Source organism: Mesorhizobium sp. M0802 (assembly GCF_040320115.1).
GTDB lineage: Bacteria > Pseudomonadota > Alphaproteobacteria > Rhizobiales > Rhizobiaceae > Mesorhizobium.
Map to the genome: position 1 here is coordinate 171929 of NZ_JAMYOY010000006.1, position 55894 is coordinate 227822.

55 protein-coding genes and 1 pseudogene (1 of these 56 only partly in view) are annotated in these 55894 nt (G+C 62.6%); 20 read left to right on the forward strand and 36 right to left on the reverse strand.

The annotated features are described in order from the left end of the window. The 11 genes and pseudogenes from NKI10_RS11870 to NKI10_RS11915 all read right to left on the reverse strand — a co-directional run. On the reverse strand, positions 1-22 hold the 5' end (the start) of the coding sequence (locus tag NKI10_RS11870) for a MarR family winged helix-turn-helix transcriptional regulator (RefSeq protein ID WP_023667803.1). Its footprint begins 449 nt before the window's first position; only the first 22 of its 471 coding nucleotides appear in the window; the start codon lies at positions 20-22; its stop codon lies off the left edge, out of view. Next, positions 16-789 carry an SDR family NAD(P)-dependent oxidoreductase gene (locus tag NKI10_RS11875; RefSeq protein ID WP_023667802.1) on the reverse strand — a complete coding sequence of 258 codons (774 nt, stop codon included), beginning with the start codon at positions 787-789 and terminating at the stop codon, positions 16-18. Before NKI10_RS11875 ends, NKI10_RS11870 begins: the two co-directional genes overlap by 7 nt. Then, the gene (locus tag NKI10_RS11880; RefSeq protein WP_023667801.1) at positions 786-3080 is read right to left on the reverse strand and encodes a bifunctional salicylyl-CoA 5-hydroxylase/oxidoreductase; all 2295 of its coding nucleotides are present in this window, start codon (positions 3078-3080) and stop codon (positions 786-788) included. Before NKI10_RS11880 ends, NKI10_RS11875 begins: the two co-directional genes overlap by 4 nt. 141 nt (positions 3081-3221) lie before the next feature. After that, positions 3222-3821, reverse strand: coding sequence for a VOC family protein (locus NKI10_RS11885; protein ID WP_023667800.1), 600 nt, complete (start codon positions 3819-3821; stop codon positions 3222-3224). A gap of 77 nt (positions 3822-3898) precedes the next feature. Next, the gene (locus NKI10_RS11890) at positions 3899-4729 is read right to left on the reverse strand and encodes an ATP-binding cassette domain-containing protein (RefSeq protein ID WP_023686915.1); all 831 of its coding nucleotides are present in this window, start codon (positions 4727-4729) and stop codon (positions 3899-3901) included. Beyond that, positions 4722-5600 carry an ABC transporter ATP-binding protein gene (locus NKI10_RS11895; protein ID WP_352787543.1) on the reverse strand — a complete coding sequence of 293 codons (879 nt, stop codon included), beginning with the start codon at positions 5598-5600 and terminating at the stop codon, positions 4722-4724. The genes NKI10_RS11890 and NKI10_RS11895 overlap by 8 nt, the downstream gene beginning before the upstream one ends. Beyond that, on the reverse strand, positions 5597-6445 hold the full coding sequence (locus tag NKI10_RS11900) for an ABC transporter permease (RefSeq protein ID WP_023667797.1): 849 nt from the start codon (positions 6443-6445) through the stop codon (positions 5597-5599). Before NKI10_RS11900 ends, NKI10_RS11895 begins: the two co-directional genes overlap by 4 nt. Next, positions 6438-7445 (reverse strand): ABC transporter permease, encoded by a 1008-nt coding sequence (locus NKI10_RS11905; protein ID WP_352860033.1) that lies wholly within the window; start codon positions 7443-7445, stop codon positions 6438-6440. The genes NKI10_RS11900 and NKI10_RS11905 overlap by 8 nt, the downstream gene beginning before the upstream one ends. A gap of 42 nt (positions 7446-7487) precedes the next feature. Continuing rightward, positions 7488-7600: pseudogene (locus NKI10_RS30910) on the reverse strand (endonuclease domain-containing protein); the annotation flags it as partial. Between the two features lie 33 nt (positions 7601-7633). Then, a complete protein-coding gene (locus tag NKI10_RS11910; protein ID WP_023686913.1) occupies positions 7634-9163 on the reverse strand; it encodes an ABC transporter substrate-binding protein in 1530 nt (509 codons plus the stop codon). A 112-nt stretch (positions 9164-9275) separates the two neighbouring features. Continuing rightward, the gene (locus tag NKI10_RS11915; protein ID WP_023748013.1) at positions 9276-10850 is read right to left on the reverse strand and encodes a phytoene desaturase family protein; all 1575 of its coding nucleotides are present in this window, start codon (positions 10848-10850) and stop codon (positions 9276-9278) included. 119 nt (positions 10851-10969) lie between these two features. On the opposite strand from NKI10_RS11915, the gene NKI10_RS11920 reads away from it, so the two are divergent. From NKI10_RS11920 to NKI10_RS11940, 5 genes are read left to right on the forward strand one after another with little or no spacing between them, the layout of a single operon-like run. After that, complete coding sequence (locus tag NKI10_RS11920; RefSeq protein ID WP_023708108.1) at positions 10970-11761, forward strand: cyclase family protein; 792 nt, start codon at positions 10970-10972, stop codon at positions 11759-11761. 16 nt (positions 11762-11777) lie between these two features. After that, positions 11778-13349 carry a phytoene desaturase family protein gene (locus NKI10_RS11925; RefSeq protein WP_023699870.1) on the forward strand — a complete coding sequence of 524 codons (1572 nt, stop codon included), beginning with the start codon at positions 11778-11780 and terminating at the stop codon, positions 13347-13349. Then, positions 13349-13831, forward strand: coding sequence for a MarR family winged helix-turn-helix transcriptional regulator (locus NKI10_RS11930; RefSeq protein ID WP_023667791.1), 483 nt, complete (start codon positions 13349-13351; stop codon positions 13829-13831). Before NKI10_RS11925 ends, NKI10_RS11930 begins: the two co-directional genes overlap by 1 nt. A gap of 44 nt (positions 13832-13875) precedes the next feature. After that, positions 13876-16029: a thiamine pyrophosphate-dependent enzyme gene (locus tag NKI10_RS11935; RefSeq protein ID WP_352860036.1), complete on the forward strand. Its 2154-nt coding sequence runs from the start codon at positions 13876-13878 to the stop codon at positions 16027-16029. After that, entirely contained in the window at positions 16022-17614 is a 1593-nt protein-coding gene (locus tag NKI10_RS11940; RefSeq protein ID WP_352860038.1) for an indolepyruvate oxidoreductase subunit beta family protein, read from the forward strand. Before NKI10_RS11935 ends, NKI10_RS11940 begins: the two co-directional genes overlap by 8 nt. A 134-nt stretch (positions 17615-17748) precedes the next feature. Here NKI10_RS11940 and NKI10_RS11945 read toward each other — a convergent pair whose 3' ends face one another. After that, complete coding sequence (locus tag NKI10_RS11945) at positions 17749-18645, reverse strand: LysR family transcriptional regulator (protein ID WP_023740543.1); 897 nt, start codon at positions 18643-18645, stop codon at positions 17749-17751. 228 nt (positions 18646-18873) lie between these two features. On the opposite strand from NKI10_RS11945, the gene NKI10_RS11950 reads away from it, so the two are divergent. The 4 genes from NKI10_RS11950 (at position 18874) to NKI10_RS11965 (ending at position 21809) form a co-directional block, all read left to right on the forward strand. Further along, a complete protein-coding gene (locus NKI10_RS11950; protein ID WP_023740542.1) occupies positions 18874-19608 on the forward strand; it encodes an SDR family NAD(P)-dependent oxidoreductase in 735 nt (244 codons plus the stop codon). A 49-nt stretch (positions 19609-19657) separates the two neighbouring features. Next, positions 19658-20407, forward strand: coding sequence for an SDR family NAD(P)-dependent oxidoreductase (locus NKI10_RS11955; RefSeq protein ID WP_352652814.1), 750 nt, complete (start codon positions 19658-19660; stop codon positions 20405-20407). Positions 20408-20439: 32 nt separating this feature from the next. Continuing rightward, positions 20440-21039 (forward strand): NADPH-dependent F420 reductase, encoded by a 600-nt coding sequence (locus tag NKI10_RS11960; protein ID WP_352652813.1) that lies wholly within the window; start codon positions 20440-20442, stop codon positions 21037-21039. 137 nt (positions 21040-21176) lie between these two features. Further along, positions 21177-21809: a class I SAM-dependent methyltransferase gene (locus tag NKI10_RS11965; RefSeq protein ID WP_352860041.1), complete on the forward strand. Its 633-nt coding sequence runs from the start codon at positions 21177-21179 to the stop codon at positions 21807-21809. 268 nt (positions 21810-22077) lie between these two features. Here the strand turns inward: NKI10_RS11965 and NKI10_RS11970 are convergent, their stop codons facing one another. Next, entirely contained in the window at positions 22078-22671 is a 594-nt protein-coding gene (locus NKI10_RS11970) for a DJ-1/PfpI family protein (protein WP_023686902.1), read from the reverse strand. A 161-nt stretch (positions 22672-22832) separates the two neighbouring features. Then, positions 22833-23531: a GntR family transcriptional regulator gene (locus NKI10_RS11975; RefSeq protein WP_352860043.1), complete on the reverse strand. Its 699-nt coding sequence runs from the start codon at positions 23529-23531 to the stop codon at positions 22833-22835. Positions 23532-23703: 172 nt separating this feature from the next. On the opposite strand from NKI10_RS11975, the gene NKI10_RS11980 reads away from it, so the two are divergent. The 3 genes from NKI10_RS11980 to NKI10_RS11990 are packed head-to-tail and all read left to right on the forward strand — an operon-like array spanning position 23704 to position 27264. After that, on the forward strand, positions 23704-24933 hold the full coding sequence (locus NKI10_RS11980; protein ID WP_352860045.1) for an iron-containing alcohol dehydrogenase: 1230 nt from the start codon (positions 23704-23706) through the stop codon (positions 24931-24933). Positions 24934-24991: 58 nt separating this feature from the next. Next, positions 24992-26440 (forward strand): NAD-dependent succinate-semialdehyde dehydrogenase, encoded by a 1449-nt coding sequence (locus NKI10_RS11985; protein ID WP_245260732.1) that lies wholly within the window; start codon positions 24992-24994, stop codon positions 26438-26440. Between the two features lie 41 nt (positions 26441-26481). Then, a complete protein-coding gene (locus NKI10_RS11990) occupies positions 26482-27264 on the forward strand; it encodes an alpha/beta hydrolase (protein ID WP_352860047.1) in 783 nt (260 codons plus the stop codon). 324 nt (positions 27265-27588) lie between these two features. Here the strand turns inward: NKI10_RS11990 and NKI10_RS11995 are convergent, their stop codons facing one another. Further along, positions 27589-28485 (reverse strand): NAD(P)/FAD-dependent oxidoreductase, encoded by an 897-nt coding sequence (locus tag NKI10_RS11995; RefSeq protein WP_023732297.1) that lies wholly within the window; start codon positions 28483-28485, stop codon positions 27589-27591. A gap of 123 nt (positions 28486-28608) precedes the next feature. Here NKI10_RS11995 and NKI10_RS12000 point away from each other — a divergent pair, with 123 nt between their 5' ends. From NKI10_RS12000 to NKI10_RS12010, 3 genes are all read left to right on the forward strand, one after another. Further along, on the forward strand, positions 28609-29238 hold the full coding sequence (locus tag NKI10_RS12000; RefSeq protein WP_352860050.1) for a TetR/AcrR family transcriptional regulator: 630 nt from the start codon (positions 28609-28611) through the stop codon (positions 29236-29238). Positions 29239-29775: 537 nt separating this feature from the next. Next, positions 29776-30951, forward strand: a complete 1176-nt coding sequence (locus NKI10_RS12005; RefSeq protein ID WP_352860052.1) for a zinc-dependent alcohol dehydrogenase — start codon at positions 29776-29778, stop codon at positions 30949-30951. Between the two features lie 10 nt (positions 30952-30961). Further along, positions 30962-31510: a hypothetical protein gene (locus NKI10_RS12010; RefSeq protein ID WP_023710080.1), complete on the forward strand. Its 549-nt coding sequence runs from the start codon at positions 30962-30964 to the stop codon at positions 31508-31510. A gap of 255 nt (positions 31511-31765) precedes the next feature. On the opposite strand, the gene NKI10_RS12015 is transcribed toward NKI10_RS12010, so the two are convergent. After that, positions 31766-31990, reverse strand: a complete 225-nt coding sequence (locus NKI10_RS12015) for a hypothetical protein (RefSeq protein WP_352860054.1) — start codon at positions 31988-31990, stop codon at positions 31766-31768. Between the two features lie 969 nt (positions 31991-32959). Between NKI10_RS12015 and NKI10_RS12020 the strand changes: the two genes are divergently transcribed. After that, positions 32960-33241, forward strand: coding sequence for a hypothetical protein (locus NKI10_RS12020; protein WP_023682760.1), 282 nt, complete (start codon positions 32960-32962; stop codon positions 33239-33241). Between the two features lie 283 nt (positions 33242-33524). On the opposite strand, the gene NKI10_RS12025 is transcribed toward NKI10_RS12020, so the two are convergent. Further along, positions 33525-33992, reverse strand: a complete 468-nt coding sequence (locus NKI10_RS12025) for a hypothetical protein (RefSeq protein ID WP_352860056.1) — start codon at positions 33990-33992, stop codon at positions 33525-33527. A 412-nt stretch (positions 33993-34404) separates the two neighbouring features. Here NKI10_RS12025 and NKI10_RS12030 point away from each other — a divergent pair, with 412 nt between their 5' ends. Further along, positions 34405-35004 (forward strand): EF-hand domain-containing protein, encoded by a 600-nt coding sequence (locus NKI10_RS12030; RefSeq protein WP_352860058.1) that lies wholly within the window; start codon positions 34405-34407, stop codon positions 35002-35004. A gap of 210 nt (positions 35005-35214) precedes the next feature. Here NKI10_RS12030 and NKI10_RS12035 read toward each other — a convergent pair whose 3' ends face one another. After that, positions 35215-35424 (reverse strand): hypothetical protein, encoded by a 210-nt coding sequence (locus NKI10_RS12035; protein ID WP_023682763.1) that lies wholly within the window; start codon positions 35422-35424, stop codon positions 35215-35217. Between the two features lie 969 nt (positions 35425-36393). Here NKI10_RS12035 and NKI10_RS12040 point away from each other — a divergent pair. Next, positions 36394-37053, forward strand: a complete 660-nt coding sequence (locus NKI10_RS12040) for a L,D-transpeptidase (protein ID WP_023748784.1) — start codon at positions 36394-36396, stop codon at positions 37051-37053. 10 nt (positions 37054-37063) lie between these two features. Continuing rightward, complete coding sequence (locus NKI10_RS12045) at positions 37064-37576, forward strand: OmpA family protein (RefSeq protein ID WP_352446588.1); 513 nt, start codon at positions 37064-37066, stop codon at positions 37574-37576. A gap of 307 nt (positions 37577-37883) precedes the next feature. On the opposite strand, the gene NKI10_RS12050 is transcribed toward NKI10_RS12045, so the two are convergent. The 10 genes from NKI10_RS12050 to NKI10_RS12095 all read right to left on the reverse strand — a co-directional run bounded on the left by NKI10_RS12050 (position 37884) and on the right by NKI10_RS12095 (position 45709). Then, positions 37884-38753, reverse strand: coding sequence for an SDR family oxidoreductase (locus tag NKI10_RS12050; RefSeq protein WP_023707232.1), 870 nt, complete (start codon positions 38751-38753; stop codon positions 37884-37886). Between the two features lies 1 nt (position 38754). Continuing rightward, on the reverse strand, positions 38755-38943 hold the full coding sequence (locus NKI10_RS12055; protein ID WP_023732304.1) for a hypothetical protein: 189 nt from the start codon (positions 38941-38943) through the stop codon (positions 38755-38757). A 32-nt stretch (positions 38944-38975) separates the two neighbouring features. Next, positions 38976-40742, reverse strand: coding sequence for a thiamine pyrophosphate-dependent enzyme (locus NKI10_RS12060; protein ID WP_352860061.1), 1767 nt, complete (start codon positions 40740-40742; stop codon positions 38976-38978). A gap of 9 nt (positions 40743-40751) precedes the next feature. Next, a complete protein-coding gene (locus NKI10_RS12065; RefSeq protein ID WP_023751762.1) occupies positions 40752-40895 on the reverse strand; it encodes a hypothetical protein in 144 nt (47 codons plus the stop codon). Between the two features lie 130 nt (positions 40896-41025). Then, complete coding sequence (locus NKI10_RS12070) at positions 41026-41214, reverse strand: hypothetical protein (protein ID WP_023707234.1); 189 nt, start codon at positions 41212-41214, stop codon at positions 41026-41028. Positions 41215-41387: 173 nt separating this feature from the next. Beyond that, positions 41388-41633 (reverse strand): hypothetical protein, encoded by a 246-nt coding sequence (locus tag NKI10_RS12075; protein ID WP_023667758.1) that lies wholly within the window; start codon positions 41631-41633, stop codon positions 41388-41390. Positions 41634-41646: 13 nt separating this feature from the next. Next, positions 41647-41862, reverse strand: a complete 216-nt coding sequence (locus NKI10_RS12080) for a hypothetical protein (protein ID WP_023827948.1) — start codon at positions 41860-41862, stop codon at positions 41647-41649. 180 nt (positions 41863-42042) lie between these two features. Beyond that, positions 42043-43170, reverse strand: a complete 1128-nt coding sequence (locus tag NKI10_RS12085) for an NAD(P)/FAD-dependent oxidoreductase (protein WP_352860064.1) — start codon at positions 43168-43170, stop codon at positions 42043-42045. Positions 43171-43230: 60 nt separating this feature from the next. Then, positions 43231-44772, reverse strand: coding sequence for an amino acid ABC transporter permease/ATP-binding protein (locus tag NKI10_RS12090; RefSeq protein ID WP_352860066.1), 1542 nt, complete (start codon positions 44770-44772; stop codon positions 43231-43233). A 94-nt stretch (positions 44773-44866) separates the two neighbouring features. Continuing rightward, positions 44867-45709, reverse strand: a complete 843-nt coding sequence (locus tag NKI10_RS12095; RefSeq protein WP_352860084.1) for an ABC transporter substrate-binding protein — start codon at positions 45707-45709, stop codon at positions 44867-44869. Between the two features lie 213 nt (positions 45710-45922). On the opposite strand from NKI10_RS12095, the gene NKI10_RS12100 reads away from it, so the two are divergent. Continuing rightward, complete coding sequence (locus tag NKI10_RS12100) at positions 45923-47017, forward strand: LacI family DNA-binding transcriptional regulator (protein ID WP_352654952.1); 1095 nt, start codon at positions 45923-45925, stop codon at positions 47015-47017. Positions 47018-47132: 115 nt separating this feature from the next. Here the strand turns inward: NKI10_RS12100 and NKI10_RS12105 are convergent, their stop codons facing one another. From NKI10_RS12105 to NKI10_RS12140, 8 genes are all read right to left on the reverse strand, one after another. Then, on the reverse strand, positions 47133-48668 hold the full coding sequence (locus NKI10_RS12105) for an NAD(P)/FAD-dependent oxidoreductase (protein WP_352860068.1): 1536 nt from the start codon (positions 48666-48668) through the stop codon (positions 47133-47135). Continuing rightward, positions 48611-49474, reverse strand: a complete 864-nt coding sequence (locus tag NKI10_RS12110; protein WP_352538455.1) for a PfkB family carbohydrate kinase — start codon at positions 49472-49474, stop codon at positions 48611-48613. The genes NKI10_RS12105 and NKI10_RS12110 overlap by 58 nt, the downstream gene beginning before the upstream one ends. Further along, positions 49471-50325, reverse strand: coding sequence for a sugar phosphate isomerase/epimerase family protein (locus NKI10_RS12115; protein ID WP_352538456.1), 855 nt, complete (start codon positions 50323-50325; stop codon positions 49471-49473). The genes NKI10_RS12110 and NKI10_RS12115 overlap by 4 nt, the downstream gene beginning before the upstream one ends. A gap of 21 nt (positions 50326-50346) precedes the next feature. Further along, the gene (locus NKI10_RS12120; RefSeq protein WP_023710091.1) at positions 50347-51207 is read right to left on the reverse strand and encodes a carbohydrate ABC transporter permease; all 861 of its coding nucleotides are present in this window, start codon (positions 51205-51207) and stop codon (positions 50347-50349) included. Beyond that, positions 51204-52163, reverse strand: coding sequence for a carbohydrate ABC transporter permease (locus tag NKI10_RS12125; RefSeq protein WP_352538458.1), 960 nt, complete (start codon positions 52161-52163; stop codon positions 51204-51206). The genes NKI10_RS12120 and NKI10_RS12125 overlap by 4 nt, the downstream gene beginning before the upstream one ends. 9 nt (positions 52164-52172) lie before the next feature. Continuing rightward, a complete protein-coding gene (locus NKI10_RS12130; RefSeq protein ID WP_352860071.1) occupies positions 52173-53495 on the reverse strand; it encodes an ABC transporter substrate-binding protein in 1323 nt (440 codons plus the stop codon). Positions 53496-53523: 28 nt separating this feature from the next. Continuing rightward, positions 53524-54537: an SIS domain-containing protein gene (locus tag NKI10_RS12135; RefSeq protein ID WP_023729125.1), complete on the reverse strand. Its 1014-nt coding sequence runs from the start codon at positions 54535-54537 to the stop codon at positions 53524-53526. Positions 54538-54710: 173 nt separating this feature from the next. Continuing rightward, positions 54711-55733 (reverse strand): LacI family DNA-binding transcriptional regulator, encoded by a 1023-nt coding sequence (locus NKI10_RS12140; RefSeq protein ID WP_352860073.1) that lies wholly within the window; start codon positions 55731-55733, stop codon positions 54711-54713. Positions 55734-55894: the final 161 nt, after the last annotated feature.

Sequence of the window (55894 nt, forward strand, 5' to 3'; positions counted from 1 at the left end):
CGGGCAATGGGCCGGCTACCATGTTTCGCCTCCTGAGATCGAAATTGCTTGTCCGGTAATCGACGCAGCCGCATCGCCGCACAGCCAGAGCACCGCTGAGGCAACTTCCTGCGGCTGGATGAAACGGCCTTGCGGGTTGGTCGAGGCAAGGCTCGCCCGCGCCTGCTCGACTGAGCGGCCGGTCTTTTCGACGACGCGCTGAATGGACTCCTCCAGCATGCCGGTCTCTACGAAGCCCGGGCAAACGGCGTTGACGGTCACGCCGGATTTCGCCGTCTCGGCCGCCAGTGCCCGCATCAGCCCGACCACCCCATGCTTGGCCGCCACGTAGGGCGCGACATAGGCGTAGCCTTTCAGCCCTGCGGTCGAGGCGACGAAGACGATCCGGCCCGCCTTGCGCGCGGCCATGCCGGCCAGCGCCGGCTTCACCGTCAGGAAGGCGCCGGTCAGATTGACGTCGAGCGTCCGCTGCCAGTCGGCAAGCGAGGTCCTGTGCGCCGGCGTGCTGCCGGCCATGCCGGCATTGGCGACGACGATGTCGAACGGGCCGCGCACGGCTTCCGCTTGCGCGTAGAGCGAAATCATCGCCGCCTCGTCGGTGACATCGGCTGACATGGCGTGGATGCGGTCGTTCTCGCCGGCCAACTTGGCAAGCTCGGCGTCGCGCCTCCCGCATATGGTCACCTCTATGCCGGCCTCGGCCAGCACGAGCGCGATGGCCCGGCCGACGCCGGAGCCGCCGCCAGTGACCAGCGCATGTTTGCCTGAAATCGCCAAGGCCGTCGTCATACTTTCAGCCCCGCCGCCGCATCGCGCTCGGCCAGCCGGTAGATCTGGTCGCGTCCGGGCAGATAGGGATCCGGCCATTTGACACCACGATCACCGAGCGTCACGGCTGCATGCAGCGTCCAGTAGGGATCGGCGAGATGCGGCCGTGCCAGGGCCACCAGGTCGGCGCGGCCGGCCATCAGGATCGAATTGACATGATCCGGCTCGTAGATGTTGCCGACCGCCATCGTCGCCATGCCGACCTCGTTGCGGATGCGGTCCGAGAACGGCGTCTGGAACATTCGGCCATAGACAGGCTTGGCGGCAATCGAGGTCTGGCCTGCCGAGACGTCGCATATGTCGACGCCGGCTTCGTGCAGCATCCGCGCGATCTCCACCGCATCGGCCGGCGTCACACCTTCGATGCCGACCCAATCATTGGCCGAAATGCGCACCGAGATCGGCTTTCGCGTCGGCCAGGCGGCGCGCACCGCATGGAAGATTTCCAGGGGATAGCGCATGCGATTTTCCCGCGAACCGCCATACTCATCCGTGCGCTGGTTGGTGACCGGCGTGATGAAGGACGACAGCAAATAGCCATGCGCGGCATGGATCTCGAGCATGTCGAAACCGCAGCGATCTGCCATCTCGGTGGACGCGACGAACTGGTCACGCACCTCGTCCATGTCGGCGCGGTCCATGGCTTTCGGCACCTGATTCTCAGGCGACCATGCAATCGCCGAGGCCGCCATGACCGGCCAATTGCCCGAGGCGAGCGGCACGTCGGTGCCTTCCCACCCGACACGGGTCGAGCCCTTGGCCCCGGAATGGCCAATCTGGGCGCAGATTTTCGCCTCGGTCTCGGTGTGGACGAAATCGACCAGCCGCTTCCACGCCACCTCATGTTCGGACGCATAGAAGCCGGGACAACCGGGCGTGATGCGTCCTTCCGGGCTGACGCAGGTCATCTCGATATAGACAAGCCCGGCGCCGCCCTTGGCACGCTCGGCATAGTGGGCGAAATGCCAGTCGGTCGGGCAGCCATCGACTGCCTTGTACTGCGCCATCGGCGAAACGACGATGCGGTTGTTGAGCTGCATGTCGCGCAGTTTGAACGGCGCGAACATCGGTGCCCGGCGCCGCCTGTTGCCGCCTGCCCCTGCCTGGCGCTGGAACCATTCCTCGGCGCTTTCAAGCCATTTGGCATCGCGCAGCCGCAAATTCTCGTGGCTGATGCGTTGCGAGCGGGTCAGCAGCGAATAATTGAACTGCACCGGATCGAGGCCGAGATAGCGCTCGACCTCCTCGAACCACTCCAGCGAATTGCGCGCCGCCGACTGCAGCTTCAGCACCTCGGTGCGGCGCGCATCCTCATACTTGCGGAAGGCGGCGTCGAGGTCCGGTTCGGTTTTGACATATTCGGCCAGCGCCACCGCGCTTTCCAATGCGAGCTTGGTCCCGGAGCCGATCGAGAAATGTGCCGAGGCCGCCGCGTCGCCCATCAGAGCCAGGTTCTTGTAGGACCAGCGTTCGCACAGCACGCGCGGGAAATTGATCCAGGCCGAACCTCTGATGTGATTGGCATTGGTCATCAGCGCGTGGCCGCCGAGATGTTTCTCAAAGATGCGCTCGCAGACGGCGATGGATTCCTGCTGCGACATGGCGCCGAAGCCGAAGGCAGCCCAGGTCTGTTCGCTGCACTCGACAATGAAGGTCGCTGTCTCGCTGTCGAATTGATAGGCGTGCGCCCACACCCAGCCATGCTCGGTCTTCTCGAAGATGAAGGTGAAGGCGTCGTCGAATTTCTGGTTGGTGCCGAGCCAGACGAATTTGCATTTGCGGGTGTCGATGTCGGGCTTGAAGACTTCGACGAAGGTGTTGCGCGCCCTTGAGTTCAGCCCATCGGCGGCGACGACCAGATCATGCGTCGCCATATAGGGCTGAGGGTCGGCGATATCGCTCTCGAACATCAGCCTCACGCCAAGTTCGCGCGCGCGTCGCTGCAGCAGGACCAGAAGCCGCTTGCGGCCGATGCCACAGAAACCGTGGCCCGACGAGACCGTGCGCACGCCGTCATGGATGACGGCGATGTCGTCCCAATAGGCGAAATGCTTCTTGATCCAGACAGCGCTGACCGGGTCGTTTTTGGCAAGGTTGTCGAGTGTTTCGGCCGACAGCACGACGCCCCAGCCGAACGTATCGTCGGCGCGATTGCGCTCGAACACCGTGATCTCGTGGGCGGCGTCCCGCAGCTTCATTGAAATGGCAAAGTAGAGGCCGGCTGGTCCGCCACCGAGAACCGCAACCTTCATCCGTGCGATCTCCTCTTCGCTTGCTGCATATCAAGTATCGCGCCGGAGATAAAATATTTCAAGCTTAAAGTTTCATGTTGGAACGATTGCTGGACACGGGTGGCGCGCCTGCGGGCTGGCCCCGCAAGCGCGCTCTGGAAATCACTTGTCCGGGTTCTTCGGGCTCCACAGCACAGTCTCGGCACCCTTCTCATAGGCCATCCCATCGGGATAGCTGATCGCCTCCAGTTGCAATCCCCATGGCGCCTGGAAATAGAGGATGGTCTGGCCGGCCGCCGGACCTTCCTTGACCGGCAGCGGACCCATCCGCGTCTTCACCCCCTTGCCGTCGAGATAGGCTTTCGCCGCGGCGACATCATCGACATACATGGCAATGTGGAAGCCGCCGATATCGCTGTTCTTCGGAGTCAAATCCTTCTGGTCAGGCGCAGTGTACTTGAACAGCTCGATGTTCGATCCATAACCGCAACGCACCATGGTGACCTGCTCGATGACAGCCTTCGGATCGACGCCCAGAAGATCCTGCATGAAGGTGCCCTTGTCATCGGCGAACGGACCAAACGACATCGCCTTCTCGCAGCCGACGACTTCGGTGAAGAAGTCGACTGCCTGCTTCATGTCCGGCACCGTGATGCCGGTGTGGTCGTGGCCGCGCATGCCGGGGATCGCATCGGCCGAAGCCGTTCCCATCGAGCAGAACAGGATCGCGGCAAGCATCGTGCCGCGGGCTGCGTAATTCATATTACCCTCCGTTCGCGGGCTGATTTTGCCCTCATGCACGTCCGAAGCCCGCTGTTCGGCGTGGTGGGTGAACAGTCCTATGCCGGCGCTTTCGTTGCTGGCCGCAACCAGTCGGCGTCGATCTCAGGCAGTGGGATGGCGGCAAGCAGGTCGCGCGTGTAGGTCTCCCTGGGATTGTCGAACAGCGCATCGGTGGCGCTCGCCTCGACGATCCCGCCCTCGCGCATCACGATCACTTGTTGGCACAGCCGCCGGATGACCGACAGGTCGTGGCTGATGAAGGCGACCGTCAGCCCCATCTCCGCGGCCAGTCTCTCCAAAAGGGTGAGGATCTGCGCCTGCGTCGATACGTCGAGGCCGGAGACGATCTCGTCGGCCAGCACGAATTTCGGCGAAAGCGCCAACGCGCGCGCAATTCCGACGCGCTGGCGCTGCCCGCCCGACAGTTCATGACGATAGCGACTAGCGAAGCTTTGCGGCAGGCCGACGCGATGCAATGCCTCGGCGACGCGTTCCCTAAGCCTGTCGCCAAGCCCATTCTGCTTGAGCGGCGCGGCAATGATGCCGGCGATGGTGCGACGCGGGTTGAGCGACGACATCGGGTCCTGGAAGATCATCTGCAGGTCGCGGCGCAGAGGTCGCAGCTCTGCATCCGGCAGATGGGCGATATCGCGGCCCTCGAAATGGATGCTGCCGACGCTCGGCTCCAGAAGTCTGACAAGCGTGCGGCCGAGCGTCGATTTTCCGGACCCGGATTCACCGACGATGCCGGTCACCGAACCTCTCGGCAAATCGAAATCCAAGCCTCTCAAAATCTCGGCCAGCGGCGCGCGCCCGATCAGCGGCTTGCGGGTCATGTCGGGCAGCGCCACCTTCAGCCCGCGCACGGAAAACAGCGGCTCAACCATGCGGCCCTCTCCACGCCTGGTCGGAGGCGGCGATCTCCGCAGCGAGTCCTGCCAGCACCGTCTCATCCACCGGCTTCAGCGAGGCAAAGGGATCCGTGTAGCGCGGCGTAGCGGCCATCAATGCCCGCGTATAGGGATGCTCAGGCGCGGCGAAGAGAGCGGCTGTGTCAGCCTCTTCCACCACCTTGCCGGCGTAGAGCACAGACACTTCCTGGCTGATCTTTGCAACGACGCCGAGATCGTGGGTGACGAACAGGATCGCGGTGCCATGCTCGCGCTGCAGCTCGGCGATCAGTCGCAGGATCTGCTTTTGCACGGTAACGTCGAGCGCGGTTGTCGGCTCGTCGGCCACGATCAGCCGTGGCTCGGCGGCGAAGGCGGCGGCGATCAGCACACGCTGGCGCATGCCGCCGGACAGCTCGTGCGGATAGCATTTCAGCACCCGGTCGGGATCGCGGATCTGCACCTCATCCAACAATTGCCGGATACGCTTGTCCGCCTTGTCACCGTTCCAGCCGAGAATGCGCACCAGCCGGTCAGTCATCTGCGGACCGATGCGGCGCGACGGGTTGAGCGCAGTCAACGGATCTTGCGGGATCAGCGCCGTGCGAGCGCCGATCAGCGTGCGCCTTGCCTTGGGCTGCAGCCTGCCGAGGTCTTCGCCTTCGAGCTGCATGGCGCCTTCGACGATGCGCACGCTTGACGGCAGCACACCGAGCACCGCCTTGCCGATCATCGTCTTGCCGGCGCCGCTCTCGCCAACAAGAGCACGCACCTCACCCGGCTGCACGGAGAGCGACACCGACCGCAGCACGCGCTGGCCGTTCGGCAGCACGGCGCTCAGATTGGCAATATCCAGGCAAGCGCTCATCGCAGCACCGGATCGAAGCGTGTCTTCAGCGCCTCACCGAACTGGCTGAACGACAGCACGGTGAGGATCAGCGTGACAAGCGGAAACACCAGCACCCACCAGGCCTGATGGATCGACAGCCGGCCCTCGGCGATGATGCCGCCCCAGGTCGGATCGTCGGTCGAGATCGACAGATTGACGAAGGACAGGATGGCCTCGACGATGACGGCGATGCCCATCTCCAGCGACAGCAGTGCCACGATCGACGGCACCACATTGGGCAGCACCTCGCGCAGCATGATGCCGATGCGGCCATAGCCGGCGATGCGGGCGTTCTCGACATAGTCCATGCGCGACTGGCCCATCGCTTCGGCGCGGATCACCCGGCAAAAGCGCGTCCAGTCGATGATGGCGATGGCGAGGATGACGGAGCTGAGACCAGTGCCGAGCACCGCGACCAGCAGGATGGCGAACAGCACCGGAGGAAATGCCATCCAGACATCGACGATGCGTGAAATGATGCGGTCGGCCCAGCCGCCGAAATAGCCGGCGACCAATCCGAGCGTCGAGCCGACAAGGCAGGCGGCAATCGCCGCAGCGAAGGCGACGATGAAGGCGATTTGGCCGCCGAAGATAAGCCGCGACAAGAGGTCGCGGCCGAGGCTGTCGGTGCCCAGCCAATAGCCGGGCTCGGCGCCATCGAGCCAGAAGGGCGGCAGCCGCTCCAGCATCAGATCCTGCGCCAGCGGGTCCTGCGGCGCCACCAGCGGCGCGAACATCGCCGCAAGAAGTACCAGCAGCAGCCAGCCGCCGGCCAGCCACAGCCTCAGGCCCAATCCGCGCCGGGCCATGCGTGCCTCACCCATGGCGCAGCCTCGGATTGAGCAGCGCATACATCATGTCGACTGCAAGATTGATCAGCACGAACAGCAGCGCGAACACCAGCACGATGCCTTGGATCAGCGGCAGGTCGCGGTTGATGACGGCATCGATCGCCATGTTGCCGAGCCCTTCGTAGGAAAACAGCCGCTCGACGATGACCGTGCCGCCGACAAGGAAGGTGAACTGGACGCCGACGAGAGTCAGTGTCGGCAAGGCAGCGTTCTTCAGCGCCTCGCGCAGGATAACCTGCGTTTCCGAAAACCCCTTCACCCGCGCCAGCACGACATAGTCGAGGTCAAGCACTTCCTTCAGCGACTGTTTCAGCAACTGCGCGATGATTGCCCCCAGCGGCAATGCCAAGGCTACTGCCGGCATCAGCATGTGTTTCAGCAGATCCCAGGTCAGGTCGAAGCGCAGCCGAAGCAAGCTCTCGAAGAAATAGAACTGGGTGACGAAGGGCAGATCGAGCTGCGGCGACACGCGGCCGGAGATATCGAAGATCGGCACCAGCACGCCAAACAAAAGGATCAGCACGAGGCCCCACAGGAAATCGGGAATGGAAAGGGCGGCGCCGCTGGCGATATCGATGCCGGCTTCGACCGCCGTGCCGCGCTCGCGGGCGCCGAGGATCGCCGTCGTGCCGCCGAGCCCAACCGCCATGACGAGCGCGATGATGGCAAGTTCCAGCGTTGCCGGCAAACGATTGAAGACAAGGCTGAGCACATCTTGCCTGAGCGAAATCGAGGTGCCGAAATCGCCCCTGACGACGCCGGACAGCCAGATGAAGAATTGCTGCACGATGGTCTTGTCGAGCCCGTAGAGTGCACGCAGCCGGTCGATGTCGGCATCTGTCGCACCGGGGGGCAGCATCATGGCGATCGGGTCACCAGGCGCGACGCGGATCACGACGAAGACGACGACAGCCACGCCGAACAGCGTGATCAGCATCGTCAGCAGACGGATCAGGAATCGTTGCAGGAGCATTCTGGTGTTGGCCCAGTGCGTTTCTAACGAAGAGCCCCCTCATTCGTCCGCTTCGCGGCCACCTTCTCCCCGAGGGGAGAAGAGGTCACGGACAGCTGAGCTGGTCTCTTCTCCCCAGCGGGGAGAAGGTGGCCCGAAGGGCCGGATGAGGGGGCCGCTCAGCGAAGGGTGGCGCCCACAAGCCGATATCAGGCAGGGGTCATCAGCGCCGGCAGCAGCGCGCCGGACACATGCTGCACCACGTTGACGCCCTTGGCATGCACGATAGGTTGCGCATACTGAATCAGCGGCAGCACATAGGCCTGCTCGGCGATATACTTGTCGACAGCCTTCCAGCCGGCGATGCGCTTGGCCTCGTCCTTCTCGCCCCAGAGCGGATTGATCATGTCGATCAGGTCCTGGCTGTCCCACACCGAATGCGGGCTCGGCCCATACATGGCAAAACCAGTCGACGTTGTCGGATCGCCGATGGCATTGCCCCAATTGTAGAAGGCGGCCGGCGCCAGCTTGTCGGCGGCGCGCAGCTCATAGTGCTTGGCGATCTCGTAGACCTCGATCGTCGCCTCGATGCCGACCTTGCGCCACATGCCGACGATTGCCTGGATCATCTCATAATCCTTGGGCTTGAAGCCCTTGGTCGTCTGGATGGTGAACTTGACCGGTTTTTCCGGCGAATAGCCGGAAGCCGCGAGCAGCTCCTTGGCCTTTTCAGGATTGTGCTCGACCTTGATCGAGGCATCGAAGGCCGTGTACTCCGGGGTCTCCAGCGTAGCGATCGGCTGGCCATAGCCGCGCAGCAGCCGTTTGACCAGAAGCTCCTTGTCCACAGCCATGACAGCGGCCTGGCGGACGTTCTTGTCCAGCATCGCTTCAATGTCATTGAAGAAGATCATGCCGATGTCGGAAACAGGCTTGCACGAGCCGGCAAGCCCGTCCTTGGCGATCAGCCGGTCATACTCTTCATAGGGGACCTCCAGCGTCACCTGCGAGGAACCGGATTCGATCTCGGCAACGCGGCTCGCCGCGTCGGTGACGAACTTGATCGTCACATTCTCGAAGGCCGGCTTGTCGCCCCAATAGTGCGGGTTGGCCTTCAGTCGGAGGAAAGCATTTCGCTCGAATTTTTCCACCATGTACGGGCCGGTGCCGATCGGCGCCTTCTCGAAACCTTCCGCGCCAACCTTCTCGTAGTAGGCCTTCGGCAGGATGTAGCCGGTCAGGAACGACATCCATTTGAAATAGACCGGATCGAACTGCACGACGTCGCCGGTGATCTTGTTGCCGTCGATCTTGAAATTGTTGACGTTCTTCCAGACGAACTGGATCGGATTGCCGGTCTTTTCGTCGCCCGCCCGCTGCAGCGACCAGACCACGTCCTCGGGCGTGAAGGGCGAGCCGTCATGCCAGGTCACGCCTTCGCGCACCGTCATCGTCACCTTGGTGCGATCCTCGTTCCAGCCCCATTCGGTGAGCAGGCCAGGCGCAAAGGACAGGTCCGGCTTTTGCGGAATGAACTGGTCGAACACTGACTGGTAGAGGCCCTGGATCGTCGGGTTGACGGCCGAGGGTCCGGTGGTCGGATCCCAGGACGGCAGGTTGACGTTATAGGCGATGGTCAGCTCGCCCGCTGCCGCCTTGGCGATCTCAGGCAGGCCGATCGCCGCCACCCCAAGTGCCGCGGCACTGTATCCCAGCAATTCTCGTCTGTTGATTGTCATGGTCGTTCCCCTTGTTGGTTTTGTTGTCTTTGCGCGGCACTATCAGTTTATCGATCCGGGCTTCGTGGGCAGCAGCGCCTTGCCTCTCGTCGCCTTCATGAAATCTTGCGAGCTACCTCCCGCCAAGCTGTTGCGCGAGCATGAAGCCGGAGGCCGCGCCGGTGCCGGCGCCGGGCCATGTCGCGGCGCCTATGAGATGCAGATTGCCGACCGGCGTGTTCCAGCCGGCATAACCGCGCGCCGGGCGGAACAGGAAATTCTGTGCCAGATGGTGGCTGCCGCAGACCTGGTCGCCACCGCCGAGATTGGGGTTCTCACGCTCGAGGTCGATTGGCGAGAACACTGCACGGCCGAGGATTTTCGGGCGCAGTCCGGGTGCGTATATCTCGATGATGTCGAGCACGCGCTCGGCGTAGGCATCCTTGACCTGATCCCAATGCGCGGGCGCGATCCTGCCTGCCGCATCGCCCAGGATTTCGGCAGGCAGCATGCGCACCTGCACCCACAGCACATGCTTGCCCTGAGGCGCGCGCGACGGATCGATCGCGGTCGGCTGGCCGACGACCAGCACCGGTTCGTCCGGCAGCATGCCCGCCATCGCCTGCTGATAGGTGCGCGACATCGCGTCGAGCGACGGCGACAGATGCACATAAGCGAACTGCCGAAGCTCCGCGCCGGCGCGCCAATCGGGCAGGTCGTCGAGCGCCAGATGGATCATCATCGTGCCCGGCGCGTGCCGGAATTTCTGCATCGCCGTGTCGAAGCCGGCGTCGCCGGAACCGTTGGGCAGCAACTTGCCGGTCAGCGCCCTGGGCGCGACGCCGGCAATCACTGCCTTGGTGGCCGTATGTGTCTCACCTGAAGCGAGTCGCACGCCCGATGCCTTGCCGCCGGCAACGGTGATCTCGGCAACTTCCGCCCCGGTGACGATCGTGCCGCCCGCCGAGGTGACCATACCTGCCAGCGCCCGGATGATCGTGTCGGCGCCGCCCTTGCCTAGCACCATGCCAAAGCTCTGGTTGGCGATCGATTCCAGATAGGGGAACACGGCGCCGCCGGCGATGTCGGGTGCGAAATCGAGATGCATGCCCCAGGTGGCAAGCGTTGCCCGCACATAAGGCGACTCGAAGGTCTCCTCCAGCCAGGCGCGAGGTGACGACAGCAAAAGCCGGCCGGTATCGAGCGCGCCTGACATGCCCTTCTTGCGCCACAGGTTCCAGGCGGTGCCGGCAAGCGCGCGGGCACTCATCGGCGATCCCAGCAGCCGGAACAGATGCTCGGCCTCAGCAGGAAAGGCGGCAACGAGCTTGCGCCACGTCGCGGCATCGGCGGCGGAGAACGCGGCCAGCCGCGTGGCAGTCCTTTCCAAGTCATTGCTGACGCCGAACCAGCGTCCGTCCGGAAAGGCGCTGGCGAAACAGTCGGCGACCGGCGCGAACTCAAGACCCTGCGCTTTCAATTCATTTGCATATTTCCGGTGGAAGGCGGAGCCGGCAAACAGGCTCAGATTCATTGCACCGAAATCGTGCCGGAACCCTGGGAGGGTGTATTCGTGGGTCTGGACGGCACCGCCGATTGCTGCGCTGCGCTCGAAAATCCCGGTTTTCCAGCCTTTCAGCGCCAGATGCGCGGCGCATGCCAGACTGTTGTGGCCCGCCCCGACAAAGATGGCGTCGAACTCGCTCACGCCCCGTTCCCATTTCCTTTATGCTTAAAGATAATTGCAGATGCATATGTTTTCGTCTAGTAGGATATTAAGGGCCGAGACGAGCCTTGATCTTCACCAGAAAGAGGGAACTTCAGACCATGGACACGCAAAAACTCCTCGGCGAAGTCGCCGGCCAGCTGCTTTCAGGCGCCATCAGGGTGGTCGACCTCTCTGCGCAGCTCGGACCCGACACGCCTCTTATCAAGCTGCCGCCGGAGCTTGCCGTCGACACGCCAAAGGTCGAGATCCATAACATCTCCCGTTATGACAAGAACGGCCCGTGGTGGGCATGGAACTGGCTGAAGCTTGGGGAGCATTCGGGCACGCATTTCGATGCGCCGCAGCATTGGATCAGCGGCAAGGACTATCCGGACGGCGCCACCGACACCATTCCGGCGCAGAATTTCATTGGTCCGGTCAATGTCATCGACTGCTCGAAGGAAGCCGCCGCTGACCACGACTTCCTGCTCACCGTCGACCACATCAAGGCGTGGGAAGCCAAGCATGGCGCCATCAACGCCGGGGAGTGGGTGGTGATGCGCACCGACTGGTATAAGCGCAATGGCTCGGAAGCCGAATTCCTCAACGCCAACGAAACCGGCCCACATACGCCAGGTCCGACAGCCGAAGCCATCCAGTTCCTGATCAGCAAGGATATCAAGGGCTGGGGCTCAGAGACGATCGGCACCGATGCCGGCAAGGCAGGCGGGATGGAGCCGCCATTTCCAGCCCACACGCTGATGCACAAGGCGAACCGCTATGGCCTCGCCAGCCTCTGCAACCTCGACCAGTTGCCTCCAAAGGGCGCCATCCTGATCGCCGCACCGCTCAAGATCGAGCATGGCACCGGCAGCCCTATCCGCGCGCTGGCGCTTGTATCCAACGGCTAGGTGAAAGCACGCCAAGGTGAGCCAGCCGGATCACATCATCGTTGGCAGCGGCATCAACGCGCTGGTCTGCGCGGCGATGCTCGGCGGCAAAGGGGCGCGTGTGCTCGTCCTCGAGCGCAATGACCGCATCGGCGGCTGCGTGCGTACCGAGGAGATCACCGCTCCCGGCTTTATCCATGACGTGATGGCAACCACCTTCGTGCTGTTCATCACCTCGCCGGCTTTTGCGGCGTTGGGCGGCGATCTCGCCAGGCACGGGCTGGAATTCTGCCACACCGGCACGCCAACCGGCGTGCTGCGGCCGGACGGCAGTCATGCAGTGCTCACCACCAACCGCGCCGCCAATGTCGCGGCAATCAATGCGATTGCCGCCGACGATGGCGACCGGCATGCGGACGATGTCAGCGGCATCGAGCGCAATGCCGGCCTGTTGTTCGGCCTGCTCGGCGGCAGCCTGTGGTCCTATCCGACGGCGAAACTGCTGGCCGGCGATGCCTGGCGGCGCAGCCCACGCGGCCTTGCCGCCTTTCTCGGCGAAGCACTGGTGCCGGCGCGCAGCTGGCTGGAAAGCACCTATCGGTCCGAGACAATCCGCGCGCTGTGGGCGCCCTGGGTGCTGCACGCCGGGCTCGGACCGGAAGACGCCTTCTCAGGGCAGATCGCCAAGGTCATTGCCTTCGCGCTGGAAGCGGCCGGGGCGCCGATCGTCAAGGGTGGAGCGAAGACCCTGCTCACCGCCTTCGAAGCTCTGATAAGGGAACGTGGTGGCGACATCCGTACCGTCGCCGATGTCGCCTCGATCGTCCAGAGCGGTGGCCGCGCGACCGGCGTACGGCTCGCCTCGGGCGAAACGATTACAGCAAACAAGAGCGTCATCTGTTCGGTCACGCCGACGCAGCTTTACCACCGGTTGCTCGGCAGCGAGGCTCCCAAGGCCGATGTCGAAGCGACACAGAAATATCGCTACGGCAAAGGCAATTTCCAGATTCACTATGCGCTGAACAAGCCGCCGGCATGGCGCGGTGCTGGCCTGGACCAGGTGGCATTGTTGCACCTGACGCCGGGGCTCGATGGCGTCTCGAAAGCCTGCAACGAGGCGGCGCGCGGCATGCTGCCCGAAGTGCCGACCATCTGCGTCGGCCAGCCGCATGCGCTCGATCCGTCGCGCTGCCCGGAGGGCAAGGCGATCCTGTGGCTGCAACTGCCCGAGGCGCCCAGGCACATCAAGGGCGACGCCGCAGGCACGCTGCATGCACCGGCTGACGGACAATGGACCGAGGCGCTGCGTGAAGCCTACGCCGACCGCGTCGAAACCATTCTCGCCAGCCACATCGATGGCTTCAAGGGCAGCGTGATTGCGCGCCGCGCCTATTCACCGGCCGATCTCGAAGCGATGAACATCAATCTGGTCGGCGGCGACCCGTATGGCGGGTCGTCCACCATCGACCAGTCGTTCCTGTGGCGGCCGTTCAAGACCAGCCGCAACCATCAGACCGGCATCAAAAACCTCTATCACATCGGCGCCTCCACCCATCCGGGTGCAGGGCTCGGCGGCGGCTCCGGCTTTCTTCTGGCGGGCAGGCTGTGATGGAGCAGAAGGTCGCAGAAAAACGCCAGCGCATTTCGACGCTTGGCCAGATCGGCCTGCAGCAATTCGCGCCCTATCTGATGAACCGCATCATGGGGCGCTACAACGCCACCTTGCGCGACGATTTCCGCAAGCAGGGCCTGACCATTCCGCAGGTCCGCACGCTCGCCGTGCTGTCGGTCACCGACGGTGTCACCGTCAACGACCTCTCGGTCTACACCGTCATCGAGCAGTCGACCTTGAGCCGCACGCTCGACACGCTGGAAGGGCAAGGCTTCGTGCGGCGCGAGCAAGGCGTCACAGACAGCCGCATCCGCCATGTCTTCCTGACCGATGACGGCCGCGCCGAGTTCGCGCGCGCCTGGCCGGCAATGCATGACGCGTTCGAGGCGATGTTCGACGATGTCGACGACGCCGAATACGCGGCGCTGATCGCCACATTGCAGAAGATGCTGAAGAACATTCGCAAGCACGACATCTAGACGTTAGGCGCCGGCCGCACCGCCGGCAACGGAAGGTTGGAAAAATGGCCGAACGCTCTTTTGCCAAGGAAGTCGAAAAACTCAGGCTCGGCGCCGGCGAGGAGTTTGCCGGCGAGGGCATCCTCGCCATCACCAAGGCGCTGCTGCAATGCGGCGTCGGCTATGTCGGCGGCTACCAGGGCGCGCCGATCAGTCATCTGATGGACGTGCTGGCCGACGCGCAGGACATTCTGGGCGAGCTCGGCGTGCATTTCGAGGCGAGCGCCTCGGAAGCCACCGCCACCGCCATGCTCGCTGCCTCGGTGCATTACCCCATCCGTGGCGCGGCGACCTTCAAGTCGACTGTCGGCACCAATGTCGCGTCCGACGCGCTGGCCAATCTTGCCTCCGGCGGCGTAACCGGCGGCGCGCTGATCATCGTCGGCGAGGATTATGGCGAGGGTTCCTCGATCATGCAGGAGCGCAGCCATGCCTTTGCCATGAAAAGCCAGGTCTGGCTGCTCGACCCGCGCCCGAACCTGCCGTCGATTGTCAAGGCAGTCGAGGATGGCTTCGAGCTATCCGAAGCGTCCAATACGCCGGTGATGCTGCAGGTGCGCATCCGCTGCTGCCACGTCCACGGCCATTTCATCGCCAAGGACAACAAGCGCCCGCCGATGACGGTGGCCGATGCGCTGGATGCGCCGCGCCGCGACACCGGCCGCATCGTGCTGCCACCCGCCTCCTTCCTGCACGAGAAGGAGAAAGTGCAGAAGCGCTGGCCGGCGGCGGTCGATTTCATCACCAGGAACAAGATCAACGAGTTCTTCGGCTCGGATCATGGTTCGGTCGGCATCGTCATGCAGGGCGGCATGTACAATTCGGTCATCCGCGCCTTGCAGCGTCTCGGCCTTGCCGACACCTATGGCGAGACGGATGTGCCGCTCTATGTGCTCAACGCCGTCTATCCGCTGATCGACGATGAGTTCCTGTCTTTCTGCGAAGGCAAGCACGCGGTGCTCGTGGTCGAGGAGGGCCAGCCCAACTACATCGAGCAAGCCTTTGCCGCCATGCTGCACAAGGCCGGGCGCGGTACCAGGCTGGTCGGCAAGGAGTATCTGCCGATGGCCGGCGAATATACCGGCCAGGTCATGCTGGACGGCATCGGCGCCTTCCTGCGCGCCGAATCCCCGCATCTCTTGCCGGGCGAGGTGCGCGCGCCCAACAAGGTCGGCGACGGCGTCGACACGGCGGACCTGATCAACGTCGTGCCGGGCCGTCCGCCCGGCTTCTGCATCGGTTGCCCGGAGCGGCCGATCTTTGCCGCGACCAAGCTGGTCGAGCAGGAACTCGGCAAGCACCACATCGCCTCCGACATCGGCTGCCATCTGTTCTCGATCATGCCGCCCTTCGAGCTTGGCGCCACCACCATGGGCTACGGGCTGGGGCCGGCATCGGCATCGGCGTTCAATTCGCCCGACGCCAAACGGCGGTCGATCTCTTTCGTCGGCGATGGCGGCTTCTGGCACAATGGCCTGACCTCCTCGATCGGCAACGCGGTCTTCAACAAGAACGACGGCGTCATCGTGATCGTCGACAATTTCTATTCGGCCGCCACCGGCGGGCAGGACATACTGTCGTCGCGCGCGGGCAACAAGACCAAGTCGACAAAGCATCCTATCACCGAAGCGGTGAAAGGCATGGGCGTCAAATGGCTGCGCCATGTCGACCGCACCTATGACGTCACCAAGATGCAGGACACGTTACGTGAGGCGCTGACGACGGAGGAAAAGGGACCAAAGGTCATCGTCGCCTCTTCCGAATGCATGCTCAACCGCCAGCGTCGCGAAAAGCCGCTGGTCGACAAGGCGATCAAGGGAGGGACCCGTGTCGTCAAGCCGAAATTCGGCGTCGACGAGGACATCTGCACCGGCGACCACGCCTGCATGCGGCTGTCCGGCTGCCCGTCGCTGTCGGTGAAATCGCTCGACGATCCCTTGCGTGACGATCCGGTGGCATCGATCGACCAGAGCTGCGTCGGCTGCGGCAATTGCGGCGAGGTCGCGGACGCTGCCGTTCTGTGCCCTTCTTTCTACCGCGCCGATGTCGTGCACAATCCGAGCCGCTGGGACCGCTTCCTCGAATCTGCACGTCGCGCCACCATCGGCCTGATGCAGCGCCGCCGCGAGAGCCGCAGGTTGACGTTCGCCGATGCTTGACCAGGCTTCGCCCTTGCGTCCGAAATCCGGTGCCGCCGATACCGAGCCGGTGATCAAGCTCGCTTTGCTCGCGGTCGGCGGCCAGGGCGGAGGCGTGCTCGCCGACTGGATCACCGATGTCGCCGAGCGCAATTCCTATGTCGCGCAATCGACCTCGGTCGCCGGCGTCGCCCAGCGCACCGGCGCCACGATCTATTACGTCGAGATGGCCCGCGACACCGGCCGGCTGCCGGTCTTTGCCCTGTCGCCTTCGCAAGGCGATGTCGACATATTGATCGCCGCCGAGCTGATGGAAGCCGGCCGCGCCATCATCAGGGGCTTCGTCACGCCCGATCGCACCACGCTGATCACCTCCTCGCACCGTATCGCCGCGGTGTCGGAAAAGATCGAGCCGGGTGACGGCCGGGCCTCGTCTTCGAAGGTACGCGCGACGGCGGAAGCTGCATCGAAACGCTTCATCGCTTTCGACATGGAAAAGATCGCCGCCGACAATGGCTCGATGATCTCGGCCAGTCTGCTTGGCGCGCTGGCCGGCTCCGACGCATTGCCGTTCAGGCGTGAAAGCTATGAGCAAGCGATCGGCGCCGGCGGCCGGGGCGCGAAAGCCAGCCTCGCTGCCTTCGCCGTTGCCTACGACCGCGCGCGCGGTACGACGGTCCCCGCGCCAGAGCCGGCAGAACCGGCCACGGTCGACCCCGCTCCGGGTGCAGGGCGCGTGAGCGGTCCGCAGAACCTGCTGCAGGGTTGGCAGGCACTGGCCGCCCGCATCGACCTGATGCCCGCGGCGGTGCGCGACATGGCGCTCCGGGGCCTGATAAAGGTCGTCGACTATCAGGACATCTCCTATGGCGGCGAGTATCTCGACCGGTTGGACAAGGCCGTTGCGCTTGATGATCCCGGCCACGCCCATGCATTGTCCATCGCCGCCGCCAAGCATCTGGCCAACGCGCTGTGCTATGACGACATGATCCGCGTCGCCGATCTCAAGACTCGCTCGACCCGCGACCAGCGCGTGCGCCGCGAGGTCGGCGTCATGAACGGCTCCATCCTGCAGGTGACCGAGTATTTCCATCCGCGCATCGAGGAGTTCTGCGGCACCTTGCCGGCGGGGCTGGGCAACTACATTGAGAGCCGGCCGAAACTCGCTGCCTTCCTTGATCGTCGCATCAACCATGGCCGGCGCATTCGCACCGACAGCTTTGCCGGCTTCGCGGCCCTCTGGTTCATCGGTGGCCTGCGCCGCTGGCGCCGCCGCCTGTTGCGCCACAAGGTCGAGACGGCGCATCTGGAGCGCTGGTATGCGCTGGCGCTCAGCCACGCGCCTCAGGACTACGCGCTCGCCGTCGAAATCTTGAACTGCCGCCGGCTGATCAAGGGCTACAGCGACACCCACCTCCGCGCCCAGTCCAAATTCGATCGCGTGCTGTCGGCGCTCGATCTGGTCAAGGGCCGCGATGACGCTGCCGACTGGATCAGGCGGTTGCGCGAAGCTGCGCTGAAAGACGAGAAAGGCGACATGCTCGATGGCGCGCTGAAGACGGTGGCATCGTTGTCTGATCATGGTGTGGGAAGAGGTCGAGCTTAGGCTGGCACCTCTACGCCACTGCCGCCGTTTCCCTACTCCCACTGGATTCGCGGATTGAACACGCCGCTTCAAGCGCCCGCAGCTCGGCTTCCACACGGGATTGCGGGAAGCGTTGCCGGCGGACCTGCCGGGCGTCAGTCGCGCGATATGGACAGCCCCGAGAGAAGCGGAGCGTACGCGGCGAGCCTGCGGGATACGAACTCCGTGAAGAGCCGCACCCGCTTCGTCTTGCGTGTCTCGCCTTGCGTGAGAAGCCACAGTGTCCCATGCATGGGCACGTCGATTCCCGGCACCCTCACCAGCAGGGGGTCGGCATCTCCAACGAAGCACGGCAGTTTCGTTATCCCAATCCCTTGGTGCGCCGCGATGATCTGCGTCTCGGCGTCAGGTGTCCTGAACGGTACTCCCGTGACGTGAACTTCTCCCTCGCGCGCCCAGTCCGGAATTCCATGATTGTCTATGCCTATCCACCGGATAGGATCAGGCGTGCCCGCACGCCACGCGGCTAGTCGATCGCGAGACATGTAGACGCCGCTGAACAGCTCCGGTCCCTTCAGGCCGTGAAGATTGAGCGGCAGGGTCTTGCGGTCGGCGACAATGCGGATCGCGACGTCGGCCTCTCGGTTGGTCAGATTGGCCAGCTCACCGGACGACAAGATTTCCATCTCGATGTCGCGATGCAAACGCGCGAAGTCGGCGAGATCCGGCATGAGCAGGTGTGTGGCGAGGAACGGTGGAAGCGTCACCCGCAAAAGTCCGCGCGCGCTCTGGTCACGACCGAAGACGCGCGTCTCCAGCTGGTGCGACGACGCTTCCATCTGGGTCGCGAGATCGAGGACCTCTTCGCCCGCAGCCGTCAGGCGGTAGCCGGAAGGCAGCTTTTCGAACATCTGCGCCCCGAGGCGTTCCTCGAGCTGAGCGATGCGTCGCAGCACGGTCGAGTGGTTCACACCGAGGCGCGCGGCGGCGGCACGCACCGAGCCTCCGCGCGCGGCGGCAAGAAAGTAGCGAACGTCATCCCAGTCGATCATGGTGCATTCCTGCGCAGCGCAGTGCGGCTTGCAAAGCCCATACTAACACGATCAGCCGTAGTTCGTGCGGTCATCGTGGCCTTCAATCATCTAGCTGGATCGTTTTCGCACCAGCGATGTGCGCGATTGCGCACTCACCGCCCGACTTCGGCGAACCCATCTTGAGGCTCTCGCGGGGCTTTCCCGTGCAGCCAAAGACACGAGACGGCGAAACGAAGGATGCATGGCATGAACAGACTGAATGGAAAGACCGCTGTGATAACCGGCGGCGCTACGGGCATCGGCCGCGCCGCAGCCAAGCGCTTTATCGAGGAGGGCGCCTTCGTCTTCATCTTTGGCCGCCGGCAGGAAGCGCTCGACGCAGCCGTGGCCGACCTTGGGCCTGGTGCCCGCGCCGTTAAGGGCTCGGTCTCGGATGAGGCCGACCTCGACCGACTCTACGCTGCGGTGAAGGCCGAGCGCGGAAGCCTCGATATCGTCTTCGCCAATGCCGGGGCGGGAAGCCCGCTTCCGCTCGGCCAGATCACCGCCAGGCACATTGACGAAACCTTCGACACCAATGTGAAGGGTACGATCTTCACGGTCCAGAAGGCGCTGCCGCTGATGAGCCAGGGCGGTTCGATCATCCTGACCGGGTCGAGCGCCGGCACCACGGGCGCTCCGGGGTTCACTGCCTATAGCGCGAGCAAGGCGGCAGTGCGCAACCTGGCGCGGACCTGGGCGGAAGACCTGAAGGGCACCGGCATCCGCGTAAACGTGCTGTCGCCCGGAGCGACGGCGACCGAACTCGCGAAGGAGGCGTTAGGCGAGGAAGGCCAGAAGGCCTACGGCGCGATGACCCCGCTCCAGCGCATGGCCGATCCGGCGGAGATCGGCGCCGCGGCCGCCTTCCTCGCGTCGCCGGACAGCAGCTTCATGACCGCCAGCGAGGTCGCCGTCGACGGGGGCCTGGCTCAACTCTGACCCCAGCGCGGTCCGTACCTGGCCCGCGCGCAACGAAAGACAAAGAATTATGAAAAAACTCGAAGGCAAGATCGCAGTCATCACGGGCGGAAGCAGCGGGATCGGGTTGGCCACAGCCAAGCGCTTCGTAGAAGAAGGAGCGCACGTCGTGACCGGGCGAAGAGAGAAGGAGCTGAAGGAGGCCGCAGCCTTCATCATGAAAAACGTTACCACGGTCGTGGGTGACGTGTCGCTCCTGGAAGATCTGGATCGCCTCTATGCCGTCGTGAAGGAGAAACATGGTCATATCGACATTCTCTTCGCCAACGCCGGCGCGGGGACGATCGCACCGCTCGCCGTCGCTACCGAGGCACATTTTGATCAGACCTTCGATGTGAACGTGAAGGGTCTGTTCTTTACCGTGCAGAAGGCCCTTCCCCTGTTCAAAGACGGCGGTTCGATCATCCTGAATTCTTCAGTGTCGAACGTGTTGGGGCTTCCAGGGTTTAGTACCTACGCCGCGAGCAAGGCGGCTGTACGCAACTTCGCGCGCGCTTGGACACTGGAATTCAAAGACCGCAAAATCCGCGTCAATGCAATGAGTCCGGGACCAATCGAGACGCCGGCCTTGGAGACAACGACTGGCCTTACTCCTGAGCAAGCCGAGCAAGCGGCCGCCCAGTTTGCGTCACAGATCCCAATGGGTCGCAGGGGCAAACCAGAGGAAATCGCTGCTGCCGTCGCGTTCCTCGCCTCCGATGAAAGTTCTTTCGTCACCGGCGTGGATCTCGCCGTCGATGGGGGCATGGCGCAAGTCTGACCCCGGCATTAGCACCAGATCGGAGAAGTACTATGAACTATGCAATCGTAGGATTCGGCAATATCGGACGGGCCCTTGCCAAGGCGTTTGCCCGAAACGGCATCGAAGTTTCCGTTGCAACCACACGCGACCCGGAAAGCTTTGCCGCCGATGCGGCCGCGATCGGACCCACCATCATCCCCAAAAAACTGGCGGAAGCCATCAAGGCGGACATCATCTTTTTGGCTGTCCGCTTCGAGGCGCACCCGAATGTTGCGAAGGCGCTCCCCACCTGGCAGGGGAAGACGATCATCGATGTGACCAATGCCTATGGCGTGCCCCCTGAGGAACTGGGAGGACAACCTTCTTCCAAGTTCATCGCGCAGGCCTTCTCTGGCGCAAAACTGGTCAAGGGCTTCAACCATCTGGTCGCCCCGGTGCTTGATCAGGATCCGGCCGTACATGGTGGCCGGAGGGTCGTGTTCTTGGCAAGCGACGATGATGCTGCCGCAACACAGACTGGGGAGCTTGCGGAAAATCTCGGTTTCGCGCCGATTAAGCTTGGCGGGGTGTCGGAAGGTGGCCTGCTGGTCCAGGCGCGCGGAAACAGCTGGGGTCATCTGATCTTTGAGGACCTGGTCAAGTTCGACTGACGAGCACGACGTCCCCACCCGCAAAGAGACGACGCACGCGATCGGAGCTCGGATCGGATCAAGCGCGATCCGATCCGAGCAAAATAGAGAAATCACTATGAGCACCGAGAAGAATATCCACTCCTAAGGAGATTTCGATGTACGACCAATCCAAGGTATCCGAGTTAAGCCGGTTCGCACGAATCGAGGCGGGCTCCACCGTGATCGACGTCTACCCTGGCGACGGAGACTGGACGCGCCTCTTCTCCGACATCGTCGGATCAGAGGGGCGGGTCTACAGCTTCGTGCCGGCCGAAGTCGCCCACTTCAAGAACGATCCGGTCGGCCTCATGCGGACGCTCGCGAAGGAGCCGGGCCGAGAGAACGTCGAAGCCACCTCGGCGGATCTCGTCGCGATGCCGGAGATTACGCAGCCAGCCGATGTCATGTGGTTGCACCTGTTCTACCACGATCTTCACACCGCCTTGATCCAGAAGAAGGGTGCGACGGCGGCCGACTTCAATCGAGCTGTCTACAAGCAGCTGAAACCCGGTGGGTCCTACGTTATCGTCGACCACGCCGCCGCCACTGGGTCGGGCACGAGCGACACCCGGTCGCTGCATCGGATCGACCCTGCATTCGTCCGCGAGGAGGTGGAGGCGGCCGGCTTCGTACTGGACGCGGAAAGCACCGTGCTCGCGAACAAGGATGACCCGCACTCGATCAAGGTGTTCGATCCCGCGATCAAGGGCGAGACCGATCGCTTCGCGTTTCGGTTCGTGAAGCCCTGACAGCTCCCGGGCGCCGACTTCATGTCGACCTCCCATTGAGTCCATCAACTCGGGTTCGCATCCGTCAAGCTGGGAAAGCTCAACGAGGATGGCGCGCTGGTGCACGAACGCGGATGCGGCAGCGCCTTAAGGCGTCCGAGGTTATGATGGCACAAGGTTCTGGAGCACACCTGCCGCAGGTTCCTGATCTGAACTTGATGAAATGACGGAAGTCGCCGCGCCGTGAGGGAGCCGGCGCATCCCTCAGGGGATGCGCCGGCTCAACGGTTCAGGAATGGTGGATTTCCGTTCCCAGCACCTTCAGGCATTCACGGATGAACGCCGCAAGCGCGGTCCAGCCTTTGGCTGAAACCATGGTCCCATCGACATAAGCGTCGGTGGGAGACAGATCGATATAAGTGCCGCCGGCAAGCGTCACCTCCGGCTCGCAAGCGGCGAGCGCCGCCACCTTCTTGCCGCGCACGACGCCGTCGACCGCGATCAGAATCTGGACGCCATGGCAGATCGTGAAGATCGGCTTTTTCGCCTCGTGGAAATGGCGCACCATCGCTTGTATCCGCTTGTCGGTGCGGATGTATTCGGGGCCACGACCGCCGGCGCAATAGACAGCGTCGTACTGGCTCAGCTGCCTCTCGGCGTCGGCGAAGGTCTTGTTGATCAGCGCGTTATGGCCGGGCTTTTCGGTGTAGGTCTGATCGCCCTCGAAATCGTGCAGCGATGTCTTGATCATGTCTCCGGCGCTTTTGTCGGGGCACACGACATGAACGGTGTGTCCCACCGCTTCCATCGCCTGCTGATAAACGAAGATTTCGTACTCCTCGGTGAAATCACCGGTCAGCATCAGGATTTTTTTGGCTGGCATGTCTTTTCCTCTCGGCTTGTTTCAGGGGCGAGGTGCACTGCGCGCCTCGCTTCCCGGGATCGAAATCGGCTCAGAACGGGGAATAGAATTCGTAGGCGGCAGGCTGGGCGGACAGCGGCGCGCCGCGCTTGAGGGTGCCTCTGACAAGCAACATCGCCAGGCTACTCGAACGCAGGCAGGAGCCTGTCCCGCGAATTTTCGATGTGCGCGCGCATGGCTTTTTCGGCGGCGTCCGGATCGCCCGCGGCAAAGGCAGCGAGAATAGCCTCGTGCTCGTCGAGCGCCTCTTCGGTCACCCTGGAGTGATACATCAGGCGGAAGATATGGAAGTGGGTATGCTGGTGATTCAGTGTCTCGCGAATGAGTTCGTTTTGGGCAAACTCGACGATCTTGTCGTGGAAGATCGCATCCTGACGGGCGAAGTTCGAATAGCGCAGGCGTTCGTCTTTCCCCACCCGCCGAGCCATGACGCCGGCCGCCTCCTGCAGCGCGGCAAGGCGCTCGCCGTCCATTGTTGCGGTGGCTTTGGCCGCGGCGGCAGGTTCCAGCAATAGACGCAGCTCGTAAAGCTCGTCGAAGCGCCGGCGGGTGATTTGTGGGGCGGCGCGATAGCCGATCAGGTGGGTTTTCAGAACCAGCCCTTCCCCCTCCAACCTGCCAAGCGCTTCACGAATGGGGGTATGCGAGACGTTGAATTCCTTGACGAGATTGTCGACGGTGATGCGCGATCCCGGAGCAATCCTCAAAGACATGAGCTGCGCGAAGATTGCTTCGTAAACGTCGCCAGCCAGACTGTTGGCGCGCTGAATACGACCGGTCCCACGAGCTTCATTGTCAACCGTCAGGTCCGTGTTCTGCATCGTTTGCCTCTTGACAGAACCACCCACTAACATGATGCTCCGCGAAACTCAATCCTATATCCTATACGATTTTATGAGGGTATCGCATGATCACGACCTGCAGCGCCGAGGTCGGCCTCCGGCACGAAGCCAAGCCTGTCGGCTTCCAATCCGTCTTCGCAGGATCTTGTGCATGAGCTTGTTTGCAGCGGCGCGCCTGCCGAGCGAGATTCTGTTCGGCAAAGGCCAGCGCCATGTCCTGCCTGCCATTGCCGCCAAATATGGGCGCCGCGCGTTCGTCTGTACCGATGAGCGATTCGCGGCGACGTCGCAGTTCGCCGAGATCCTCGCTGGCTTGCACAACGCGGCGATCGAGACGCTGGTCTTCGACCGAACGCTGCCGGATGTGCCGCGCGACAGCGTCGCCGCCTGCATTGCGCAAGCGAAAGATTTCAAGCCGGACATGGTGATCGGCATCGGGGGCGGCAGTTGCCTCGACATAGCCAAATGCGCTGCACTTCTGCTCAGCCACGGCGGCAAGCTCGAGGACTACTATGGCGAGTTCAAGGTACCCGGCCCTACCCTTCCGGTGATCGCAGTGCCGACGACGGCTGGAACAGGCTCCGAGGTGACCCCCGTCGCCGTGATCTCCGACCCGGATAGGACGCTGAAGGTGGGTATCGCCAGTCCGCATCTCATCGCAGCAGTGGCGCTTTGCGATCCGGATCTGACGGTGACCTGTCCACCATCCTTGACGGCGGTCGCCGGCGCCGACGCGCTGACGCACGCAATCGAGGCCTTCACAGCGGCCAAACGCGGCGCGGACCCTCATTTGCCGCAACAGCACGTGTTCATCGGCAAGAGCGCTCTGACCGATCATTTCGCGCTTTTGGCCATCAGGCTGCTCGGCCGCAGTCTGGAAAAGGCATATCGCGACGGATCGGACGAGGATGCGCGCGCCGACGTGATGATGGGAGCGCTGGCCGCCGGTTGCGCTTTCGGCACGGCGGGAACGGCCGCCGCCCATGCGGTGCAGTATCCCGTCGGTGCGCTTACCCACACCCCGCATGGCCTGGGAGTGGCCACGATGCTGCCCTATGTGATGACCTACAACCTGGCCGCCGCAGCCGCGGAGATTGCCGAAGTCGGCGCTGCTCTTGGCCTTTCCCATCAGGGCGGCGGCGACGCCGATGCCTTGGCGCACGCCACCATCCGTGAGGTGAGCCGGCTGTTTGGCGCCATCGGCATCACACCGACATTGGCCGAACTGGGTCTTCCCGAAGACAAGATCGACTGGACGGCTGAGCAGGCGCTGGGCATCGACCGGTTGATCAAGAACAATCCCCGCCCGTTCGACCTTGCCGCGATGCGACGGCTGGTCAGGGCTGCTTATGACGGCGACATGTCCGCCACCATGATGTGACCGACCAGGAGTTCATCCAATGAACATTGCCGCAGGCATATCCGACGAGGATCAAGATATGTTCGACTACGCCACGGTCTCGCACGGTCTCTACATTGGCGGACGCTGGCGGCCTTCATCGGAGGGTCGCGTGATCGAAGTGGTCGATCCCTCGACCGAAGCCGTGATCGCTGCGGTTCCCGACGCCACGCTCGCCGACGCCACCTCCGCCGTCGACGCGGCCGCAAAGGCGGCGGCCGGCTGGCGCGAGACCCCGCCACGCAGGCGATCGGAAATCCTGCGGCGCTGCTTCGAACTGATGACCGAACGGGCGGAGACGTTGGCCGCGCTGATCTCGCTGGAGAACGGCAAGGCGCTGCGCGATGCGCGCGGCGAAGTCGCCTATGCGGCGGAATTCTTTCGCTGGAACGCCGAGGAAGCGGTCCGCATCAACGGCGAGTTCGGCCTTGCGCCCTCGGGCGCGAACCGGATCATTGTCGACTACCAGCCCATCGGCATTTGCGTGCTCATCACGCCATGGAATTTTCCGGCCGCCATGGCGACGCGCAAAATCGCGCCGGCGCTGGCGGCCGGCTGTACGGTGATCCTGAAGCCCGCCAGCGAGACACCGCTGACGGCCTATGCGCTTGCGGCGCTCTACGAGGAAGCCGGCGTGCCGCCCGGCGTCGTCAACGTCCTGACGACCTCGACCCCCGGACCGGTGACGGCGGCCATGCTGGCCGATCCGCGCGTGCGAAAGCTGTCCTTCACCGGCTCGACCGGCGTCGGGCGCGTGCTGCTGGCCGAAGCCGCAAAGCACGTCATTTCCTGTTCCATGGAGCTTGGCGGCAACGCACCCTTCATCGTCTTCGACGACGCCGACCTGGAAGCCGCCCTCGACGGTGCGATGGTTGCCAAGATGCGCAACGCCGGCGAAGCCTGCACGGCCGCCAACCGGCTTTACGTCCAGGCCGGCATCCATGATGCCTTCGCGGAAGGCTTGAGCAAACGCATGGCGGCACTCAACCTGGGCCCGGGCACAGACTCAGACACAGAATGCGGGCCGATGATCACCAGGAAGGCTGTGCACAAGATCGACCGGCTTGTGCAGGACGCCGTTGCCCGCGGCGCCAAAATCCTGTGTGGCGGCGGCGTATCTGAAGGCAGAGGCTTTTTCTATCCGCCAACGGTGCTCAAGGACGTGCCGGCCGACGTTGCCATGGCTCACGAGGAGATCTTCGGTCCCGTGGCGCCGATCAGTCGCTTCGACAGCGAGGCGGAGGTCATCGCCAAGGCCAACGACACAGAATACGGTCTCGCGGCCTACATCTACACGCGCGACCTGGCCAGAGGAATGCGCGTGGCATCAAAGATCGAGTCGGGCATGATCGCGCTCAACCGCGGCCTGATGTCGGATCCGGCGGCGCCCTTCGGCGGAGTCAAGCAAAGCGGGTTGGGGCGAGAAGGCGGCCAGAAGCACGGCGTTGCCGAGTTCATGGAGGCCAAGTACATCGCCGTGACCCTGTGAGCGGACATCACGCCAAAGATCCGTTTCGCATTCGCGATCATGTGGTCGAGTTCGACGACATGGTCGCCGAGATCGTTCGCAGAAGCGAGGACACCAGGGCGAATGTTCCCATGGTCGCCGATGTCGCCTACGGGGCTGACGCCACCGAAACCGTGGATCTGTTCTTTCCCGAGGGCAAACGGGACCGCCTGCCGGTGCACATGTTCATCCACGGGGGCTATTGGCGCATGTTCTCCAAGCGCGACTATTCCTACGTCGCCGAGACCGTTACGAACGCAGGTGCGATCGCGGTCATTGTCGACTACGCGCTGATGCCGACCGTCAGGATGGCCAGGATCGTCGACCAGGTGCGCCGCGCCAAGCGATGGGTATTTGACAATGTCGCACACCATGGCGGCAATCCCGGCCTGCTGACCGTTAGCGGTCATTCCGCCGGTGCGCATCTGGCAACAATGCTTTTCGGCGGTGACGAGCGGGCTTCCGGCATCAAAGCTGCGCTGCTGCTTGGCGGCCTTTACGACCTGAAGCCATTGCAGATGTCGTTCCTTGCCGCCGAGATCGCGATCACCGACGAGGAGGCCCGCCGATTCTCGCCCATCGATCACAGTTTCGATCCATCCGTGGGCGTAGATATCTTGGTCGGCGCCGATGAAACGCCGCCGTTCCACAGCCAGGCCGCACTCTTCACGGACCACCTTGACACACAGGGACTGACTGTTTCGCGCACGACCCTTGGCGGGGCCAATCACATGAGCAGCGTCCGTGACCTTGGCTTGGCTGGTACCGAGGCCTCGTCACTGCTGGCCCGCGTCGTGGCCGCCTGAGACTTCCGCCAGAAGCGCTGCTGGACGCGACCGTTCTGCAAAGTAGCGTCGCAGCATCGGGTACCGACAGCGGTGGCGAATCTCCCGCCACCGGTCCCCATACCGTAAGCCCGCCGTCGATGTCGACGTCGACGTGGTTCATGCTTTCCAGCGTGATTGAGCTTGATAACCGATGTCGGCGATCGCCGTCATGCCGGCAGCGCAGTTGAGTTCTCAAAGCCAACCGGCCAAAGATGCCCCTCAGAGGAGAGCGGGCCGGCGTTCCGTAACCTCGCCTTCAGAATACGATAGCCCGCGGCACCCCGGAGAAGGGAATCTGCGCTCTCACACCAGCATCGACTGCTGGGCGAAGATGCCCGCCATCGCGCCGTGCGATATTGCCAGGGTGACCGATGGCGGCGTGAGGGGGTTGGCGAGGTCGCCCGCGGCGTAGATGCCGGGCATGCTGGTTTCGCGGCGCTCGTCGACCTTGAGGATTACGCCGAGGGGCGTATCGACCGTGGCGAGGCCCAGTGATTCGTGCAGGCTTGCGGACGGCTTGTTGCGCGGATGCGCGAACAGGATGTCGACCGCGACATTGGGGCCGGTATCGAGCTTGACGGTGGCGTTATGCCCCCCGTGATGGCCGATCTCGCTGATCCGGCCGTCGACGACAGGTATGTTGCGGCGCGCCAGACCGGCCCGGATATCGGGCGGAATGTCGTGACCATCAGCGAAGACCGTCAACCTGTCGGTCCAATCGTGGAACAGCCTGACCTGATTCATCGACTGTGGGCCGGACCAGACGAGGCCCCAATGCTGGCCGGCGACTTCAAAGCCGTCGCAATAGGGGCAGGGCACGATGGACGTGCCCCAACCTTCGGCAAAGCCCGGAACATCAGGCATCTGGTCGGCGACGCCATAGCTCAGGATCAGGCGGCGCGCGCCGAGGCTTCCGCCATCGCCAGTGAGGACGGAGAAATCGTCGATGGCCCCGGAGAGGCTGTCGGCCCGGGCATTGACCAGCTTGATCGTGGGATAGCGCGCCAGCTGCCGCCGCGCCTCGGCCAGGATGTCCAGCGGTGGCTTGTGATCGTGGCCGAGCAGGCCATGCGAGTGGCCGGCGAAGCGGTTGCGCGGCAGGCCGGTATCGAGAACGGTGACCTTACGGCGGGCACGGCCGAGTTGCAGGGCACCGGCGAGACCGGCAAAGCTGCCGCCGATGATGATGACGTCATCCATGATGGGCTCCGTGTTGTGGATGAGGGGCTGGTTGGACCAAACCTACCCATCGGCTTGCGCATTTCAGAAACTACATGGTATCGTAATCCAAGAATTAGGATACTGTCAAGGACTGGAATTGTCGTGACCGAAAATAGCCAGGGCCGGCGCGGCCGACCCGCCAACGAGGCGCTTGGCCAAACGATACTCGACGCTGCGTCCGAACTCTTTGTGGAATTGGGTTTTCAAGCGACGACATTGGACAAGGTCGCCCAGCGGGCGAAGATATCCAAACTCAGCATCTATCGGCACTTCGAGAACAAGGAGGCGCTGTTCAGCGCGGCCATCGCGTCCGGCTGCCATCAGTTGTTTGCACCACAGGCCCTTCTTGAAGGCGTCGGCGGTTCGGTCGAGGATCAGCTCATGGCGGTGGGATCATCCCTACTTCGCACGCTGTTGAGATCAGATGTCCGCAGTGTCGAAGCCATGGTCATGGCCGACCAGACGAATCCAAAGTCCTTAAGCAAGCTCCATTACGAAGCCGGCCCCGCCAATGTCATCGCCCAAATCGAGGCCCTGTTGCGTCAGTTGCACGCGAAGGCGGTTCTGAACGTGCCCGATCCTCTCCGGTCCGCCCGCTTGTTTGCCGCGCTTTTCAAAGGATCCGATCTCCTGATTATCGCACGCTTCGATGAGGCGAGAGCAGCGGACGACAACGAAGTCGAATCCTATTGCCGGTCGGCCGTCGCCATGTTCATCGCTGCGCACGGCTAGCACTCCTCCCTGCCCGCTAATCATTGTATTTCTGCGAAATACTCCGCTAGAGCCGCTGTCGCGATGGCGCCCATCCACCTCGTGTCGATCGCGTCGGGTCGGGCTGCGCGCCCGCCGGTGAGCGGCATCTCCGACCTGCTCCGGTCACACAGCGCTGACCCTTGAGCGCCTCGGCCGACCTGTGAGGGCGAGGAAGAGAATGCCGGTTATGGCCGCGAGAATCGAGCAGATGAGGTGTCGATCGCCGCGAAGGGACACCTGCGGACGGACCTTCTTTGGTACACTTGAGTACGTCCATTCGTGGCTCGGGCTCCAGCGGTTCGTGCCCCGACGCGCCCGCGAAGGCCGCTGGTGCCCGCGACAGATCCTTCCAAGGTGCGGGTCTGGAATGGCCCAAAAATTCTCTCGAGCTCCCGGAACATCGGTCCGCCCCTGTGGTTCGACAAGCAGCGGCACAGTCGATCCAACCAGGCATCGGCCCGCTTAGGACAGGCGCGAGGTCCCTACCCACAGATCTTGCGAAAATAGGAGCAAGCTATGCGAGCGTTGGTCTGGCACGGCAAGGAAGACATACGCTGCGATCAGGTTTCGGACCCGGAAATTGAGGATGAACGTGACGCGATCATCAAGGTGACGAGTTGTGCCATATGCGGCTCCGACCTTCACCTCTACCACAACTATGTGCCAGCCATGCTGCCCGGCGACATCATGGGCCACGAGATGATGGGAGAGGTCGTTGAGGTCGGCAAGGGCGTCAACGGCGCTCTGAAGAAGGGAGACCGCATCGTCGTGCCGTTCATCATAATCTGCGGTGAGTGCGACCAGTGCAAGCGACAGAACTTTTCGGTTTGCGAACGCACAAACCGCAAGAAGAATCTCGGTGACAAGGTGTTCGGGCACACCACCGCGGGTCTGTTCGGCTACACTCATTTGACCGGCGGCTATCCTGGGGGACAGGCGGAATACATGCGTGTGCCGTTCGCCGATGCCACGCACGTAAAGGTGCCTGACAGCCTTACCGACGAGCAGGTTCTCTTCCTCGGCGATATTTTTCCTACCGGATGGCAGGCGGCGGCACAGTGCGACATTGAGCCCACCGATACGGTTGCGGTGTGGGGCTGTGGCCCAGTCGGGCAGATGGCCATACGCAGCGCCCTGCTGCTCGGCGCGAAACAGGTGGTGGCGATCGATTGCCTGCCGGAGCGGCTTTCCATGGCCGCGGCCGGCGGCGCCATCGCCATCAATTTCGCCGAGGAAAGTGTCGTCGAACGACTGCGGGAACTCACCGGCGGAAAGGGCCCGGAGAAGTGCATCGATTGCGTCGGCATGGAAAGCCACGTCTCGCTGGCCCAGCCCGATACCGTCTACGATCGCGCAAAGCAGTTGATGCTGATAGAAAATGATCGACCGCACGTTTTGCGTGAGATGATCTATGTCTGCCGGCCGGCCGGCGTGATCTCGATCCCCGGCGTCTACAGCGGGCTGGTCGACAAGATTCCGATGGGACAGGCAATGAACAAGGGGCTCACCTTCCGAATGGGGCAGACCCATGTCAACCGTTGGACCGAGGATCTGTTGCGCCGCATCGAAGATGGCCAGATCGACCCATCCTTCGTCATCACACATACCGTGGGGCTCGAGCAGGGACCCGAGATGTACAAGGTGTTTCGCGACAAGCAGGACAGCTGCATCAAGGTTGTACTGAAACCGTAGGGAAATCGTCATGAACGTGATTGCCAAACTTACCAACATCACCCGATCGCCTGGCGATCCCAAAGTGCTGAAGACTGGGCAGAGTGCGGTCGCGGCCTCCGATGGCCTTGCCCGCAAGCTCGGCTGGTTCAGCATCGCGCTTGGCGTCGCCGAGCTGGTTGGCGCCGAGCGGATTGCCGGCGCGCTCGGCATGCGCGGCAAGGAAGATCTGATCCGCGCTTATGGGGCGCGGGAAATAAGCAGCGGCATACTCTCGCTTTCAGTGGACAAGCAAGCGGGGCTGTGGAGCCGGGTGGCCGGCGACGGCCTGGATATCGCGACATTGCTGACAGCGTATCGGCATGGCAACCCAAAGCGCGATAATGTGGGCCTTGCGCTTGCGATGGTCGCCGGCATCACATTGCTCGACATCATCGGTGCGAAAAGCGTGACCGCGCGCCACTCTCGGAGGGGGACCAAGCCACGCGACTACAGCGATCGAAGCGGCTTTCCCGGAGGCACTGCCGCAGCCCGCGACCGTGCCCGCTCGCAGCGCAGCCAGAAGGCCGGCGCAGCCTGATAGAGATTGCGGAACCCTGGCGGCATGCGACCTGGACAGGTGGCATCTCGTCAGGCCCTAACGCCAGAGGTGGTAGCTCTCGGCGAGCCGAGTTTGCTGGAACAGAGTGGACCGTCGCGCGGCCGTTCTCGCCATCTCCTGGGTCACCGCCGCGCATGGGTTGTGTGGCCGGTGCGTTAAAGGCACGAAGCAAGCAGCGATCCGACCGGCGTCGAGCCTTCCATGTCTCTTGCCTTGGCAAGGTTCCGGCGATCCTCAGGCCGAGCCGCGTTCGGGAAGCTCGGTCTCTTCCGCCACCCCTTTCGGCAGGTCTCGGCGCAAGCGTTCCGCTTCGTCGGAATTATTGTCGTCGTCTGTCCGCTCGAGTTCGCGATCGATTGTCTCGCGCGACCCCTCTGCCGGATCCTGTTGCGGAGATGTGTTCGGGCCGGTTTCGATCTTGCCGTCGCCGGGAACGGTGCGGTCGCCAGACTTCGTCATCTTCAGCTTCCCTTTCATCTGTTATCTGCCTCGCCATCTCCGATGGCATGAATTTTGGCCGCTTCCCTGCCGAACCGGATCGTCGACGCTTTGTTCCGGGAAAGCCCCCGCAGGTTCGTGCTGGTCGGCCCGGGGCATTGGTCGATGCCCTTGCCGGGAAGCATCCTATGCCAACGAGGTCGGCGGCAGCCTCATCGATGTCGTTACCAACATGTGGGCTGTGAAGGCGTTTTCGGCCCGGACACGCGAGCACGCCAGGCTCGCGGCGAGTTTTCGAACCGAAGCAGATGCGCAGCGTAACAGCTGGATGTATACGGAAAAGGCTGCCTCATCCACGACATCGCGCTTCGGGAGGGCCGGCGGCATGCTCGCCTGGGCGGTCCGGCAGCTGGTAGCGAACTGGTCATAGGCCTTTGCAAAGCCGCGTCGATGAAGCGGGTGCGGTAGCGCTGGTCGGTGTAGCGTCGACGCATCTGTCAATCGGAGACAAGCGCGACCACTTTTGTGACCTCGCTGTTTTTTCCACCGGACTCGACATCTCACTATCATAGTTGATTGTGGCTACCGGTGACCCTGCGTAATGGATAGCCATTCCAACTCTCCAACAGGAAAACGGTATGTTGTATCCGGGTCGGTTTTTGGGGCCAAGCGACATTGAGATGCTCGCCCAGGTTTGTCACACGGTCTGCAAAGAGCGCGCCCTACCTCTTGCTTCGCAGAACGGAGAGCGCATAGCTGCGCACATACTCAGGCTGTTTATGAACGGCTTGATTGGGCAGAATGAACTGCTCGATGCTGAGAGGAACTGGGCTCGTCGGCCTGACCGTTCGGTCCAGCAGACGATGTCAACTACGCGCACATGAGAGGCCGCGTGACCCAGACTTGGTAGTCGGAAAGCCGCCAAGGCCAGTAGGAACAAACCTGACATTTAAGCGTTTGTAGAGCCCTTCCACCGGGCAACTCACCGAAATGCTTCTTGCCGTGCATGATGGAATATCGACGGCCGTTTTGGCGGGCAGGAGCGCCAATGCGGAAATAGTAGGCGTGGTCGACCTCACCAACAAAGCTGAGGTCGACATCGGCATCACCAGCTTGGGAAGAGCCATCCAGTTCGTGGCCAACGCCTCGGTGCTTGGATACGACATTCGCGGCGCCATGGTCTTCTATGGCGCGCCCGGTACCCCGAGCCTAAGGGCGAGAGAGTGCGAGCGCTTGTGGGCGCAGTTTGGCGGCGCGCTTCTACAGCCGTAGCTCTATCAGGGCGTTCGCCCCGCCCGTTCTTGGTATGAACGCGTACGGAACTGAGGCGCTACCCAGCCGCAGCGGGAATGGCTCAGTGGTAGCTCTAGCTGGCGACCGCACTAAGCAGCTTTTCGGTGATGGGCTTTGAGCGGCTGAGCCAGCGTGAGAACGTTCGGCCGCATATCTGCCGGTGCCTGCTTTCATGTGACTGGGCGGGGCTATTGGGGAGCCGTGTTGGCCACTGGGCCCTTAGCCGAGGGAAGCACAGTACGGCAACCTCGCTCTTTGCTGGCTAACATCCTTCCGCTCTCAGGGACCGGACCATGCGCACAACAACAGGGTCATACGGTTTCTTTTCGGATTTCCGATAATTCATTGTGAAAAGCGCGGCACGCCGGTTGCAGACCATAATTGCACGGACGTAGCGAATCTCGCCATTCTTGACCCCGGAGTAGCTGGCCCATTTCGGGGCTAGGCGCCGATAGGTCAGTCGCCAACCGGCCTTTTCGTCCTCGATCATGCGATGTTCAATCTCGGCGCGAAAACTTGCTTTGCCCAGTCGCGCGCCCCAAACGACCAGAAACGCGTCTCTTGGGCCCTGAAAAGCCGCGCCCTGCTCCGAATTCTGGGTCAGGACGAAATTCGGAGGAATATCGAAACTAAAGCCAAGCTGTCGGACGCCGAAGGGCTGCCACGCCTCGGCCTGAAGCAACGTGGTCCAAAAGAGAGAAACTGTAAGTCCCAGCAGGAGGCGTCGCATTGCTCTGATTTAGCGCTGGCTAACATGGTGTCCAGACGGACAGAGGTCCGTGACATAAAAAATATGCATCATGGCCGCGCAGCATATGGACGCGGGATTCGCGATTGACGGCGTGCGGTCGAAACGGCTTCCGTCCCACGAAAGGAGAGGACGCAGAGGGAATTGGTGCGTCGGTATGATCGATTGGCAGAAAATTGGCGAGGCCGAATGTCCAACGTTCATTGCCCGCAAAAATGGGCGCCGGTTCCTCTTGTGCCTAGGGAAGAGGAGCCGAATTATTCCCTGGCGAAGACCCTGATCTACCTCAGACGGGGGCATGCCTCAGTAACTTCGCCGTGACCTGATCCCTTCGGGGAACAATCAGATCGAGCTCCAGTTTGGCCTTCAAGCGAAAGCACTGATGGAGCATGCCATGAGATTTCCACACAGCAAGACGGCGGCGGCCGTCGTTTTCATTGCCCTGACCTCCCCCGCACTCGCCCAGACAAGCGGAACACCATCACCCTCGACACCTGCACCCGCTCCGGCAACCGAACCGCCGACCGCCGGACAGTTGCCGGATGCGACCGGACAAGCGGATGCACCAACACGCGAAATGATCCGCCAGATGGTTGAGCAAGCTGTCCGGGAGAGAATGCAGCAGGATCGCGGTTCCGAAGAAGGTTTCCGCGAGGAAGATAGTCGCAACTATCAAGGCGATCGCAACGAGGGTGCTGACCGCCACGATGAAGATGGCGGCCGTTGGCAGAACCACGGTGGCCGCGATCGTGGACACAGAATGGCTGGACGCTGGCATCATCAGCTGATGCGCGGTGCCGGCATGCGACTGATGTTCGGGCTGTTGGACACCGATGGCGACGGATCGGTGTCCGAGGACGAGGTTCAACGCGCGGTGGGCAGGATGTTCAGTAGCATTGACGAGAATGGTGACGGCAAGATCGATGCGGACGAGATCCAGTCCTTCATGCATGGCTCCAGCATGCATGGCACTGATAGCGAGGACACGCCGTAGCTGCCTTCAAAGTGAATGCCCTCCCTCGGACAAAGCGGGCGAGCGCCTGGCGGTCGAATTCGAAGCGGTGTCTCTTGGCTGTTAGGCGCGGCGGCCCTAACAGCACCCTCCAGCCTTGCGCTATTCCCGCGGTCCCGGAGACGCCAGCCGTGACAAAAAAACGGCTGCGCAGTGCTGATCAAGGAACGATCGAAGCCGACCAACGCAGGGTCACTCGGGCGCCCGGTCCTCCAGCAGAACGAAGGATGCGGCGATCAAGTCGTCGCCATTGATACGTCCTTGGCTGTCCTCCAACATAGTTGCAACCTTGTGGAAGGCCATCATTTCACCCGCGTCAATCTGCGCTTCACGCATCTTGGCTGTGAGATCAGCGACGCGATTTCCTAACGAATGTGATTTTGCAGTCTCGCAATTCGACATGATTAGTCATCCTTTGCCTTGGGGTTTCACGCTGCCGAACGCAATGCTTCAGCGGATGTTCCCAATTTGGCCATCAGTCTTATGGGATAGGACTTGCGTCTGATTGCGGTTGGAAGAAGCCCGAACGGCGGAACACGCAGCCGGACGCGGAATTGGAAACCGACCGTCGATCGAAGTCCCTTGTCGCCGGTTGAGATCCCGCCATCTTCACTGTCGAGAGGGTGGCGGGATCGCCTTCCGAGGAGCGAGCACATATGAGGTAATAGATATTTGGCAGATGTACTCACGGCATCCTGCTCGCTTCTTTTGTCTGCGCATATTCATTCTTTTCGGGAAACCCATCTCTCCAACAACACGCAACAACCGCATTGCTACCCACGATTGATGCGATGACAACTGCATCAACAAAGCAAAGCCTCTTCGCCTAAGGTGCGATTGCCGCGCGCTTTTCGACTGGAAGGTCGTCCAAACGCGCCCGGTGGTCAGCCATGGCGTTCAGCAGGAGCCAGGTAGACTCATCGCGAAAATCCCGCAGCGAGGCATGTCGCAAGTCCTCCTCGCCGCGTGCGGAGACCGAGCGCGGAATCCGCCTGGTTCGTTGTAACAGGCATGCCAAGATGAGTTTCGGCGCCTGGACGCGGAAAAACCCGCCAGCGTGAGCCAGCGGGCCTTGTGATGGGATGGCCCGCGCGTGCGGTCAAGGCTGCGCGGGCCGACCATGATGAATGAGGGGACATCTTGGTCACCGGCACGACCGATGAAGAACGAGCCGGGGTGTGACAAAACACCCTTGGAGCGAGGATGTTCCCGTCCGCACAAAAAAGCCCGCCGGCGTGAGCCGGCGGGCAGCCGCTATTTTGCCGTCAAGCGGACAGACCGCTTGCGGCCCACCCACTGCAGCATTTTCCACTTTGAGCCGAAATCATTCTCAACTATGGTTCGCCAGGCTTAAGGCATGGGGGATTGCCGATGGTTTTATCACGCAGGGGTGTCGTGCTCGGCGGTCTGGCGCTGGTCGCGGTCGGTGGAACCGGCAATATTGTTCAAGCCGCGGGGGCAAAATCCTTTTTCGCCGGTACCGCCAGCGATAACGATTTCGTCTATCGCAAGACCAACTTCGCCAAGATCGACAAGAGATGGCATCGCCAGATCGTCAAGTATTTCAGCAGCGAGCCGGTCGGCACCGTCGTGGTCGATACCCGCCACCACTTCCTCTACCTCATCATGGAAAACAAGACTGCCATCCGCTACGGCGTCGGCGTCGGCAAGGAAGGCTTCAAATGGTACGGCCGCGCGACGATCGATCGCCGCGCGCTGTGGCCGCAATGGGTCCCGCCCCCCGAAATGCGTGAGCGCAAACCGGACTTACCGCCCATGATCGCAGGCGGCGCGTCCAACAATCCGCTCGGGCCGCGCGCGCTCTATCTGTACCGCGACGGCGCCGACATCGGCTACCGCCTGCATGGCACGCTCGAGCCGTGGAGCATCGGCACCGACGCTTCCAGCGGCTGCATCCGCATGTTCCCCGAAGACATCATCGACCTCTACCAGCGGTGCCCGATCGGCACCGCGGTGGAGGTCCTGCCGCACATCGCCGACCAGGCGCCCGCTTCCACCACTGTCGAATGATTGGCGCATCATGAACCGCATGATTGAAAACACGCGCCGGCTGCTCGCCGCCGGCCTGCTGGTTCTGACCGCATCCTGCTCGACCAGCAACACGCTGGCCCCGTCGACGCCTGACGTCACCAACGCCGAGATTGCCGGCTTCCAGAACGTGCAGCCGGGCAGCGAGGAGGATTTTATCCTCAATGTCGGCCGCCGCACCTACTTCACGAAAGGTTCGGCCGCGCTCGATTCTGTCGCCAAGGCCACCCTCGACACCCAGATCGCCTGGTTGACAAAGCATCCGCGCTGGCTGCTCAAGCTGCAGGGTTTCGCCGACGATCCCGGCGCAAGCGAAACGGCGCTGTCACAGCAGCGCGCCGATGCGGTGATGGACTACCTCGCCGCCGGCGGCATAGACCGGAACCGCATGTGGGCCAAGGGCTACGGCAAGGACAGGCTGGTCCGCGACTGCCCCGACTCCGCCTGCAGGTCGCAGAACCGCCGCGTTGTGTCTAATTTGCGCGATGAGAGGGACGAGTCGTAGAGACTGCTGTTTTGCTGGTCGCCAAATCAGTCTCACAACGCGACGGCGGCATGGCTGCAATGCGCCTATCGGGGACATTCACCCAGCGTTTGCCCCTCCCCGAAAGCTGACGCTCCGGTTGAACCCGGAATGAAGTCAGCTTCCCGTCTACCAACCTCCGGTTCAGGGTCTGGTGGGGAGGCTTCGGCATGCGCCTCAACCAGTTTGCGGACGTGGCGGTTGTCCGCGATCCTGATCGCGCATGAGCCTCGCCACATGTGGGTGTGCTACCGGGAGTGGGCGCCGTGGAGCTGGCAGGTACGCTCGCTCAAAGCATCGGCCGTCCGCCGGTGACCTCGTAGAGTGCGCCGGTGGTGTAGCTCGATCCTTCCGAGGCAAGCAGCACATAGGTCGCTGCAAGCTCTGCCGGTTGCCCGGGACGCTTGAGCGGTGTGTTCTTCCCGAACTCCTTGACCTTCTCAGAGGGCATTGTCGACGGGATCAGCGGCGTCCAAATCGGCCCGGGAGCGACCGCGTTTACGCGAATGCCGCGTTCAGCTACCAGTCCTGCAAGTCCGGCGGTGAAGTTGGCGATCGCTCCTTTGGTAGTGGCGTAGGCAAGCAGTGCCGGCGAGGGACTGGTCGCGTTGATCGAGGATGTGTTGATGATGGTCGAGCCGGGTTCCATGTGCTTCACTGCTTCCTGGGACAGATAGAACATCGCATAGACATTGGTGCGAAAGGTGAGATCCCATTCCTCCGCGCTGATGTCCTCCAGCTTCTCGAACGACGCCTGGTGGGCTGCATTGTTGACGAGGATGTCCAGGCGCCCGCATTCATCGATAGCTCGCTGCACAAGCGACCGCGCGAAGATTTCGTCCGAGATGTCGCCGCGTGCGAGCACCGCCTTGCGCCCCGCTTCCTCGACCAAGCGCGCCGTCTCCTGCGCATCTTCGTCCTCTTCAAGGTACGAGATGATGACGTCGGCGCCTTCGCGTGCAAACGCGATAGCGACCGCCCGGCCGATGCCCGAGTCCGCGCCGGTGATCAGCGCGACGCGGTCCGTCAGCTTACCGCTGCCGCGATAGCTCTCCTCTCCGTGGTCGGGCCGTGGATCCATCTCGTCGGTATAGCCGGGCATGTCCTGCTGCTGTTCGGGAAGCGGCGGCTGAGGATATTTCTGCTGGGCATCCTGCATGTCAGCTCCTTTTTTGGCTGGAGTTGCGGTTGTGTCGATCCGGTTCCGTGATCGGTCCCTTGGCGGCTTTCGAGCCACCTCCCCATTCCTCGGCCTTGCACGCTTGGCCGGCGCCCATGAGGTTCGGCGAACTGCGATTTGCGGTGCCGCTGTCGGTCTTGTTCAACTCGTGCTCCTTCTTCGTCGTCATGGATGCTGGTCCGCTGCTTCTTGTGTGGCTGGTCAATCTTTCTCGCCGGCGGTAATCATCGACCTCAGCGGCTCTTGCGCCACATTCGCCTCGATTTCCGCGCGTCCGGGGGTATCCGGTAGCGCCTTGCGGAAATTTTTCGCATAATCCGGCGGCATCTTCGGTGGCATCATCGGTTCGTACGGGTCGACCACGGCCTCGATGACCACCGGACCCTCAGCAGCCAGGGCAGCGTCGAGAACGCCTTCCACCTCCTCGGCGCGAGAGACGCTGTAGCCAACGCCGCCCATGGCTTCGGCGGCCATGGCGAAGTCGATGGGCTGGAGTTCGCAGGCGAATTGCGGGTTGCCGAGGAACATCATCTGCTCCCAGGCGATCTGATTGAGCATGCCGTTCTTGAGCACGAGCACCTTGAGTGGGACCCGGTACCGAACTGCCGTCGAGAACTCTCCGAGCTGCATCGCGAGACCGCCGTCGCCGACGACCGCGAAGACCGGCCGGCCGGGAAAGGCCAGGCCCGCGGCGATCGCGTAGGGCAGTCCGCATGCCATCGAGGCCAGCGCGCCCGAGACGCCGAAGGCCTGCCCGTCACGCAGTTCGATATGGCGGGCTGCCATCTCGGTGTTCTGGCCGGAATCGGCAACCAGGATCGCCTCATCGGGCAATCGTTTCCCAAATGCGCGTGTGACCACCTGGGGCTTGAGCGAAGTGGCGGCCTTTTGCTCCGACTGCGCCATCATCTCGCGCCAGCGTCGCATGCCCGCCTGCGCCTTCTCGAGGAAGCTGCGATCATCCTTGCGCTTCAGGCGCTTGTTCAGCAATCGCAGCGTCACGGCGGCATCGCCGGCAAGGCCGGCCTCAACGGGATAGCGCAGGCCGATGCGCTGCGGGTCGCGCTCGATCTGCACCCCGCGCGCCTGTCCCGGCTTCGGGTAGTATTCGATGTAGGGAAAGGTCGAGCCGACGACGAGCAGCGCGTCACATTCCTCCATGATTTCCTGCGACGGCAGCGTGCCGAGAATTCCGATGCCGCCAGTCGTCAGCGGGTGATCGTCGGGCAAGGCAGCCTTACCGAGCAAGGCCTTTGCGACGGGGGCACCAAGCAGCTCCGCCGTCTCTTCCAACTCGTGCCTGGCACCAAGCGCGCCCCGACCGGCGAGGATCGCGACCTTCGTCGCGCCGTTCAGGATCTCGGCGGCTTTCGCAAGTTGTTCTTCGTCGGGAAGCCTGCTTCCTTCGAACCAACGATCCGGCGTATGCGACGGTTTGTTGCGCTTCGAGCGCTTGGCCTGGTCGAGCGTGTGCTCCTGCACATCGCTGGCGATCGACAGATGCGCAACGCCGCGACGTGCCAGCGCCGACCTGCAGGCGAGACCGGCCAGGCTTTCCATATGCGCCGCGTCGGAGACCTGCGCGTTGAAGACGGCGACATCGCTGAAGACGCGCGTCAAGTCGACATCCTGCTGGGTGAAGGTCTCGATGAGGTCGTGGAACTGCATGCCGGTAATGGCGAGCACCGGCGCTTGGTCGAGCTTGGCATCGTAGAGTCCCGTCAGGAGGTGTGTGCCGCCAGGGCCGGAAGTTGCGAGGCAGACACCGAGCTTGCCTGTCCATTTTGAGTAGGCGCACGCCATGAACGCCGCGGATTCCTCGTGCCGCACCTGAATGAAGCGGATACGGTCCTGCCGCCTGCGCAGCGCCTCCATGATGCCATTGATGCCGTCGCCCGGCAGGCCAAAGATGATATCGACGTTCCAGTCGATCAGCGTCTCGATGAGGATGTCCGCGGCGGTCGGCATGTCTCGGTCCTACCGCGATGCGGATCCCGCCGCCTGGCTGCTCTTGTTCGCGGTCTTGTCAGTCTTACGCTGGTCCTTGTCGCCGCCGCGATTGCCGCCATGCAACTCGTCGGAAGATTGAGCGGTCTTGCCGTCTTCCAAATTAGTGGCCATGCGCAAAGCTCCCTTCATCCGGCCTGCCTAACCAGAAAGTCGGTGAGATGTTCCGTGCCCGAAGGCAAGGCCGCATTCAGGTGCCGAAGGCAAAGGTCTCAGTACCACCCGATGAGGCGCTGTTCGGCAGTCAGCGGCTGAACAGGCGAGGTGCGATCGAACAGACGAAGGCATCGAACTGCTGCGAGGCCGAGGATTGCATGTAGTGGCCGAGGCTGTCTGATCGCCAAAAGCTCTCGCGGCAGAGCTGGCCGATGTTCAGGTCGCGTCTTCGCAGGTCCCTATAGCCAGAGCGCAACGCCGCCCGGACCGTCCCCATAGGCGAACTCCTCGCACCCCTCGTCGACGATTTCTCGCGCGGGATTTCCGCCTCAGTGGCGAAAGGACTCGTTCGTCGCGCACACCGCGGCGGGCGATGTGCGCCTCGACCATGCGGTGCCTGGCGTGCCGGTAGTCTGGCATGGCTCCTCGATAGCCTTAAAGACGACAGGCTTAGTCGTCCTGCCTGCGCTTGTGGTGCTCGCTCTCCTGGTTTTCGCCGCGGATCATCTGGCGATCGTCCTTGTCGGTCAATTCCACGCCCTCGTCGCGCAGATTGGCGCCGTCTTGCCGCGCCTCGCGCTCCTGCTTGGTTCTCTTCAGCTCATCCTCGGCATTGAAATCGTCGCCGGCATTGCTGGTGTTCTCGCGCTTTTCGATGATGCGCAGCTGCTGCTCGTGGGTCTTCCGGCCGGCCATGGCAAGGCGCCTCCTACTTGTTCGTGCGTCCGGTCTGGTCAGGATTGATGCCGCCCTGAGGCGCGACGTCGTTCTCGACATCGCCTTCGAACGTATTGTCCCCATCGAGAGCATCGTTCTCGTCGAGCATATCGCCGCCCTTGACCGCGCCCTTCGAGGTGCCGATTCCCGGGTTGTCTCGCAGATCCTTGTCCGTGGGCTGTTTAGTCTTGGGGTGTTGGTTGGTCATGGAATTTCTCAGCGCTGGTTGAGCTTGGACGAACGACGGTCCTGGCGCTGTCCAACTTCAACGTGGAGAAAATGTTCCGGTGTCAGGTTCGGTGCGCGTAAGCGGCCAGGCGGCCGCCGTCTCGGCTAGCGAAACTCCAGGCATGCCACATTACATCCCATTCCGAGGCGAATTGGCGGGCTAAAGTGAAAATCGAGACGGTCGAAAGCTTGCAAGGAGTGGGTGCTCTGTTCCGGTGGCGATCTCGGTTGCAAGCAGTTCGCCGGCAATCAAGCCAAGTGTTGCGCCGCTGTGGCTGAAGGCGACGTAATACCCCTCGATCTCCCGCAACTGGCCGAAGACCGGCTCGCCGTCTCCGGGGATTGGCTTGGGCCCGACACCGTAGCTCTCCAATTCCAATTTCGGATGACCGTCGAGAACATTCGACGCTTCGTCGAGAAGCCCCTGGATGGTCGATGCTTTTACGCGATAAGTCCCGTCCGGATTGACTACCACCTCTTCTTCCGACCAGGCAGAATCGAGCGCGAGGGCGCCATCAGGCGTCGGCCGGATGGCGACGCGCGGCGTGTTGAGCACGGCGCGTAGCGGCAAGTCGACTGGCTTGGTCCTGACCAGCAGCGCGATTGGTGTCCCATCGGCAATACGCTGACCGGCCACGGCAACCATTCGCGGCACATCCCCACCGGTCGCCAGAAGCACCGCGTTGGCGGCGAAGCTGATCCCGCTGGTGGTGGTGACGCCGGTGGCGCGGCCGTTGGCGACGGTGACGGTAGCGCGTCCGGCCTCGGTGACCACCTGGCCGCCCCGCTGCACGAATTCCGCGATCAATATTTCGATCAGCGACGGCAGGTCGACCCAGCCCTCGCCCGGGTTGAAGATCGCGCCTTGAGGCGTGACAGCGCTTGCGCAGACACCCGGCGCGACCAACCTTATGGCGTCCGCGGACAGATGCTGCGCATCATAGCCGAGACGTTTTTCGTGAGCGAAGACATCGGCGATCTCGTTTGAGGCATCGTCCGCATCCCACGTCAGGCCACCGTCGAAACGCAGCCAGGCGGCATCCGGGCATCGCGCCGACAAACTGCGGTAGCGGTCGATACCGATCATGCGCAGGCGATGATATTCAGCCGAGCGCCTGCGCGCCGAATTGATCCAGGCGAGCGAGCGGCCGGAAGCTCCCTTGGCGAGCGGTCCATCATTGACCAGCACGGTCTCGATGCCGAGCCTTGCAAGATGAACGGCCGAGGAGACGCCAAAAATGCCGCCGCCGACAACAACGACCTTGGAAACCTGATGTGATGCAGCCATGAGATATCTTTCACTGGTGGAGGTTGGTTTGGGCGGCCGTCTTGAAGGGCTCATGCGTGATTAAAGCACTTCGGCAAGGAAGTGCTTCAGACGTGGGCTTTTCGGCGTGTCGAAAATCGCGGCAGGCGTGCCGGCCTCGATGATGCGGCCTTCATCCATGAAGACGACCTGATCGGCGACCTTGCGGGCGAAGCCCATTTCATGCGTCACCACGACCATTGTCATGCCGCGCCGGCCGAGATCCGCCATGAGGTTGAGCACACCCTTCACCAGTTCTGGATCGAGTGCGCTCGTTACCTCATCGAACAAGATGACCTCCGGGTCCATCGCCAATGCACGAGCGATTGCCACACGCTGCTGCTGGCCACCGGAAAGGCTCCCTGGACGATGGTGTTTGCGGGTCGCAAGCCCGACGTCGGCAAGGCGCGCCTCGGCGATGCGCTCAGCTTCCTGTACAGGGAGCCCCTTTACCTTGGTCAGCGACAGCATGACGTTTTCGAGCGCGGTGTGGTCGGGAAACAGATTGAACTGCTGGAAAACCATGCCGACACGCCGGCGCAGTTTTTCAGGCTTCATCGCCAGGATGCTCGCACCATCGAGCAACACCTCACCGCCCTTGGGCTCGACCAGGCGGTTGAGGCAGCGCAGCAGGGTCGACTTGCCCGAACCTGATGGGCCGATCACGCATGTGACCGTGCCAGGCTTGACTGCCAGGCTGACGCCTTTGAGAACATCGAGGTCGCCATAGGCCATGTCGAGATCGGTGATGGCGAGACTGCCGCCCTTGAAGCGGGGCAGCGCTGAGCCGGCATCAGAGCCGGCCTCCGAAGGTGCACTGCCGGTGGCGCCCTCCAGTTCGCTCACTTCGGCCAGGCCGCTGATGACGAGGCCGGCCTTTTGCTTTCCGACCCGCAGCGAGTTGTCGATGTAGTTGACCACATGGGTCAACGGCACGGTGATGACGAGATAGAACACGCCGGCCAGAAGCAATGGCGAGAGGTTTCCGGTGACCACTGCCTGGTCCTGACCGACACGGAAGATCTCGCGCTCCGAGGCGAGCAGACCGAGGAAGTAGACAAGGCTTGAATCCTTGACGTTGCCGATGAACTGGTTGACGAGGGCCGGCAAGACGCGGCGGATGCCTTGCGGGATCACGATCAGGCGCATGCCTTGGCCGTAGCTCATGCTGAGCGCCCTGCAGGCCTCCATCTGCCCGCGCTCGACGCTCTGGATGCCCGAGCGGAATATTTCGCCGATATAGGCGCCGGCGATCAGGCTCAGCGCAAGAATGCCGAGCGGAAAGGGCGAAGGGCCGAAGATTTCACGGCCGATGCGGGCAAAGCCCTGGCCTATCAGCAGGATGGTGACGATCGCCGGCAGCCCACGGAATATATCCGTGTAGACCCGCGCCGGAATGCGCAGCCAGCGCGATTGCGAGATGCCCATGACCGCCAGGATCATGCCGAGGATGACACCCAGTACTGTCGACGCGGCGGCGAGGATCAAGGTGTTCTTCAATCCGATGGTGATCATGCTGGGCAGCACGTCCGCCATTGCGTGCCAGTCGAGGAAACTGCGCCGCAGGTTTTCGAGCCAGTTCATTCGCCCCCCTTTTGGTTGCGCTATTTACATCGTCCGCATCAAGGACGGAGGCGTAATCCGGCCGCCGGCATGAAAGCCAGCGGCCGGGTACGGTCTACTTCTTGGGAAGATACTGGTCGGGCATCGGCGAGCCGGGGAACCACTTTTCATAAAGCGTCTTCCAGGTGCCGTCCTGCATGGCCGCGTGAAGGGCGGTGTTCAGCGCATTGCGGAGCTTGTCGTTGCCCTTGCGCAGGACAAAGCCGGCCGGCGCGTCAAAGGAAGGAATATTGACCGCGATCTTCAGGTTCGGGTAGCGAAGGCCATAGTCCTTGGCGGCCTCGTAATCGAGGAAGTGGGCATCCACGGTTCCGTTGTTAAGCGCCGAAACGGCGGAGTTGTTGTCGGGGAATTTGACGAGATCGGTTCCGACAAAATTCTTCGCCGCGTAGATTTCCTGGAGCGTGCCTTGTACGACGCCGAGACGTTTGCCCTTGAGCCCGTCCGCCGCCGTGATCGCCTTGTCGGCGGTAAGCACGGAGAGATAGCCTGCGATATACCCGTCGGAAAAGTCGACGGTCTTCTTGCGTGCTTCCGTCGTGCCGATTGCCGCGACCGCGACATCGAAGCGCTCGTTTGCAACCGAAGGCATCAGCGCCGAGAATTCCTGGCCGGTGAAGATCACCTGGTCGGGCTTGAATCCAAGGCGGCTCGCGACGTTGCGGAACAATTCGATGTCGAAGCCGGTGAACGACCCATCGGCCTGGGTGAAAGCGTAGGGTTTGGCATCGCCCATGGTCCCGACGCTGATGACCTTCGCATCAATGAGGCCATAGGGATTGTCATCCGCGGCGGCCGCTCCTGAAACCAGCCCGGCGCCGACGCACATCGCCATAAGAGCCATTGCGCCGGTTCTGACCGGGCACATCAACGACTTGAGAATTTCTTTGCTGCTCATGTCTTTCTCCACTCTGAAGGTCTGTTCTTCTTGGTATTTGCGTCGAGCCGCCATCTGGCGCCCCGACATGCCCTTGCCGAGATCACGGTCCGTCACGCCTCTCGGCTCCACTCCTTCTAAAGAGACCGGTCTCATCGTCTGTGAGACCGGTCTCTTTGCTAATCGTTATCGCCACGTTGACCTCCCGTCAACAACTCTTGTAGTCGTCATCCGATGAAAAGAACCGCCCCCAAGACCCCGTCGATAACGGTCAGCGACGTCGCCCGTGCGGCCAATGTTTCGAAAGCGACAGCCGCGCGCGTGCTCGGCGGATACGGCGTCGTCAGCGACATGATCCGCGCGGAAGTCATGGCCGCGGCCAAGGCCTTGGACTATCGTGCGAACGAGCTCGCCCGCAGCATGACGACCGGCCGCTCCGGCATCATCGGCGTGGTTGTCGGCGACATCGAGAACCCGTTCTTCAGCCTCGCGGTACGCGGCATCAGCGACGCGGCAAAGGCAGCCGGGTTCAACGTCATCCTGGCCAATTCCGGCGAGAAGATCGAGGCGGAAAAGGCGGCCGTGAAACTGCTCATCGGCAAGCGCGTCGACGGGCTGATCGTCACGCCGTCGGAATCGCGCGACATCGCGCACCTGCGCGATATCCACCGCTCGGGCCGACCGCTTGCCCTGCTGGATAGGGCGCTGGCAGATCTGGATGTCGATACGGTCACGACCGACGATCGCGGCATCGCCATGCTGGCGACCCGCTTTCTAGCCGATGCCGGCCACCGCAACATCGCCTATGTGACCGCGGTCGACGCCGAAGGGCACGAGTACCGCGATCTCGGGCAGATCTACACCTCGTCGGTCCGTGAGCGCATCGACGGTTTCCTCACCGTGTGCCGAGAGGCCGGACTTGATCGGCCAGAACGCTTTGTTCGCCTTGGCGCGACAAGCCCCACCGAAACGCGCAGGGTTGCCGGCGAGATGCTGTCGGCGCCGGATCGGCCGACGGCGATCCTCGCCTCCGACAGCGTCATTGCGCTGGAGATCTTCAAGGTGACCCGCGAGCGCGGCCTGCGGGTTCCCGACGACATTTCGCTCATCACTTTCCATGATGCGGACTGGACGAGCGTCACCACGCCGCCCATCACCGTTATCGACCAGCCCGTCTACGCGCTTGGCAAGAGCGTCGCGGAATTGCTCATCCGGCGATTGAAGGGAGATTCCCGTCCGGCGGAAAAGCTCGTTTTGCCGACCGCCATCATTGCACGCGGATCCGTTGGCCCGCCCTCGAATGGAAAGCCGCAAGTGCGCCAAGCATAGGTGTGATGGCGATACGGCCCACATGAATACGTTAGAACAAGGTCGACGCACTCCGCTTTAAGAATGTACGTCGATCAACCCAGCAAGCACCCTGATCGCAATGCCGCGTCCACCGTCATCGGGACGGCACGTGCCGGCTCATGGTTTGAAGAGCGTGACGATGAGCCAGATGCCCGGCTACTTCTTGCGCCTGCCTGGCTTCAGTGCCGCCAAAAGATTGGTGATCCTGCCCGCCTTGCGGTTGCGGATCTCGGCCTCGTTCTTGCGGCGCACCGCGGCGCGGACAAGTCTGGCGCCGAGATATCGCAACGGCTCGGGCGGCAGCGCCATGCGCCGCTCGATGCCGACCAGACCGCTTTCGCTCCCAGCGATCCTTTCGCTCGAGCACCAGGCTCGCCAGAATGCGTCCGGCTATCGGCGTCTGCGCGATGCCGGTGCCGTTAAATCCCATGCCGTAGAAGATATTGGGATGATCGCGCAGGTGGTCGAAGACAGGAACGTGTTCAGGCACGCAGTCGATCGGCCCCGACCAGTCATATTCGATCGCCACACCGCGCAGCGAGGGGTAGACCCGATGCAGCTCTCGCATATTGTCGCGGCCGTGCTCCGGGCTGCGGTTGAAGCTGGCGCCCAAATTTCCACTGAAGGCGACGTTGCCGCTGCCACGACCGAAGACCACCCTGCCCCCGATGGTGCGCTGGTAGTAGAGCACCTGGGCCTGGGAATCGCATATCGAGGCACCGTCGCGCCAGCCGATGCTGTCGAGCAGTTCGGGGACGGCGGCAGTGGCAATCACCTCGCTGCCGACGACATAAAGATGCCGTCGCAGTTCCGGCAGCGCCGAAAGCCAGCCGTTGGCGGCAAGCACGATTTTGTCAGCCCGTACCGCGCCATGCGCCGTGCGCACCGTGCATGTCATGCCCGGTTCGATGGCGAGGACCGGGCTGCGCTCGTGGATGATGACGCCGCGTGTCAGTGCCAGCTTGCGCAATCCGATGGCAAGTTTGGCGGGATGGACCGTGCCGGCAGTGGTCTCGACGACGCCGACATAGGAGGCCGATGAACCGGTGCGGCGTTGAATGTCCTCGGCCGTCAGCGGCCTGAAACGGTTTTCTCCAACAGCTGCCGTCAAGGCCACGGCGGTCTCCCAGGCGCCTTCCTGCGCAATGGAGCTTGCGGTCCACAGCCATCCATCCAGCCTCAGGTCCATGTCTATGGTGCCGTTTTGCTGCAGCGTCTTCAGCTCCGCGATCGATGCCACCGTGTCGGCGCACAGCAGGCGCGCTTCCTCGAGACCGACGACCGCACTGATCTGGTCGATTTCGGCGAACCATGAATGGACCTGACCGCCGTTGCGCCCCGAGGCCCCCGATCCGCACAGATCGGCTTCAAGGATCACCACCCGCGTTTGCGGCGCCAGTTCAAGGATCCGCAGCGCCGTCCACAGACCGGTATAGCCGCCACCGACGATCACCACGTCGGCGCGCTCGTCGCCTCGCAATGGCTCGGTCGCAGGGGCGGCGGCAATGTCCTGCAGCCAAAACGACCGGTCAGATGCAAGCGCGACCGCAGGCTGCCGCAAACGAATTGTAGTCACGCTTGGGCTCCCTGCGCATCGACAATGAAGCTGGCATATTTGGCTGGCAGCCAATCGGGCATCGGACGCGGTCTCTGGGGAAACCCGCCAAGATGGGTGCAGGTCTGCGCCGCCGCGATCGACGCCCTGTGCAATGCCTCCAGGGCGCCGAGGCCGCCGAAATGGAAGCCGGCGAGGAAAGTGGCAATGAAACTGTCGCCGGCGCCACACGTATCCACGACATCGACAAGCGTCGCCGGCGCATGCACGACATTCGTGCCATCGTCGAAGTAGGAGCCGCGTCGACCACAGGTCAAAACCACCTGCCTTGCGCCGGCCGCCCTGAGCGCGCCCAGCGATGGCTCGATGGGAACATCGACATCGTCCGGTCCGGACGCAAACAAAAGCGGGACACCGTCGAGCGGCAGCGCCATATGGGCGGTCGATAGATCGATGCTGAACGGCACATGGTCCGCCACCAATCGTTGAACAAGGTGCTTGTTGGCGTTGGTGCCGAGATGCACCCAGTCGGCCGCGGCGATGACCGCATAATGCGCGGGCGCCGGCATGTAGTTTTCGCCCACACCGAAGGATTCGTGCAGGAACTTCCGGTCGCCGGATTCATCGCGCAGCAAGGTGACGGCCGTATCGCCGGGACGCCGTTCGACGTCGTCCGGAGATAGGCCGGCACCTTGCAGTTCGGCAAGCACCACGTCGCCTTCGGGATCGTTCCCGACGGCGCCGAAATAGCGCGCGGACCAGCCGTTGCGCCGCCATTGCGCCGCGACATTCAAGGCATTGCCGCCCACCGTCATCAAGTTGTTGGTCAAATAGGCATCAAGGCAATTGTCCCCGACCGCGATAAGCTTCTTCGACCTCATGCCGGCACCGTTGCGCGATCGATATACGGCGCGATGGCGCCAAGGCAGCGTGTCCAGGCTTTTACCGGATCGAGCGCGTAGGAGCCGTTGCCGAACGGCTCGAAGGTGAACTTACCGGCATAGCCGAGGCGCGCGAGTTCGCTGACATAGTGGTCGAGCGGCAGCGTGCCCTCCCCCCACACCAGATGCCCGCCTGGCGTGCCGTCGACCAGATGAACATGCGCCAGCCGCGAGCCGAACAGGTCGACATAGCCGGCCACGGTGTCGCCGGCCGTGGCCATGGCGACAGTGTCGAGCACGACATCGACGTTGCCGGCGCCCACCTCATCCAGCATTTGGCGCAGGCCTGCCGCATTATTGACGAGGTTGCTCTCGAACCGCTGCAACGGCTCGAGCAGGCAGCGCACCCCGTTTGCGGCGGCGCGCCGGGCGATCTCGCCGATCGAACCGACCGCGCGGTCCCATGCCGGTTGCCGGGGTTCGCTCTCGTAGCCCCGGCCGGGCGTCAGGAAGAGATAGCGGGCGCCAAGCGCCGCGCAGATGTCGGCTGCACGGCAAAACCGCTCGATGCTGTCCTGGCGCAGTGCGGCGTCGCCTGAGGCGATGTTGATTGGATACAACACCTGCTCAGGCGTAAAGCACCAAGCCGACAGCTCGTTGTCGGCGAGTACCCGGCGAACGGATTCGACACGTGCGTCCGTGGCGTGGAACAGGTCCAGATGCTGGGCAATCCCCCACAGCTCGATCTCGAGCAGGCCAAAGCCTCGGATCGTCCTGGCGACCTCATCGAAGGGGAAGTGCTGGAAGCTGAAATTGGCTCCGATCAGCTGATGAGCAGCGAGCTGCGGCATGAAGGCTCCTTTCGGGAACTGTTATTTGCCGATGCCTTCGGCCAAGCCACGGATGAAGTAGCGTTGTGCGGCAAAGAACACGATCACGATAGGCAGCGCCGAGATCGTCATGGCCGCGAACACCACGGCATAGTTGGTCCCGTGGGTTGCCATGATCGACGTCAGTCCGACCGGCAGCGTCTGCACATCCGAGCCGCTCGTGAAGATCATGGCGAAGAGATATTCGTTCCAGGCGAACAGGACGTGCAGGATGACGCAGGAAATGATGATCGGCCGGCACAGCGGCAAGGTGATGCGCCAGAAGATCTGACCCTCGCTGGCGCCATCCATCGTCGCCGCCTCGTCGATGTCTTCAGGCAGATCCAGCATGTAGGCGCGGATGAGGAAGGTGGTGAACGGCACACGGAACGCCGTGTAGAGAATGATCAGCGCCCAGTAGGTGTTGTAGAGACCGAGCGCCTGCAACATCTTCACCAGTGGAATGATCGCCACGGTGGGGCTCAGCATCAAGCCGCCCAGAACGATGGCAATAACCAGCGGCTTTGCCGACATCTTGGTGCGGGTCAGGCCGAAGGCCGTCCAGGCGCTGATCAGGACGGTGCATATGGCCGAAGCGACGGTCACCAGCACCGAGACTGTCACGTAGCCACGCACGCCCTGGTTCCATGCCTGCATGTAATTGTTCCACGACCAATGGGTGGGCAGGGCGAAGGGATCGCCGAAGATCTGCGCATTGTCCTTGAAGCCGCTCAGCGCCATCCAGATCAGCGGATAGATGACGACGACACCAAGGCAGACCAGGAACGAATAGAGCAATGTCCTGGCGATGACCGACCACACATTCACGTTCCGGCTGCGACCGGCTGCGACCATCGCACTCATAGCTGCACCCGGCGGCGCTTGGTGTACCAGAGCTGTGCCGCACCTGTGAGCATGGTCAACATGAAGATGACGGCGGCGATCGCCGCGCCATAGCCGAAATTGTCCTCGATGAAGGCCTTCTGGTAGAGCCACGTGCCCAGCACCTGGCTGCTGTTGTTGGGCCCGCCTGCGGTCATCACCATAACCTCGTTGAACACCTGGAACGCGCCCGTGATGGTGACGATGATCATCAACCCCGTCATTTCCCGGGTGAGCGGAAAGGTGATGCTCCACAGGCGGCGAAGCGGACCCGCGCCGTCGATCGTTGCCGCATCGTAGAGGTCGCGCGGGATCTTCTGGATGGCAATGGCGAACAGCAGCGTCGAATAGCCAAAACCCTGCCATTGGCTCATGGCGATGATGGCATAGATGGCGGTGTGCTCATTGCCGAGCCAAGGCATGACGAGCTGGCTCAGTCCAACACGGCTGAGCGCGGCATCCAGCAAGCCGATCTGCGGCTGGTAGATGAAATAAAACAGCAGGCCGGTCACCGTGATCGAGATTGCCGACGGCACGAAATAGACGGCGCGCCACAGCCGGCGCCAGCTTTCGCTTTTCAGGTCCTCGATAATGGCCGCCAGCAGGAACGCGCCGAAGACCTGGAAGATGACGGAGATGAGAGCGTAGAGGCAGTTGTTCCACAGCGCCAGCAGCACGACCGGGTCATGCAGCAGCCGGTCGTAGTTGGCGAGGCCGACATTGGTGACCTCGCCGGTGTAGATGTCCTGGTCGGTGGTGCTGACGATGAAATTGTCGACGATCGGATAATACACGAACCAGCCGATGAGGATGAGCGCGATCGCCGCCCATCGCAATGACAACAGGTTGGCGAAGCGCGCCCGCCGGCTCTTTGGCCGTTGCGGCTTGGCGACGCCGATGTCGGCGCCGCTGTCCACTGTGTCCGAGGCCCTTGCCATTGGTATGCCTTATTTGGCCGCGGATGCGGCATTGCGCACCTCGTCCATCACTTGCTCGGGCGTCATCGAGCCGCCCGCCAGCGCCTGCAGGCTGGACAGCCAGACGGCGGCGACGCGCGGTGGGTTGGCCGTATCCAGCCAGGGCATGAGGTATGAGGCGGCGTTGATATCCTTGAGGCCATCGACCACAGCCGCGCTCATGTTCGATTCCGAGGCGCCGCCGATGGTGGCGCTCGGCTGGCCATAGGGTGGCGCAGACAGCACCTGCGCATTTTCCTTGGAAGTCACGAACTTCATGAAATCGATCGCCAGCGGGATGTTCTTCGATGCCGCATTGATCATGTAGCCCTCCGGCGCGCCCTCGATCGACTTGGCGTCACCCTTTGCGCCAGCGGGCACCGGCAGCCGGAAGAATCCGAAATCGGCGGGCTTTAACGCCGACTCCGGCGTGGCGGCCTGATCGAACTCGATGATTTCCTGGTAGTACATAGCCGACTGGGCGTTGGTGAAGGCCTGGAGAGCCGAAGCATAGGATGTGCCGTTGACGCCGGCGCCATCGGTGCAGCGCTCGACAAGCTGGCTGAACTGCTTGAGTGCTGCGACGTAGCCTGGATCGCTGTATTGGGCGGTGGCCGGATCGAAGTCGCGTTCCAGCGTTGCCTGCGGCACGTTGTAGGCGAGCAGCTGGCCTGCAAAGTGGATCGCCGGCCAAGCCTCCTTGTTGCCGAAGGAGATCGGTGTCACGCCGGATTTGCGGATGGCGTCGCAGCTGGTCAGCAAGTCCTCGAAAGTGGCGGGTGCCTTGAGGCTGAGCTTGGCGAAGATCTGCTTGTTGTAGCCCATGAACTTGGCATCCTGGTAAAGCGGAATGCCATAGAACTTGCCGTTGTACTGGAACGCCTTGACGGCGGCTGGAGACAGCGACTTGCCCCACTCGGTATCGGCAGCAATGACGGGCGTGAGATCAACGGCGCGATTGCCGCGCACGAAATTGCCACCCCAGCTGCCTGTCCAGGAGAAATAGATATCGGGCAGCGAGTTGGAAGCGACCAGCGTCTTGGTCTTGCCCTTCACGCTGTCGTCGCTCTCCTGGATAAGTTCGACCTTCACATCCGGATGGAGCTTCTCATAGGCCTGTGCCAGGTTGGCGAAATAGGGCGACAGCTGTTGCAGCCCGAACTTCGTCAGGACCGAAAGCGTGCCGGTGTATTCCACCTTGGCGTTTGGGTCGGCCGTGACAGCCGGCGAAGCGGCGGAACTGCCGCTTATCGACAACCCCAATGATGATACCGCGGCCACCGTGACCGCCACGATTTGCAGCGAACGTTTCATGGATAGCTCCTTCAGAGGTGAGAGGGGATCAATATTCCACGCGTTTGTAGTAGCGACGGGTGGTCAGCGGGTGGTTGCGCAGCACCTCGAGATGGGCGCTCAGCCGCTCGAGCAAGGTGGCGAGCAGAACCGGCGAGATCATGCCGCGGACCTTTGCGGAGATGCCCGGCAACTTGACCGAGGCCGCGTCCAGCGTGCGAACGCGGTCCGTGTAGCGCTTGGCGAAGTTCTCGACCCGGTCGGCCAGGGGCCGAAGGGCATCTTCGCCCTTGAACACGAAAACGCTGACGCCCGGCTCGACCAACTCGAGCGTACCGTGGAAGAAGTCGGCGGCGTGCACCGGGCGGGTGCGAATCCACTGCATCTCTTCGAGGATGCACATGCCGTAGTAGTGTGCCTCCGGCCACACCGAGCCGGCGCCGGTGAAGATGTGATAGGTATCGTCCTTGATTGTCTGGGCCAGTTCGGCCGCCCTGTCCTCAAAGGCAGCCTTGGCGTCGGCAAGCAGATCCGGCAGCAGTTTGAGTTCGGCGACAGTGCCATCAAAATCATCATATTCGCCGCGCTCTTCCAGCAGGGCCAGGACGATCAGCAGCGTCTGCAGGTAGAAGGATTCCGACGAGGTGTCGTCTTCGGCGAAGTTCGTGAAATTGTGGTCAGCCTCCCGTGCGATTGGCGTATCCGAATGGCCGGTGAGCGAAATCGTGCGCACACCACGTTTTTTCAGAAAGGCCATGAGCTCGACGCCTTCCTTGGTCGTGCCCGACAAGGACGGGATGACCACCACGGCCTTGCTGTCGAGACCGGCGGGCGGATCGATCACGACCTGCGCCGGATAGGCACCGCTCACCGGGAAGGTGGAACAGCGCTGCGCCAACTCGATCGCGGGCAAGGTTAGAAGCTGCACGCCGCCGGTACCCATGAAAAACAGCCGCTCGACGCCATCTGCCAGCAGTGTGCGCATGAGTGAGCGAACCTCACCTGCGACGGCGACGGCCCCGCTTTGGATCTTCACGAAGCGGTCCCTATCGAAGTTCAGCATGACGTTTTCCTTGTATTTCGCATGTGACAGGCCTCTAGCCCGCCTTAGGCGTCGGTGGGCCGTCTAGCTCGTTTTTCCAATGTGAGATCGATCTCACAAGCAATAATGGGCACGCAATTTCGCCAATGGCAAGTCCTTTAGACGAAATTCTCCGAAATCGAGGGGTTTGCTCTTTAGCGCACAGCGCGCCGGGCAACCGATCCGCGTACGATCAAGCGGGTCTGAAATCGGGTACGGCGCGGTGCAACCTTTTTGCCGGCAAGCCGCTCCAGCAGATATCTGGCGGCGAGCGGTCCGATCTCGGAGATGGGTTGCGCCACGACCGTTATCTGCGGATCGGTGAACGTGGCGAGGTTGAAGTCATCGAAGCCAACCACCGACACATCATGCGGAATCGAGAGCCCCATTGAACGCAGGCCAAGAAGCGCGCCTTGCGTCATGAGGCTGTCCACCGTGAACAGTGCGGTGGGGCGATTGCGCCGGCTGAACAGGCGGATCGTGGCTTCGATGGCATGCTCGACGGTCGAGCGCGATACGCCGATGAGCGCTTCATCGATTGCAATCCCATGCGCCTGGAGCGAGTTTTGGTAGCCAGCCAAGCGTTCCTGTGCCGTGAAAATGCGTGACTCATCGCGCAGAAGACCGATCCGCTCGTGACCATTGCCAACCAGATAGTCCACTGCCTCGCGCGCCCCGCCCTCGTTGTCGACGACCACGCTGTCGCATTGCAGGTCCTTTACGACGCGGTCGATGAGCACGATCGGCGCGCCTTCGCGCGCCAGCTGCACAATATGCTGGCTGTCGGTTGCAGACGTTGGGGCAAGGATGAAGCCACGGATGCTGAGCGAGCGCAGGCTCTCAAGCAATTCTTTTTCCTGTTCGACATCCTCCTCGCTGCTGGCAATCAGCAGATTATGACGGTGCTTGCGAAGTTCCACTTCGATGTCGTGCGCGATTCGGGCGAAGAACGGATTCTGGATGTCGCCGGGCACGAAGCCTATGATCGGCAATTGTCCGCTGCGCAGCGCCTGCGCGACGAGGTTGGCCCGATAGCCCAGCCTTTCGGCTGCCGCAACCACGCGGAGCGCCGTCTCGTCGCCAACGTAACCATAGCTGTTGAGCGCCCGCGCGGCCGTGGCGCGCGACACCTTAGCCGCTGCGGCGACGTCCTTTAGTGTGATTCCTTTCTGGGTCACAGGTAACCGTCCTTCTTGGATCTGAACATTGCGTCAGATCATCCTCGGCTCGTCTTGCGGGCATCGTTGTGGGGCATATCGGACGATTCTCAAACTGCGAACATAGCTTTCGCAACTCCTTGCCACCTAATCGAGACACGCGCGCCGTCTGGCTATCTGGA

Bases quoted from the DNA above. Each gene is read 5' to 3' on its own strand.
- NKI10_RS11905 (WP_352860033.1), bottom strand. From the start codon at position 7,445: ATGCTCCTGCAACGATTCCTGATCCGTCTGCTGACGATGCTGATCACG.
- NKI10_RS12095 (WP_352860084.1), bottom strand. From the start codon at position 45,709: ATGAGCAGCAAAGAAATTCTCAAGTCGTTGATGTGCCCGGTCAGAACC.
- NKI10_RS11880 (WP_023667801.1), bottom strand. From the start codon at position 3,080: ATGAAGGTTGCGGTTCTCGGTGGCGGACCAGCCGGCCTCTACTTTGCC.
- NKI10_RS12045 (WP_352446588.1), top strand. From the start codon at position 37,064: ATGAACCGCATGATTGAAAACACGCGCCGGCTGCTCGCCGCCGGCCTG.
- NKI10_RS11885 (WP_023667800.1), bottom strand. From the start codon at position 3,821: ATGAATTACGCAGCCCGCGGCACGATGCTTGCCGCGATCCTGTTCTGC.
- NKI10_RS12015 (WP_352860054.1), bottom strand. From the start codon at position 31,990: ATGACGAAGTCTGGCGACCGCACCGTTCCCGGCGACGGCAAGATCGAA.
- NKI10_RS11970 (WP_023686902.1), bottom strand. From the start codon at position 22,671: ATGCCAGCCAAAAAAATCCTGATGCTGACCGGTGATTTCACCGAGGAG.
- NKI10_RS12055 (WP_023732304.1), bottom strand. From the start codon at position 38,943: ATGACGACGAAGAAGGAGCACGAGTTGAACAAGACCGACAGCGGCACC.
- NKI10_RS11945 (WP_023740543.1), bottom strand. From the start codon at position 18,645: ATGATCGACTGGGATGACGTTCGCTACTTTCTTGCCGCCGCGCGCGGA.
- NKI10_RS12090 (WP_352860066.1), bottom strand. From the start codon at position 44,772: ATGAACTGGCTCGAAAACCTGCGGCGCAGTTTCCTCGACTGGCACGCA.
- NKI10_RS12025 (WP_352860056.1), bottom strand. From the start codon at position 33,992: ATGCGACGCCTCCTGCTGGGACTTACAGTTTCTCTCTTTTGGACCACG.
- NKI10_RS11975 (WP_352860043.1), bottom strand. From the start codon at position 23,531: ATGCAGAACACGGACCTGACGGTTGACAATGAAGCTCGTGGGACCGGT.
- NKI10_RS12075 (WP_023667758.1), bottom strand. From the start codon at position 41,633: ATGGCCGGCCGGAAGACCCACGAGCAGCAGCTGCGCATCATCGAAAAG.
- NKI10_RS11935 (WP_352860036.1), top strand. From the start codon at position 13,876: ATGGCCGAACGCTCTTTTGCCAAGGAAGTCGAAAAACTCAGGCTCGGC.
- NKI10_RS12040 (WP_023748784.1), top strand. From the start codon at position 36,394: ATGGTTTTATCACGCAGGGGTGTCGTGCTCGGCGGTCTGGCGCTGGTC.
- NKI10_RS12050 (WP_023707232.1), bottom strand. From the start codon at position 38,753: ATGCAGGATGCCCAGCAGAAATATCCTCAGCCGCCGCTTCCCGAACAG.
- NKI10_RS12110 (WP_352538455.1), bottom strand. From the start codon at position 49,474: ATGAGGTCGAAGAAGCTTATCGCGGTCGGGGACAATTGCCTTGATGCC.
- NKI10_RS12035 (WP_023682763.1), bottom strand. From the start codon at position 35,424: ATGTCGAATTGCGAGACTGCAAAATCACATTCGTTAGGAAATCGCGTC.
- NKI10_RS12130 (WP_352860071.1), bottom strand. From the start codon at position 53,495: ATGAAACGTTCGCTGCAAATCGTGGCGGTCACGGTGGCCGCGGTATCA.
- NKI10_RS11930 (WP_023667791.1), top strand. From the start codon at position 13,349: ATGGAGCAGAAGGTCGCAGAAAAACGCCAGCGCATTTCGACGCTTGGC.
- NKI10_RS12135 (WP_023729125.1), bottom strand. From the start codon at position 54,537: ATGCTGAACTTCGATAGGGACCGCTTCGTGAAGATCCAAAGCGGGGCC.
- NKI10_RS11955 (WP_352652814.1), top strand. From the start codon at position 19,658: ATGAAAAAACTCGAAGGCAAGATCGCAGTCATCACGGGCGGAAGCAGC.
- NKI10_RS12080 (WP_023827948.1), bottom strand. From the start codon at position 41,862: ATGACCAACCAACACCCCAAGACTAAACAGCCCACGGACAAGGATCTG.
- NKI10_RS12085 (WP_352860064.1), bottom strand. From the start codon at position 43,170: ATGGCTGCATCACATCAGGTTTCCAAGGTCGTTGTTGTCGGCGGCGGC.
- NKI10_RS12125 (WP_352538458.1), bottom strand. From the start codon at position 52,163: ATGGCAAGGGCCTCGGACACAGTGGACAGCGGCGCCGACATCGGCGTC.
- NKI10_RS11965 (WP_352860041.1), top strand. From the start codon at position 21,177: ATGTACGACCAATCCAAGGTATCCGAGTTAAGCCGGTTCGCACGAATC.
- NKI10_RS12070 (WP_023707234.1), bottom strand. From the start codon at position 41,214: ATGGGGACGGTCCGGGCGGCGTTGCGCTCTGGCTATAGGGACCTGCGA.
- NKI10_RS12100 (WP_352654952.1), top strand. From the start codon at position 45,923: ATGAAAAGAACCGCCCCCAAGACCCCGTCGATAACGGTCAGCGACGTC.
- NKI10_RS12005 (WP_352860052.1), top strand. From the start codon at position 29,776: ATGCGAGCGTTGGTCTGGCACGGCAAGGAAGACATACGCTGCGATCAG.
- NKI10_RS12115 (WP_352538456.1), bottom strand. From the start codon at position 50,325: ATGCCGCAGCTCGCTGCTCATCAGCTGATCGGAGCCAATTTCAGCTTC.
- NKI10_RS12065 (WP_023751762.1), bottom strand. From the start codon at position 40,895: ATGGCCACTAATTTGGAAGACGGCAAGACCGCTCAATCTTCCGACGAG.
- NKI10_RS12030 (WP_352860058.1), top strand. From the start codon at position 34,405: ATGAGATTTCCACACAGCAAGACGGCGGCGGCCGTCGTTTTCATTGCC.
- NKI10_RS11995 (WP_023732297.1), bottom strand. From the start codon at position 28,485: ATGGATGACGTCATCATCATCGGCGGCAGCTTTGCCGGTCTCGCCGGT.
- NKI10_RS11875 (WP_023667802.1), bottom strand. From the start codon at position 789: ATGACGACGGCCTTGGCGATTTCAGGCAAACATGCGCTGGTCACTGGC.
- NKI10_RS11960 (WP_352652813.1), top strand. From the start codon at position 20,440: ATGAACTATGCAATCGTAGGATTCGGCAATATCGGACGGGCCCTTGCC.
- NKI10_RS11910 (WP_023686913.1), bottom strand. From the start codon at position 9,163: ATGACAATCAACAGACGAGAATTGCTGGGATACAGTGCCGCGGCACTT.
- NKI10_RS12020 (WP_023682760.1), top strand. From the start codon at position 32,960: ATGCTTCTTGCCGTGCATGATGGAATATCGACGGCCGTTTTGGCGGGC.
- NKI10_RS12010 (WP_023710080.1), top strand. From the start codon at position 30,962: ATGAACGTGATTGCCAAACTTACCAACATCACCCGATCGCCTGGCGAT.
- NKI10_RS12120 (WP_023710091.1), bottom strand. From the start codon at position 51,207: ATGAGTGCGATGGTCGCAGCCGGTCGCAGCCGGAACGTGAATGTGTGG.
- NKI10_RS11920 (WP_023708108.1), top strand. From the start codon at position 10,970: ATGGACACGCAAAAACTCCTCGGCGAAGTCGCCGGCCAGCTGCTTTCA.
- NKI10_RS11890 (WP_023686915.1), bottom strand. From the start codon at position 4,729: ATGGTTGAGCCGCTGTTTTCCGTGCGCGGGCTGAAGGTGGCGCTGCCC.
- NKI10_RS11980 (WP_352860045.1), top strand. From the start codon at position 23,704: ATGAGCTTGTTTGCAGCGGCGCGCCTGCCGAGCGAGATTCTGTTCGGC.
- NKI10_RS11895 (WP_352787543.1), bottom strand. From the start codon at position 5,600: ATGAGCGCTTGCCTGGATATTGCCAATCTGAGCGCCGTGCTGCCGAAC.
- NKI10_RS11950 (WP_023740542.1), top strand. From the start codon at position 18,874: ATGAACAGACTGAATGGAAAGACCGCTGTGATAACCGGCGGCGCTACG.
- NKI10_RS11985 (WP_245260732.1), top strand. From the start codon at position 24,992: ATGTTCGACTACGCCACGGTCTCGCACGGTCTCTACATTGGCGGACGC.
- NKI10_RS11900 (WP_023667797.1), bottom strand. From the start codon at position 6,445: ATGGGTGAGGCACGCATGGCCCGGCGCGGATTGGGCCTGAGGCTGTGG.
- NKI10_RS12060 (WP_352860061.1), bottom strand. From the start codon at position 40,742: ATGCCGACCGCCGCGGACATCCTCATCGAGACGCTGATCGACTGGAAC.
- NKI10_RS11940 (WP_352860038.1), top strand. From the start codon at position 16,022: ATGCTTGACCAGGCTTCGCCCTTGCGTCCGAAATCCGGTGCCGCCGAT.